General features: G+C 59.0%; 54 protein-coding genes, 1 tRNA gene and 1 pseudogene (2 of these 56 running past the window's edge). 15 read left to right on the forward strand and 41 right to left on the reverse strand.

The genetic code is table 11. From position 1 onward, the window contains the following. The 7 genes from EKN06_RS15600 to EKN06_RS05725 form a co-directional block, all read right to left on the reverse strand. On the reverse strand, positions 1-167 hold the beginning of the coding sequence (locus EKN06_RS15600; protein ID WP_164843949.1) for a thiolase family protein. It extends 910 nt beyond the left edge of the window; only the first 167 of its 1,077 coding nucleotides appear in the window; it begins with the start codon at positions 165-167; its stop codon lies off the left edge, out of view. 92 nt (positions 168-259) lie between these two features. After that, positions 260-1,888: a class I adenylate-forming enzyme family protein gene (locus tag EKN06_RS05700; RefSeq protein WP_127611838.1), complete on the reverse strand. Its 1,629-nt coding sequence runs from the start codon at positions 1,886-1,888 to the stop codon at positions 260-262. Then, positions 1,872-2,753 carry an isocitrate lyase/PEP mutase family protein gene (locus tag EKN06_RS05705; RefSeq protein WP_127611839.1) on the reverse strand — a complete coding sequence of 294 codons (882 nt, stop codon included), beginning with the start codon at positions 2,751-2,753 and terminating at the stop codon, positions 1,872-1,874. Before EKN06_RS05705 ends, EKN06_RS05700 begins: the two co-directional genes overlap by 17 nt. Beyond that, positions 2,753-3,541 (reverse strand): dioxygenase family protein, encoded by a 789-nt coding sequence (locus EKN06_RS05710; protein ID WP_127611840.1) that lies wholly within the window; start codon positions 3,539-3,541, stop codon positions 2,753-2,755. Before EKN06_RS05710 ends, EKN06_RS05705 begins: the two co-directional genes overlap by 1 nt. Further along, positions 3,538-4,557: a quinone oxidoreductase family protein gene (locus EKN06_RS05715; RefSeq protein ID WP_164843951.1), complete on the reverse strand. Its 1,020-nt coding sequence runs from the start codon at positions 4,555-4,557 to the stop codon at positions 3,538-3,540. Before EKN06_RS05715 ends, EKN06_RS05710 begins: the two co-directional genes overlap by 4 nt. A gap of 8 nt (positions 4,558-4,565) precedes the next feature. Then, positions 4,566-5,903, reverse strand: coding sequence for an LLM class flavin-dependent oxidoreductase (locus tag EKN06_RS05720; RefSeq protein WP_127611842.1), 1,338 nt, complete (start codon positions 5,901-5,903; stop codon positions 4,566-4,568). Between the two features lie 165 nt (positions 5,904-6,068). After that, entirely contained in the window at positions 6,069-6,788 is a 720-nt protein-coding gene (locus tag EKN06_RS05725; RefSeq protein WP_127611843.1) for a GntR family transcriptional regulator, read from the reverse strand. A 163-nt stretch (positions 6,789-6,951) separates the two neighbouring features. Here EKN06_RS05725 and EKN06_RS05730 point away from each other — a divergent pair. Next, a pseudogene (locus tag EKN06_RS05730) lies at positions 6,952-8,011 on the forward strand (IS630 family transposase). Between the two features lie 16 nt (positions 8,012-8,027). On the opposite strand, the gene EKN06_RS05735 reads toward EKN06_RS05730, so the two are convergent. Then, entirely contained in the window at positions 8,028-8,870 is an 843-nt protein-coding gene (locus EKN06_RS05735) for an SDR family NAD(P)-dependent oxidoreductase (protein WP_127611844.1), read from the reverse strand. 202 nt (positions 8,871-9,072) lie between these two features. Here EKN06_RS05735 and EKN06_RS05740 point away from each other — a divergent pair, with 202 nt between their 5' ends. Both EKN06_RS05740 and EKN06_RS05745 read left to right on the forward strand, forming a co-directional pair. Continuing rightward, a complete protein-coding gene (locus EKN06_RS05740) occupies positions 9,073-9,975 on the forward strand; it encodes a hypothetical protein (RefSeq protein WP_127611845.1) in 903 nt (300 codons plus the stop codon). Further along, complete coding sequence (locus EKN06_RS05745) at positions 9,972-10,772, forward strand: SDR family NAD(P)-dependent oxidoreductase (RefSeq protein ID WP_164843952.1); 801 nt, start codon at positions 9,972-9,974, stop codon at positions 10,770-10,772. The genes EKN06_RS05740 and EKN06_RS05745 overlap by 4 nt, the downstream gene beginning before the upstream one ends. 28 nt (positions 10,773-10,800) lie before the next feature. Here the strand turns inward: EKN06_RS05745 and EKN06_RS05750 are convergent, their stop codons facing one another. From EKN06_RS05750 to EKN06_RS05780, 7 genes are all read right to left on the reverse strand, one after another. Continuing rightward, positions 10,801-11,958: an acyl-CoA dehydrogenase family protein gene (locus EKN06_RS05750; RefSeq protein WP_127611847.1), complete on the reverse strand. Its 1,158-nt coding sequence runs from the start codon at positions 11,956-11,958 to the stop codon at positions 10,801-10,803. Between the two features lie 13 nt (positions 11,959-11,971). Then, positions 11,972-13,165: an acetyl-CoA C-acyltransferase gene (locus tag EKN06_RS05755; protein ID WP_127611848.1), complete on the reverse strand. Its 1,194-nt coding sequence runs from the start codon at positions 13,163-13,165 to the stop codon at positions 11,972-11,974. After that, positions 13,162-13,485 carry a non-heme iron oxygenase ferredoxin subunit gene (locus EKN06_RS05760; RefSeq protein WP_164843953.1) on the reverse strand — a complete coding sequence of 108 codons (324 nt, stop codon included), beginning with the start codon at positions 13,483-13,485 and terminating at the stop codon, positions 13,162-13,164. Before EKN06_RS05760 ends, EKN06_RS05755 begins: the two co-directional genes overlap by 4 nt. Positions 13,486-13,510: 25 nt before the next feature. Then, entirely contained in the window at positions 13,511-14,761 is a 1,251-nt protein-coding gene (locus EKN06_RS05765; RefSeq protein ID WP_127612021.1) for an aromatic ring-hydroxylating oxygenase subunit alpha, read from the reverse strand. Between the two features lie 14 nt (positions 14,762-14,775). Further along, positions 14,776-15,273: an aromatic-ring-hydroxylating dioxygenase subunit beta gene (locus EKN06_RS05770; RefSeq protein WP_127611850.1), complete on the reverse strand. Its 498-nt coding sequence runs from the start codon at positions 15,271-15,273 to the stop codon at positions 14,776-14,778. Positions 15,274-15,418: 145 nt separating this feature from the next. Then, entirely contained in the window at positions 15,419-16,582 is a 1,164-nt protein-coding gene (gene ribB, locus EKN06_RS05775) for a 3,4-dihydroxy-2-butanone-4-phosphate synthase (RefSeq protein ID WP_338068071.1), read from the reverse strand. Beyond that, positions 16,579-17,385: an IclR family transcriptional regulator gene (locus EKN06_RS05780; protein ID WP_164843954.1), complete on the reverse strand. Its 807-nt coding sequence runs from the start codon at positions 17,383-17,385 to the stop codon at positions 16,579-16,581. Before EKN06_RS05780 ends, ribB begins: the two co-directional genes overlap by 4 nt. A gap of 141 nt (positions 17,386-17,526) precedes the next feature. Here EKN06_RS05780 and EKN06_RS05785 point away from each other — a divergent pair, with 141 nt between their 5' ends. The 3 genes from EKN06_RS05785 to EKN06_RS05795 are packed head-to-tail and all read left to right on the forward strand — an operon-like array spanning position 17,527 to position 22,673. Further along, a complete protein-coding gene (locus tag EKN06_RS05785) occupies positions 17,527-19,767 on the forward strand; it encodes an acetate--CoA ligase family protein (protein WP_127611852.1) in 2,241 nt (746 codons plus the stop codon). Beyond that, a complete protein-coding gene (locus EKN06_RS05790; RefSeq protein ID WP_127611853.1) occupies positions 19,757-21,841 on the forward strand; it encodes a 3-hydroxyacyl-CoA dehydrogenase NAD-binding domain-containing protein in 2,085 nt (694 codons plus the stop codon). The genes EKN06_RS05785 and EKN06_RS05790 overlap by 11 nt, the downstream gene beginning before the upstream one ends. Positions 21,842-21,860: 19 nt before the next feature. Further along, a complete protein-coding gene (locus EKN06_RS05795; protein WP_127611854.1) occupies positions 21,861-22,673 on the forward strand; it encodes an enoyl-CoA hydratase/isomerase family protein in 813 nt (270 codons plus the stop codon). Positions 22,674-22,724: 51 nt separating this feature from the next. Here EKN06_RS05795 and EKN06_RS05800 read toward each other — a convergent pair whose 3' ends face one another. The 3 genes from EKN06_RS05800 to EKN06_RS05810 are packed head-to-tail and all read right to left on the reverse strand — an operon-like array spanning position 22,725 to position 26,457. Further along, complete coding sequence (locus EKN06_RS05800; RefSeq protein WP_127611855.1) at positions 22,725-23,852, reverse strand: acyl-CoA dehydrogenase family protein; 1,128 nt, start codon at positions 23,850-23,852, stop codon at positions 22,725-22,727. A 10-nt stretch (positions 23,853-23,862) separates the two neighbouring features. Then, positions 23,863-25,044, reverse strand: a complete 1,182-nt coding sequence (locus EKN06_RS05805; protein WP_127611856.1) for an acyl-CoA dehydrogenase family protein — start codon at positions 25,042-25,044, stop codon at positions 23,863-23,865. Positions 25,045-25,059: 15 nt separating this feature from the next. Further along, on the reverse strand, positions 25,060-26,457 hold the full coding sequence (locus tag EKN06_RS05810) for an MmgE/PrpD family protein (RefSeq protein ID WP_127611857.1): 1,398 nt from the start codon (positions 26,455-26,457) through the stop codon (positions 25,060-25,062). 195 nt (positions 26,458-26,652) lie between these two features. On the opposite strand from EKN06_RS05810, the gene EKN06_RS05815 reads away from it, so the two are divergent. Then, a complete protein-coding gene (locus EKN06_RS05815) occupies positions 26,653-27,423 on the forward strand; it encodes an enoyl-CoA hydratase/isomerase family protein (RefSeq protein ID WP_127611858.1) in 771 nt (256 codons plus the stop codon). A 3-nt stretch (positions 27,424-27,426) separates the two neighbouring features. Here EKN06_RS05815 and EKN06_RS05820 read toward each other — a convergent pair whose 3' ends face one another. Next, positions 27,427-29,109, reverse strand: a complete 1,683-nt coding sequence (locus EKN06_RS05820) for an N-acyl-D-amino-acid deacylase family protein (RefSeq protein WP_127611859.1) — start codon at positions 29,107-29,109, stop codon at positions 27,427-27,429. 110 nt (positions 29,110-29,219) lie between these two features. Here EKN06_RS05820 and EKN06_RS05825 point away from each other — a divergent pair, with 110 nt between their 5' ends. Continuing rightward, the gene (locus EKN06_RS05825) at positions 29,220-30,128 is read left to right on the forward strand and encodes a LysR substrate-binding domain-containing protein (protein ID WP_127611860.1); all 909 of its coding nucleotides are present in this window, start codon (positions 29,220-29,222) and stop codon (positions 30,126-30,128) included. Here the strand turns inward: EKN06_RS05825 and EKN06_RS05830 are convergent. Together EKN06_RS05830 and EKN06_RS05835 are read right to left on the reverse strand one after the other, a co-directional pair. Next, positions 30,125-31,573: an aldehyde dehydrogenase gene (locus tag EKN06_RS05830; protein WP_127611861.1), complete on the reverse strand. Its 1,449-nt coding sequence runs from the start codon at positions 31,571-31,573 to the stop codon at positions 30,125-30,127. The genes EKN06_RS05825 and EKN06_RS05830 overlap by 4 nt on opposite strands. Next, on the reverse strand, positions 31,570-33,177 hold the full coding sequence (locus EKN06_RS05835; protein WP_127611862.1) for a GMC family oxidoreductase: 1,608 nt from the start codon (positions 33,175-33,177) through the stop codon (positions 31,570-31,572). Before EKN06_RS05835 ends, EKN06_RS05830 begins: the two co-directional genes overlap by 4 nt. Positions 33,178-33,565: 388 nt before the next feature. Here EKN06_RS05835 and EKN06_RS05840 point away from each other — a divergent pair, with 388 nt between their 5' ends. Beyond that, positions 33,566-34,360, forward strand: coding sequence for an SDR family NAD(P)-dependent oxidoreductase (locus EKN06_RS05840; protein ID WP_205693811.1), 795 nt, complete (start codon positions 33,566-33,568; stop codon positions 34,358-34,360). On the opposite strand, the gene EKN06_RS05845 is transcribed toward EKN06_RS05840, so the two are convergent. From EKN06_RS05845 to EKN06_RS05880, 10 genes are all read right to left on the reverse strand, one after another. Then, the gene (locus EKN06_RS05845; protein WP_127611864.1) at positions 34,354-34,965 is read right to left on the reverse strand and encodes an isochorismatase family protein; all 612 of its coding nucleotides are present in this window, start codon (positions 34,963-34,965) and stop codon (positions 34,354-34,356) included. The genes EKN06_RS05840 and EKN06_RS05845 overlap by 7 nt on opposite strands. 72 nt (positions 34,966-35,037) lie before the next feature. After that, the gene (locus EKN06_RS05850) at positions 35,038-36,516 is read right to left on the reverse strand and encodes an FAD-dependent oxidoreductase (RefSeq protein WP_127611865.1); all 1,479 of its coding nucleotides are present in this window, start codon (positions 36,514-36,516) and stop codon (positions 35,038-35,040) included. A 270-nt stretch (positions 36,517-36,786) separates the two neighbouring features. Further along, entirely contained in the window at positions 36,787-39,120 is a 2,334-nt protein-coding gene (locus EKN06_RS05855; RefSeq protein WP_127611866.1) for a TonB-dependent receptor, read from the reverse strand. Positions 39,121-40,396: 1,276 nt separating this feature from the next. Further along, positions 40,397-41,053 (reverse strand): hypothetical protein, encoded by a 657-nt coding sequence (locus tag EKN06_RS15785; protein WP_205693812.1) that lies wholly within the window; start codon positions 41,051-41,053, stop codon positions 40,397-40,399. Continuing rightward, on the reverse strand, positions 41,050-41,289 hold the full coding sequence (locus EKN06_RS15790) for a hypothetical protein (RefSeq protein ID WP_205693813.1): 240 nt from the start codon (positions 41,287-41,289) through the stop codon (positions 41,050-41,052). The genes EKN06_RS15785 and EKN06_RS15790 overlap by 4 nt, the downstream gene beginning before the upstream one ends. Continuing rightward, a complete protein-coding gene (locus tag EKN06_RS15795; RefSeq protein WP_205693814.1) occupies positions 41,262-41,927 on the reverse strand; it encodes a DEAD/DEAH box helicase family protein in 666 nt (221 codons plus the stop codon). The genes EKN06_RS15790 and EKN06_RS15795 overlap by 28 nt, the downstream gene beginning before the upstream one ends. Before the next feature lie 583 nt (positions 41,928-42,510). Next, positions 42,511-42,586: transfer RNA gene (locus tag EKN06_RS05865), tRNA-Lys, on the reverse strand. A 67-nt stretch (positions 42,587-42,653) separates the two neighbouring features. After that, positions 42,654-43,148, reverse strand: coding sequence for a 2-amino-4-hydroxy-6-hydroxymethyldihydropteridine diphosphokinase (gene folK, locus EKN06_RS05870; protein WP_127611867.1), 495 nt, complete (start codon positions 43,146-43,148; stop codon positions 42,654-42,656). Next, a complete protein-coding gene (gene aguB, locus EKN06_RS05875) occupies positions 43,141-43,995 on the reverse strand; it encodes an N-carbamoylputrescine amidase (RefSeq protein ID WP_127611868.1) in 855 nt (284 codons plus the stop codon). Before aguB ends, folK begins: the two co-directional genes overlap by 8 nt. Positions 43,996-44,005: 10 nt before the next feature. Beyond that, the gene (locus EKN06_RS05880) at positions 44,006-44,761 is read right to left on the reverse strand and encodes an SIMPL domain-containing protein (RefSeq protein WP_240654617.1); all 756 of its coding nucleotides are present in this window, start codon (positions 44,759-44,761) and stop codon (positions 44,006-44,008) included. 153 nt (positions 44,762-44,914) lie between these two features. Here EKN06_RS05880 and msrA point away from each other — a divergent pair, with 153 nt between their 5' ends. Continuing rightward, complete coding sequence (gene msrA, locus EKN06_RS05885) at positions 44,915-45,445, forward strand: peptide-methionine (S)-S-oxide reductase MsrA (RefSeq protein WP_127611870.1); 531 nt, start codon at positions 44,915-44,917, stop codon at positions 45,443-45,445. Here msrA and EKN06_RS05890 read toward each other — a convergent pair. Beyond that, on the reverse strand, positions 45,442-46,680 hold the full coding sequence (locus EKN06_RS05890; RefSeq protein WP_127611871.1) for an RsmB/NOP family class I SAM-dependent RNA methyltransferase: 1,239 nt from the start codon (positions 46,678-46,680) through the stop codon (positions 45,442-45,444). The two genes, msrA and EKN06_RS05890, sit on opposite strands and share 4 nt — an antisense overlap. Positions 46,681-46,761: 81 nt before the next feature. Here EKN06_RS05890 and EKN06_RS05895 point away from each other — a divergent pair, with 81 nt between their 5' ends. Next, entirely contained in the window at positions 46,762-46,938 is a 177-nt protein-coding gene (locus EKN06_RS05895) for a DUF1674 domain-containing protein (RefSeq protein ID WP_127611872.1), read from the forward strand. A gap of 12 nt (positions 46,939-46,950) precedes the next feature. Here EKN06_RS05895 and EKN06_RS05900 read toward each other — a convergent pair whose 3' ends face one another. The 4 genes from EKN06_RS05900 to dksA form a co-directional block, all read right to left on the reverse strand. After that, on the reverse strand, positions 46,951-47,346 hold the full coding sequence (locus tag EKN06_RS05900; RefSeq protein WP_127612023.1) for a DUF4112 domain-containing protein: 396 nt from the start codon (positions 47,344-47,346) through the stop codon (positions 46,951-46,953). A 149-nt stretch (positions 47,347-47,495) separates the two neighbouring features. Continuing rightward, entirely contained in the window at positions 47,496-48,932 is a 1,437-nt protein-coding gene (locus tag EKN06_RS05905) for an ABC transporter substrate-binding protein (protein WP_127611873.1), read from the reverse strand. Between the two features lie 72 nt (positions 48,933-49,004). After that, a complete protein-coding gene (locus tag EKN06_RS05910) occupies positions 49,005-49,349 on the reverse strand; it encodes a PilZ domain-containing protein (protein ID WP_127611874.1) in 345 nt (114 codons plus the stop codon). Positions 49,350-49,536: 187 nt separating this feature from the next. Then, positions 49,537-49,995 carry an RNA polymerase-binding protein DksA gene (gene dksA / locus EKN06_RS05915; RefSeq protein ID WP_127611875.1) on the reverse strand — a complete coding sequence of 153 codons (459 nt, stop codon included), beginning with the start codon at positions 49,993-49,995 and terminating at the stop codon, positions 49,537-49,539. 292 nt (positions 49,996-50,287) lie between these two features. On the opposite strand from dksA, the gene EKN06_RS05920 reads away from it, so the two are divergent. After that, on the forward strand, positions 50,288-50,638 hold the full coding sequence (locus tag EKN06_RS05920; RefSeq protein ID WP_240654618.1) for a hypothetical protein: 351 nt from the start codon (positions 50,288-50,290) through the stop codon (positions 50,636-50,638). A 6-nt stretch (positions 50,639-50,644) separates the two neighbouring features. Here EKN06_RS05920 and EKN06_RS05925 read toward each other — a convergent pair whose 3' ends face one another. Genes EKN06_RS05925 through EKN06_RS05945 form a run of 5 tightly spaced genes read right to left on the reverse strand, consistent with a single transcriptional unit; the run spans position 50,645 to position 53,895 of the window. After that, complete coding sequence (locus EKN06_RS05925; protein ID WP_127611876.1) at positions 50,645-51,787, reverse strand: GNAT family N-acetyltransferase; 1,143 nt, start codon at positions 51,785-51,787, stop codon at positions 50,645-50,647. Continuing rightward, a complete protein-coding gene (locus EKN06_RS05930) occupies positions 51,784-52,524 on the reverse strand; it encodes a glycerophosphodiester phosphodiesterase family protein (protein ID WP_127611877.1) in 741 nt (246 codons plus the stop codon). The genes EKN06_RS05925 and EKN06_RS05930 overlap by 4 nt, the downstream gene beginning before the upstream one ends. Positions 52,525-52,526: 2 nt before the next feature. After that, positions 52,527-52,988, reverse strand: a complete 462-nt coding sequence (locus EKN06_RS05935; protein WP_127611878.1) for a RidA family protein — start codon at positions 52,986-52,988, stop codon at positions 52,527-52,529. Next, positions 52,985-53,611 (reverse strand): HAD family hydrolase, encoded by a 627-nt coding sequence (locus tag EKN06_RS05940; RefSeq protein WP_127611879.1) that lies wholly within the window; start codon positions 53,609-53,611, stop codon positions 52,985-52,987. The genes EKN06_RS05935 and EKN06_RS05940 overlap by 4 nt, the downstream gene beginning before the upstream one ends. Next, on the reverse strand, positions 53,608-53,895 hold the full coding sequence (locus EKN06_RS05945) for a DUF3572 family protein (protein ID WP_127611880.1): 288 nt from the start codon (positions 53,893-53,895) through the stop codon (positions 53,608-53,610). The genes EKN06_RS05940 and EKN06_RS05945 overlap by 4 nt, the downstream gene beginning before the upstream one ends. A 77-nt stretch (positions 53,896-53,972) precedes the next feature. Here EKN06_RS05945 and EKN06_RS05950 point away from each other — a divergent pair, with 77 nt between their 5' ends. The 3 genes from EKN06_RS05950 to spt all read left to right on the forward strand — a co-directional run. Next, positions 53,973-54,353 carry a response regulator gene (locus EKN06_RS05950; protein WP_127611881.1) on the forward strand — a complete coding sequence of 127 codons (381 nt, stop codon included), beginning with the start codon at positions 53,973-53,975 and terminating at the stop codon, positions 54,351-54,353. Positions 54,354-54,551: 198 nt separating this feature from the next. Beyond that, complete coding sequence (locus EKN06_RS05955; protein WP_127611882.1) at positions 54,552-54,794, forward strand: acyl carrier protein; 243 nt, start codon at positions 54,552-54,554, stop codon at positions 54,792-54,794. A gap of 1 nt (position 54,795) precedes the next feature. Further along, positions 54,796-56,047, forward strand: the 5' portion of a protein-coding gene (gene spt / locus EKN06_RS05960) for a serine palmitoyltransferase (protein WP_127611883.1). It continues 8 nt past the right edge of the window; 1,252 of the gene's 1,260 nt are visible here — the first part of the coding sequence; the start codon lies at positions 54,796-54,798; its stop codon lies off the right edge, out of view.

Genomic DNA, 56,047 nt, shown 5'->3' on the forward strand with positions numbered 1-56,047 from the left:
GTCGCAGCGAAACGACCGTGCCCCCAGGTCTGAGCGCAGAAACCTGCGTCGATTCCCAAGGTCGCGGAAATGGTATCATAGTCGGCACCGCGCGGAGAGCCGACTTGCACGACCAAGCCGTCGATCTGCTCTTTGACCAACCCCGCATCGAACAGCGCATTGGTCAAGGCAGTTGCGATAAGAGAAAGGACCGATTGCTCGGGCCGTCTCTCGAAGCTACTGGCCCCCACTCCGACGATCGCGCATTTACCCCCTATACTCATACAATGTTCAGCCCGAGTTCGCGTCTTGCCTCTTCAGCAAGTCGGAATTTCGCGACTTTCCCGCTCGCCAGTCTCGGCAGGCTGGCCTCCGACCGGAAGAAAACATGCTGCGGCACCTTGAAGGATGCAGCGCGTTCCTTAACGTAGGACTGGATGTCATCCTCGCTCAGACGGGCGGACGGGTCGACAAATGCGACGACCAGTTCGCCCTTCACCGGATGCCCGACCCCGACAACGTAGGCATCGCGCACATCAGGGTGCGCAGCAATCAGCTGTTCGATCTCGACGGGCGACACGTTGATTCCTCCCGACTTGATCACTTCCTTTAGGCGCGAATGGAAGATGAAACGCCCCTCGCCATCAAGGCAACCCAGATCGCCGGTATCGAAGAAACCATCGGGTCGCAGGGCCTTCGCTGTTTCCTCTGGATTATCGAAATACCCTGGGGTCGTGTAGCCGCGCAACAGGACCAGACCGGTTTCACCCTGCGGTAAGTCCTTGCCGGTTTGGGGATCGACGATACGCATTTCCATTCCCGGGAGCGGCCGACCGCTCGTCCCAAGCTTGATATCGAGCGGATCGTCGGGACATCCCACCGTCGCATTTCCATAGCTTTCCGTCAGGCCGTAAGCAGGTACCGCGCCCGTCACGCCCATCTCTACGAGGGTCATTCGCTTGTATTCCGCCACGGTCCCGGCATTGCCTTTCTGCAAGGTGCCGACCCGCGCGAGGGAAAAACCCGGATCATCAAGAATCGCGCGCGTCATGTTCCCGGTACCGTAATAGACCGTCGAACCAGTCCGTTCGATCACGTCAATGGCCATCGTTGCATCGAAGTGCCCCTGCAACACGAGAGTCGCGCCACGCGTGAAAGTGGCAGGAACGGCATTGGTCGCACCCAATCCATAGAACAGTGGCGAACCAAGCCACACAAGGTCATCCGATGTTATGGTCCGCGCGGCACCAAGGTCGAAACCATTGGCGACTACCCCTTTTCCATTGAGCATCACCCCTTTTGGATCAGCCGTGCTTCCGGAAGTGTAGAGGATAAAGGCCGTGTCATCGCCAGTCGCAGCGTTGACAACAAGGAGGAAGTCCTCGCGCGAAACGTCATGAGCAAGGTCGAGGAAATCCATCCACGAGCGGTAGCGGCCATGAGCTTCGCCGAGAAAGAACACCGACTTGAGGTGCGGGAATTCCGGTGACGCGATCGCCGTCGTTCCCGCATTCTCGATTTCTGGCACAATCGCGGTCAGCAAAGCCCGATAGTCGGTTTTCAGGAAGCGGTCTGCACTAACGAGAACCGAAATTCCGCAATGGCCGAGCGTCCAGCGCAGTTCGTACGCCTTGTACCATGTATTAAGTGGTACAAGGATCGCTCCGATATAGGATGTAGCCATCGACATCACGATCCACTCGGGCCGATTGCCGAGCAGCACTCCGACACGATCACCACGACCGACACCCAGTGCAAGCAGGCTCCGCGCAGCGGTTGTACTCAGATCCTGCAATTCGGCGTAACAGATCGCACTATCGAAATAGCAGACAGCCTTATGGTCCGGAGCCTTTGCGGCCCAGTAATCCAGAACTCTCGCCAGGCGATCTCCCTCAGGTCGCTGCATCATCTTCCTCGTTCAAGCTGGTATCCTCGAGAGCCCAGAGCCTCGCCATGTCGGAAACCTCGAGCATGACCGACTTGGCCCGGTTCAGCGTCTCCGCTGCAATTTCAATATGCCCGTCCTCCTTAAGTGTGCTCCAAAGCTGCTGAAGGACGTCCAACATGCAGGCAACGCCGCTGAATGGGTAACAAGCCATTGCAAAGCCAGCCCGGTTCAGAGCGTCGACAGTCGGCACAGGCGGCGCAACACCGCCAATCCAGACCATCGGCACGTCGGGCAACTCATCGCGCCAATCGATAAGGGTCGCCGGAGCGAGATCCAGCACCATGATCCCGTCCGCCCCGGCGTCGGCAAGGGCATTGCAGCGCGCAATGGTTTCCGCCTGGTCGCCGGTGACGCGCCATGTATCTGTGCGAGCGACGATAGCAAAATCCGGATCATTGCGCGCCGCAACAGCAGTGGTAACGCGACGGGCCATTTCCGCTTGCGCGACTACCTCGCCCTTGCCCCGGTGGTAAGCCGGACTCTTGGGATAAGGCTGATCGTCCAGGTGCAGCCCTCCCGCACCCGCCGCCTCGATGTCGCGCACCGCAAGGTCGAGATGGGACGCCGAACCGAACCCCGCTCCAATATCGACGAACACCGGAACATCTACCGCGCGGACAACGCGCGAAACGATCGCGACCGTTTCGGTCAAGGTCAGGAATGGCTGCCCCTTGGCCAAGCCGAGCGCCATGGCATTACCGCCGAGGTAAACGGCCCTATGCCCTGCGTTCTCGATAACTTTCGCCGCCAGCGGATCGCCTGCACCCGGCGCAACAACCGTGCCGACTTCGCGGAGTAAAGGGCCGAGGAGAGCCCGGAGTGGCATCAGTCGCACAGCCCCGGCACCGCCAGATCGAAGCGTGCCTCAAATTTGTTTGCATCTTCGACCGAAGGCTTCATGTCGATGATGAGATCATCGCTGACCGCACCTTCCACGTAGTCGCTGGCCAGATAGGGATTGCCGGGAATGAACAACTGCGTCGTCAACAGGCAATCGTCACCTGAAAAGACTTTCAGGTGGATATGCGCGGCACGGCGGTTGTGGCGGCCCATCGCGCGAAAAAGCTCTCCGATAGGATCGTCGTCATGGTCCGAATAGTCCTTGGGCACGGCCGTCAGAACGCGGTAATTGCCCTCATCGTCGACTGCGACGCGCCCCGAAAGATGACGACCAACGCGATCGTAGTGTCCTTCATGATCGGCCTGCCAGACATCGAGTACCGCGTCTTTCAAAGGCTTGCCGGTCGCAGCATCGGTAATCTTGCCGGTAAGTTCCAGCACGGGTGAGCCGAACGGTATCGGCTCTTCGAACAGATTGCCGTCAGCGCGGACCGGGCTGCCCAAGCGATGGAATGGCCCCTCGAGATTGGGCCGGGTTGCGCCTTCTACGTTTCTCGTCACATCGACGCTCGTCATCGCGAGAGCGACGTCGATGATGCTTTTGCAAAAGCCGGCCTGGCCCAGTCGGTTCAGGTAATCGCCCGCAACGTGCAACTCGTCCTGCGTGATTTCATATTCTCTGACGACTTCCTTCATCTTGCCGACGACGGCAGCGTAGATGGCTTTCAGGCGTTCATGGCCGGGATGGTCGAAATTGGGATCTATCTGTTTCATGGGATCAATACAACGCGGCCATTGACCGCGCCTCCTTCGACGAGTTCATGTGCGGTGGCGACGTCTTCCAACGGTAGCCGACTGGCGATGTTGGGCTTAACGATGCCCCATTCCGCCAGGACGATCGTATCCTCGAGCTGGGTGCGGCTTACGCTACCAACGCCAAGGATCTTTGCCCGCTTGAAGAATATTCGTGCCGGATTGATGGAGACTTCCTCTCCGAAAAGCTGGCCGACCATCGCATATCGGCCGTGTACGGCGAGACTGTCGTAACTCGCGTCAAACACAGCGCTGCCGACATTGTCGATCACGACATCGACGCCCTGCCCCTTTGTCAGTTCGCGGACCCTTGGCGCGAAATTCTCGCCCGTTTCTGCAATGACGACATCTGACGCCCCCAGATCGCGCAACGTTTTCGCCTTCTGCAGGCTGCGCGTAATGGCAATCACGCGTGCGCCCGATGCCTTCGCGATCTGCATTGAGGGAACGCCCACCCCTCCTGTCGCCCCAGTGATTAGCACGGTTTCCCCGATCCGCACCTTGGCAACGTCCCGGACGGCGTTAAGGGCAACTCCTGCCGCAGGGCCCAGCGAGCAAGCGATGTCGGCACCCAACTCTTGCGGGATCCTGACGACAGAGTCTTGCGGCACTGCCACGTATTCTGCGTACCCTCCGCTGATGGGCTTTCGCCTCGCGCAGGTCGTTTCCCTGCCGTTGCGGCAGAGACGACAACGTCCACAACTGCTGAAAGCCTTCGTGCAGACGCGATCACCGACGGCAAGACCTTCGACGTCTGCACCGGTTTCGACAACGGTCCCGGCAATCTCCAGGCCGATGATGCAGGGAAACGACACGTCCCGGCGATAGGTGCCATTTCTCTCCACGACGTCCCGATATGATACGCCGCATGCCTCAACCTTCAACAACACGTCGTCGCGCCCAGCCACGGGGACTGGAACATCCTCGATCCTGAATACGTCAGGGCCACCTGCCTTGTGCAAAACGGCAGCCCTCATCGTTCTGATCATGCCGCAGGCGCAATATATGGAAAGCCATCGGCAGGACGCGCCAGGCCGAGATTTTCGCGGAGCGTGCTTCCCTCGTATTCCTTCCGAAACAAGCCACGCCCCTGCAACTCGGGAATGACGAGATCGATGATCGCCTCAAGCGCACCCGGCAGGTAGGCAGCAACGAGGTTGAACCCATCGCATGCCTTATCGCGGTACCATTCCTCCATCTGGTCGGCGACCTGCTTGGGATCGCCCTTCATCATGATGTGACCACGCGCAGGAAGAACCCGCTGATAAAGCTCGCGGATCGAATATCCTTCGTTATCCGAAAGCCGGCGCAATGCAGCCCTGAAACTGCCGATTCCGCGCGTTTCGGGCATTTCCGGCAAGGGGCCGTCCAGCGGATACTGCGTCAGGTCCAAGCCCGCGATCCGCGACAGGACCTGAATGCCAACCTGCTCTGGAATCAGGTCTTGAAGCTGTTTGTAAATATCTTCCGCATCCTGTTCAGTCTTGCCCACGAAGATGCTGGCACCCGGGAAGACCTTTACCTCATCGGGATGGCGCCCATGCTTGACAACGCGCGCTTTGAAATCGGCATAGAATTCCTGCGCCGACTCCTTCGTCTCTGTCACCGTGAAGATCACATCAGCGGTCCGGGCAGCAAGTTCCTTCGCCGCATCCGACGCGCCCGCGACAACGACGACGGGATGCCCTTGCGGAGGCCGGGCACAATTGAGCGGGCCGCGGACAGAGAAATGCTTACCCTTGTGATTGAGCAGCCGGACGCGGTCGCCACGCAGAAAAACGCCGCTCTCCTTATCCATAACAAAGGCATCGTCCGCCCAGCTATCCCACAGGCCCTTGACGACATCGACGAATTCCTCAGCTCGCTCGAAGCGCTCGGACTGCTCGGAATGCTCATCCCGACCGAAATTCATTGAATCCGCTGAATTGGAGGTCGTAACGACATTCCAACCGGCGCGCCCCTTGCTCGCCCAATCCAACGACCCGAAATGCCGAGCAATACTGTAGGGCTCCGCATAGGTCGTTGTCGCCGTGGCAACCAAACCGACATTCTTCGTATGCATCGCCAGTGTCGACAAAAGCGTGATCGGCTCGATTACCACCGGACGAACGGTGGGGTTCCGGCTCAGAAGATCGGGGTCCTCGATCCCATTAACGCCATTGCCATCTGCTAGGAACATCATGTCCAGCTTGCCGCGCTCGACCAACTTGCCGAGTTCGGCCCACCGTTCGATGTTAAATCCAGCGTCTGTGACTGCATCCGGATGCCGCCAACCACCGACGTGTCCTCCGGTCGGCGACATGAAAACGGACAGTTTAAGCATTCTGTGACCTTCTAACGTTTTTTCGATAGCAAGTTATCGACATCCGTCAGTGTCGACACTTTGGGGGTCAGGTCAAGCAGACGCACTGACTGAAACGTCTTTTCGCTCACACGAATTCAGACGGTTCGGCCAGGTCCGGCCAAAAGCGGTGCCAAAGAGAGACCTTCAGGCGCCGCCCTGCCGCAACTGATGATCGCGCTTGATCAGGGTAAAACCCCAGATCGTCATCGCTCGAATGAGTTCTGCCGCCAGAGGCTCGTCTCGCTCGGCAATGGCCAAGACAATGCGCTCATGATCCTGAATGGAGCGGCTCATGTCATTCCCACGCCGTCCGACGAGGCGTGAGACGCTCATTCGCATCTTCCACGTTCTCAGAAGTTCGAGCAAATTGGCGTTGCCGCAGTTTTCCGCCCAGTGATTATGCAATCCGCTGCGCGCAGCGGCAAACCCATCGAAGTCTTGCTTGTCTCGAAATTCTTTCATTTTTTCAAAACTGGAAATCGTATGCGAGATACTCGCGGGCGATGCATTCCGGACGTACAACTTGATCATCAAGCTATTGAGAGTGGCCCGGATCTCGTAGATTTGTTCCACTTCCTGAAGACTGATATTCGCAACGCGCGGGCGGCGGCGAGGCTGGATATCCACCAGCCCCTCTTTCTCGAGAATCATCAACGCTTCACGTATCGGGGTGCGGCTCGTCCTGAAACGTACAGCCAGGTCGACCGAATTGAGGTCCGCCCCGGGCTTGAGAATTCCATCGGTTATCGAACGGGCGATCTCGTTGGCAATCCGCCCGACAAGCGAATTGTTTCGCTCCTTGAGGTCGAGTTCCCCAGACAGGATTTCCGGGGCCGCAACATTGCTTTCTTCAGACTTTGGCATGTTTCTTGTCTACTATTGCGGACAGCAGAACACCAAACCTAATTTGGTGAATGCATCAGCAGCGCAAATGCAATTTATACCAAAACCTGTGGAATCTGACTCGTTGGGGCTTTCGAGGATTGCCGTGTCCTGATTCAACATCGCAAACTGGAAGAGGTTTGCGATGTCGGTTCCGATCAAGCTTCGGGATGATTTCAGTGCCGCAGATGTTCGGTCCCATGCCCGGCGCTGCAAGGATGGGGACAGGTGCGCCGATTGCTGACGATTGCAACAATCCTGGACGGCGGCAGCCGTTGTGACGCGGCCCTGCTGGGCGGCGTGACGCGGCAGATCGTACGGTACTGGGTGCTGCGCTTTAACGCCGATGGGCCGGAAGGTCTTGCGACACGCAAGGCGCCGGGGCCGCAAACGATCCTCAATGACGGGCACCGCCGCGCGCTGGAAGAGATCATCGAGGCGGGGCCGATTCCCGCTGCTCACGGCATCGTGCGCTGGCGGATCATCGACTTGGCCCAGTGGTTGTGGGACGAGTTCAAGGTGTCGATCAGCAAGCAGGCCCTCGGGCATGAGCTGCGGACAATGGGCTATCGCAAGCTCTCGGCCCGGCCGCGCCATCACGGGCAGCGCCTTTAGGATATTGCCGTTTTTAAAAAGCCTTCCACACCCGTCTGGCGCAAATCACCCGCAGGCTTCCGAAAGGAACGCCTGTATAGCTATGGTGGCAAGACGAAGCCCGTATCGGCCAGCAGACCAAGCTCACCCGGCGCTGGGCAAGGCGTGGCACCCGCCCCTGGGCGCCGAAGGATCAGCGCCGCTCCTCGGCATGGATATTCGGGGCGATCTGTCCCGCTGAAGGCAAGGCTGCCGGCATCGTCATGCCCAGGTGCAACAGCGAGGCCATGAGCATGCATCTCGAGGAGATCGCCTTCCACGTCGCACCGGGTGCCCATGCCGTCCTGCTGCTCGTTCAGGCGGGCTGGCATGGCTCGGCCGAACTGGTCGTCCCCGACAATATCACGCTCATGCCGCTGCCACCCAGATGCCCCGAGCTCAACCCCGTCGAGAATGTCTGGCAGTTCATGCGCGACAACTGGCTGTCGAACCGGATCTTCAAATCCTACGAGGATATCGTCGACCACTGCTGCTTCGCGTGGAACAAGCTCGCCGATCAGCCGTGGCGCATCATGACATTGGGGCTCCGCAACTGGGCCCACAGGTTCTGATCAGCGAGTCTTGGTATTAGAGTCTGAGATTGCCTCCATCAACGATCAGCGATTGCCCGTTGACATAGCCCGCCTCTTCGGAGGCAAGAAATGCCACCATTGAGGCCACATCCTCGGCGCGGCCGGGCCTGCCCACGGGAACATTAGGCATCATCTTCTCGATCGCGCCCTGATCCAACTCCGCTCCCCCTAGTTTCTTGCGCATTCCGCTAAGGCTTCGGTTGGTAAAGATGAAGCCTGGCAGGACGGCATTGGAAGTAACGCCATAGGGTCCCAGTTCGAGCGCCCAGGTTTGACTAAGTGCGATAACCCCAGCCTTCGAAGCAGCGTAAGCGGAATTCAGCTTGGAGCCGACCCGACCCGCAACCGAAGCGATGTTCACGATCCGGCCCCACTTTTGCTGCCGCAGATAGGGCGCAACCTTGCGCGCCATCTGGAACGTGCCGCAAATATTGATGGCCATCACCCGCTCGAACTCATCGATCGGGATATCATCAAGGTTGCCATGCGCCATGCTGAACGGCGCACCCGCATTGTTCACCAGAATGTCGATCGAACCATATGCAGCAATCGCCTGAGCGACCATTTCCTCGACATTGGCAACATTGCTGATATCTCCGGTGATGCAGGTCGCACTCCCGCCAGAACAACATATCTCATCGACAAGGGTTGTCACGCCACGCCAACTGGCTGCGCCCTCTCCAGCATCTGGCTCGAAACGGTCGCGCGCACCCTCGGCCTCGATATCGGTAACGACAAGCTTGCACCCGGCCGCCGCCAGCCGCCGGGCGATCGCAGCGCCGATACCATCCTGCTTACCGCACCCCGTAATCAACGCCACACGCGAGATTTCCGACATCAACCCATCCTCGAAATATCATAAATTCTTACATCGCTTAGTCTGCCAAGCGGTTTGTTTCGACACCTTTGTGAGGAAGACCATTCCTTTTCGGCTATGCGAATTAGCCGGAGAGAACCGAACGACAAATAGATTTCTGCTCCCGAAACCTTAGACTTTGACGATAGTTCATTTTCTAGACATCCTGCAGGAAGACGCTTTGATGGTTGGCACAGTACAAGAGCTCAGAGACATCAATCATGGGTTTGATCCTTCGATTGGGCATTGGGTCCATCGCGGACTGGATTTGTCCAATCCCACACAGCTTAGCCCCGAAGAGGCGCAAGCTTTTCGCGATCACTATGCCGCTCAGTTCGGGCATTCGCTCAACGGGCTGGATTGGTGGCTCGACCAGAACCCCGAAGTCCTGAAACGCTATCGACTCTACTGCAGCCTGACTTTGCGTGTGGAGCCAGCTATCACCGGAAATGGGACACTGACTTTCTATGCCATTCGAGGGTATTTGAAGGGCGTCCAATACGTGCTTCACAGTTGGCGGGCTCGCGGCGTCAGCAAGGCTCAGGCGCTGGAGATGCTTGCCATGGCATTCGTACATGCCGGACCACGTGGCATGGAAACCATTGCGGAAGCGGCAAAGGGCATCGAGTTCGAGGAAAATCCCGAAAAGGGCTCGAAATTTCCCGAAGGCTGGGCAGCTGATATTGAGGCTTTCCGGTCCGGCCTCGATTTCAGCAGCGTCGATTTATCCTCGTCGGAAAAGTCTAAGTTGTATGACTGGTATTTAGCCACCGTTGGCGAGATTCCGCCTTACGTCCGCTTCATGGCAGAACATCGCCCGCGACTGATAAAAACTCACCGGGCCCGGTTCGAAAACATGTTGTATCACCTCCCAAAGCAGATGTGGCCTACAACGATGCTCTATTATCACGTAATGAGCCGACTGGCTGAAGGCATTCGCGAAAATGTTCTGCTTTGCAAAGCCTGGGGCGTCACCAAGGCCGATACTCTCGATACCATTGGTAATGCGCTGGTCTATGGCCAGATGGAGGCTGCTACGATGATTCAAAACGAAGCGGGTGATGTCTTCGAGGGTTGGGTCGATTGAAACGCTGGCTGATTACAGGCGTTTCGGGCGGATTAGGCCTAGCTATCGCCCAGGCTGCACTTGATCGCGGCGACATGGTGTTCGGGACCGTTCGTTCAGTGGCTGCACGTAACCGCTTCGAAGAACTGGCACCGGGACGATCCGTTGCAGCGATACTCGACCTTAGCGATGCGAGCGTTGAAATCCGCGAAGTCGTTGAATCTGCCGCGACCGCTCTCGGAAACATAGATGTGCTGGTCAACAATGCCGGATATTGCCTACTTGGCGCACTAGAGGAAATCAGCGAGGCCGAAGTCGCTCATATCATGACCGTGAACTTTCGGGCGCCTCTGGAAATTATACGGGCAGCTCTGCCCTACCTGAGAGATACATGTGGGCGGATCATCAATATAAGCTCGATGGCGGCATTGCAGGGGACGACGGGATTAGGTCTTTACTGTGCTTCGAAGGCTGCACTGACCTCGGCGACCGAAACTCTTGATGCCGAACTGCGTCCGTTCGGCATTCGCGCCACCAGCGTAGAAGCGACAGCACTTAGAACAGGATTCGCCGGATCGGGACTGACCTCGGCGGCAGGTCGTTTACCGCAATATTCGGAAATGCGTGCGCAGCGTGAAACCGCATTTTCCCTTTCAAATAATAATCAGCCCAACGATCCTGCCGAAATCGCGCAGCACGTTCTCGAGCATGCCGACTCGACCAATCCGCCTGTTCATGTCGCGCTTGGTATCGACGCCGCAGTTAAGGCGGCAGCGATATGCCAAGCGCGGACTGAAGAATACATCAGCCAGCAGTGATTGGTTAGGCGGGGCCGAGCGCGCGCGATTACGCCGCCTCGACTTTCTTGATAGGCAGACGCTGTTCGAAAACGCCTTCGGCGATACGGTTCAGGAGTATCTCGATCGTTCCACCGGCGATCATCCATCCGCGCGTCCGGCGCAGGCAGTATTCGACCAGCGATTCTTCGCTGAATCCCGTTCCCCCCATTATCTGCATTGCCTCGTTTGCCATGGCGAAACCAGCACGGTTGCAGGCAACTTTTGCGATCGCCGTGTCCTGCGCGGAGGGGAACCCCGAGTCCGCCCCAGCGGCCGCGCGATAAAGCAGCAACTGCGCGGCTTCGGCCTGGATCTTCATCTCCGAAAATTTCCATTGCAAGCCCTGAAAATTCACCAACGGCTGCTTGAACTGATGGCGGATCAGTGCGTGCTCACGCGCTTCGTTGAAGGCGTAGCGGCCAAGCGCCAGCGCCCTCGAGCTATTGCCCAGCCGCTCCACGTTAAAACCAGAAATCTGCTTCTTGAACCCACCGGGCCCCAACACGACATCTTCCGGTCCAACATAGACATTGTCGAAATACAACGTGTTCCAGTCTTCACCCGACAAGAAACGTGATGGCTTGCCAAAACTGAAACCTTCCGCACCACGTTCGATCAGAACGGAGCCGATACCGTCGACCCCGGGACCGAAGCGGACGTAAACAAGGAAGACGGTGGCGTGCAAACCGTGCGTCGTGAACACCTTCTCACCACTGATCCGCCAGCCTTTGCCATCCGGAACGGCGGTGGTGCTCAGTTCGGTGACCGCCGATCCGGCCTGCGGTTCGGTCATAGCTACGGCTATCAGGCCTTTGCCGGCCAGGAGCTTGCTGAGATATCGCTCCTTCTGGTCCTCTGTCCCGTACTGAGCAAGGACTCGGATCGCACCGAAGTTTCCAGCTTGAATGACATCGGCACTGCGCGGGCAAGCCTTGGCCACCTCTTCGATGGCGATAACGGCATCCATCAAGGTGCCGCCGACACCACCATCGCTTTCCGGCACAGTGATGCCCAGCAACCCGGCATCCGCCATCTGCTCCGCCACATCCCATGGATATTCAGGATCGTGGGCCCGGGCCAATGCGCCATCGCGCAAATTCCGTTCGGAAATGCCCGCAACAGAATCGCGAAACATGGCCTGCTCGTCGGTTAAGTTAAAATCCATAATCCTATTAATCTCACGCTTTTTCGAGAATGACGGCGATGCCTTGGCCGAGGCCGATGCACATCGTAACCAGCGCATAGCGACCTGCCCCGTTGTGAAGCTGTCGGGCGGCACTGAGTGCGATGCGCGCGCCCGACATGCCCAGCGGGTGCCCGATGGCAATTGCCCCGCCCATCGGATTGACACGGGCGTCATCGGCGGCGATGCCCAACTGCTTCATGCAACCCAGTGCTTGGCTGGCGAAAGCTTCGTTCAATTCGATGACGTCGATCTGATCGAGCGTCAGCCCAGCTCTGTCCAGCGCCTTGCGGCTCGCCGGCACGGGCCCGAGGCCCATCACCCGCGGAGCGACGCCAGCTACGGCGCTACCGACGATCCGTGCCAACGGCTTTGCCGATACCCGCTCCACGGCCGACCCGCTGGCTATAATCAACGCAGCCGCACCATCGTTCACGCCCGATGCATTACCGGCGGTCACAACTCCTTCGCGGAACAGCGTCTTGAGTCCGGCCAGCCCTTCAAGTGTCGTACCCGGCCGAGGGTGCTCGTCTGCCCCGACGATCGTGTCACCTTTACGTCCGGAAATCGCTACGGGCGCGATTTCACCATCGAAGAATCCGGCCGCTCGGGCAGCTTCGTACTTTACCTGCGAAGCGAAGGCGAAGCGGTCGGCCTCGGCACGGCTAATGCCCAGCTCTGCCGCAACGTTATCGCCGGTCTCCGGCATGCTTTCGGCGCCGAAATTCTGATGAACCTTCGGGTTGGGGAAACGTTCACCAAGCGCTTCGAAGATCGCGAGCTTGCGCTGGAATGCGGCCTCGGACTTGCTGATGACGAAAGGCGCCCGCGACATGCTTTCGACACCGCCGGCGACAAAGACATCGCCTTCATGGCACAGGATGGCACGACGGCAATCCGCGATAGCGGCTAGGCCGCTACCGCAAAGGCGGTTCACGGTCTGTCCGGCGACTTCGACTGGCAATCCCGCCAGAAGGCCTGCGTGCCTTCCGACATTCCGCGCGTCCTCGCCGGACTGGCTCGTACAACCGGCAACGACATCCTCGATCGATGCGGGATCGAAAGAAGATCGCGCGACGGCCTCCTTGATGCAATGAGCGAGAAGGTCGTCGGGACGAACGGTCGAAAGCACTCCTCCTCGCCGTCCAACCGGGCTCCGGACTCCTGAGCACAGGAAGGCATCAGTCATGGCCGGCGCCCCTCTCCAACGTAAACGGATCCGCCTTCGACCTTCACCTCGTAGCAAGCCACGTCTTCATAGGCAGCTCCTCCCTCGATCACCTTACCTGTCCGGATCTCGAAACAGGACTGGTGCAGAGGGCATTCGATAAGGCCATTTTCCAGCCATCCTTCGGAGAGGCGCACTGTTTCATGCGGGCAGACGTCACCGATTGCGTAGATGTCATCTCCTTCGCGATAAAGCGCTATCGCCTCACCCTTGCGTTCCGATGCGAACGCCTCCCCTTCGACGACTTCATCCACAGAGGCGACACGAACCCATTCATTCATTTCGGCTGATCCCATAGGAGGCACATTAAAGCCCCATCTCGCGGCGGTAGAAATCATAGAATGCGCGGATCAGGTTTTCAGTCATCATCGTGCTCTGCGCCTCGGTGCCGTGGCCACCCATTTCGATAACTTGCTCCGCATCGGGGCGGCTCTCGACCACTGGCTGCATCAACGCGAGCATCTCGCTGTCCTCAAGGGATACGAAACCCGCAGGGCCAACAAGATTGCTCTGTTTGAGCCGCAGTTCGCGGACCTGTTCGTCATCGTCCGCATAACCAAAGTACGTCCATGTCAGCTCGTGCTTGCCGGGACCCTTGAGGATAATGTGTCGAATGACCAGGCAGTTGAAGTATTGCTGGACGAGGATCGTCGGGAACACCTGGAAGGCCCCCATCATCCCGTCTTGGAATTCGTCAACGACAGAGTTCACGACCTCCTTGTCGCGCATTTCGAGATCGCTGCGAATGCTCTTGATCTGCCGCGAGGCTTCGCTGGTCGAATTGCGCAATTCTGGATTGTATCGGGAAAAGGTATATTCGTGCCGCCCTTCCTGCAGAGGAACACTGTCATAGTCTCCGTCGGTTCGAAGGATTCCAAAAGTCGACAGGAACGGATGCATCAGTGTCGCATGATAAGGATCGCGACTGTTTTCCCAATAGAGCTTCCAGTTACTGTCGACGATCTGCCGGCTGTATCCAACCAGACGCAGCGGACGGCGGGAAACCAGCCTGTCGAGCCGCTCGAGAATTTCTGGTCCGAGATAGTCGTCCAACGGCGGCACGTCGTCGCTGTAGGTTGCCCAGATCGATCCACCGCGCCGCGCCACTCTCAGCTTTGTCAGCCCGTGTTTCGACTTGTCGAAGTCACGGGGCATGCCACCCTTTCCGCCGGCTCCCCGCAGGAACGGCAGCCCCATCAAGTCGCCTCCCAGATTGTAGGCCCAATGATGGTAAGGGCAGGTGATGTCCTTGGCCTTGCCGCTGTTTTTCCAGCACAACATCGCGCCGCGATGCGCACAGCGGTTTTCCATGACGTGGATTTCGCCATCTTCGGTGCGGGTCACGAGCACGGGGCGCTCGCCGACCCAGCTTCGCTTGTAGCCTCCCGGCTCGATTTCGCAGTCCAGTCCAACGTAATTCCACGTATCGCCGTAGTGGAATGTTTCTAATTCGCGCGCATATATGTCCGGATCAGAGTAAATCCATGCCGGTACTCTAATAACACCTTCCTTTGGCCAGCTACGTTCAATATTCTTGTCCTGTTTCGACTGGGGCATGATTGTACCTCGTTTCAAACGGGAATGACCAAGGTGGTACGAATTCGGTAATTGTCGTAAACACAAGTCCTATCGCGGATCCGCAACATTGGACCAGAGCGTTCTATCTCATCGAAATATTGCCCTACCATTAAGATCTGTGGCTCCACCTCGAGCAGAGATTCGACGATCAGGAAGTTCGCCATGGTGCGATATGATCCGTCATCGAGCGTTTCGAGCACGCGCGGCCCACTGATGAAATGACGCAGAGAGCGCGGTTGATAGAGCGCGGCCTCCCGGATCGCGACGACCCGGTCATGAATCATCGCACGACCCGCACAATAGATCGGAGCATGCTCCAGACCCGCATCGTAGTTCTCTCGCGGTATGATGCGGTAACGGGCCTGCTCGGTGAAGAAGTCAGGGAAGTCCTCTAACCTATCCGTATCGAGGCAATGTGCGAAATCCTCGTAAAATTCGCGTAATTTGGAGCGGCACAATTCAATCGTGGCGTCTTCCTGGGCGACAGTCATGATTTTCCTCGCATCCTTCTGGCTTTCTGGCGACACATAAGGGCCAGCACCGTACGATGACCAGCCCCGCGAGGCCCCGTCACGCGCACCAGAGCCTGAATTCGTACTGACGAATTTTTGCGGCGCGCAAGCGAGGCGAACTGCGTTAACCGTTGGCGCACGCTTGCATTGAATCTTCGGACATCAAGCCCAACGCTACAGGTCTGGTTGCGACAATATTCAGGCCATATCCCTCGATCGCAGCCATGCGCGGAGAGCTGGAGCTGACAAAGATCATGTCGGTCACTCCGAGGTCGCGCAGAATATGGGCGCCCAGTCCATATTCGCGCACGGAGAGAGCCGGACCAGATGAGGGCATACCATTGCTGTAATATTCCGACCAGCTCAGCTCCGCATTGCGGAGGAAGACCATGACGCCGGGGCCGTCGTGCTCGCCAATCATCTCGATGGCTCTGTCTATCACCTGTGCTCGCGGGCCGGCATGGCCCAGCATGTCCATTGCGAGGTCGATCGGATGCACTCTCACCAAGGCAGGTTGCGAACCGATCTGACCTCTGACCAAGGCGGCATGTTCACGTCCGTCCAGTAAATTGCGGTAGATCACCATCCGGAAGTCATGGCCCGAACGGCTTCTGAACGGGGCCTCGACGACCCGCTCCACCATTTTCTCGGTACGCCGGCGGTATTCAATCAGGCTGGCGATGGTGCCAATCTTCAGACCATGCCGACTCGCAAATCCTATCAGTTCGGGCACCCTTGCCATCGTGCCATCGTCGCTCATCACTTCACATATTACCGCCGCCGGGATCAGCCCGGCAAGCCGGCAAATGTCCACACTCGCTTCAGTGTGGCCAGCCCGCGCCAACACGCCGCCGTGGCGTGCAACCAGGGGGAAGACGTGTCCGGGACTCACCAAATCATCCGCGATCTTGGTGGGATCGATTGCCACCGCAATGGTGCGTGCGCGGTCTTGCGCCGATATTCCCGTTGAGACGCCTTCGCGAGCCTCTATGGAAACCGTGAAGGCCGTCTTGTTTGCACAGGCGTTACGACGGGCCATCGGGGACAGATGCAACTCACTCGCCCGCTCTTGCGTCATCGCGACGCAAACGAGTCCACGACCATGGGTCGCCATGAAATTGACCTGCGAAGGCGTGGCGAATTGCGCGGGAATTATGATATCACCCTCGTTTTCACGGTCTTCCGCATCAACAATTATGAATGCGCGCCCGTTGCGGGCTTCAGCCACGATTTCCTCAGGGGAAGCGAACATCTCGGAGTGGGATATTGTCATTTTATCCAGCTTCAATTCTGCGCGTAACTGATCGCACGGGGGGACTTGCTTTGCATCGCGGTATTGGAAACCGATCCAGTTTCGACCAGATCGTTGGCCACTCTGATAAGGCCTAGCCGACGGCATATGACCACTCGAAGCATCCTGACGATTTGCGCTTCTTCGGAAGGTTCCGCAGTCTTTACACAAATTGCGACCTGCTCTTCCTTTCCGGAGTTCGGGATGAGCATTGCGATGCTAAGCACGCCGCCATCCAGGCTACGCGCGTATCCTTGCGCAGCAGCGACATCGAGTTCGTCCGAGAGCGCATCATAACGAATGCGATCCTCATCGCGTTCGACGCTGGCATTGAGGCGATGAACGTACTTGCGAACGAGCTCACGCCCGCAAGTGAGAAGAAGAGCCTTCCCATCAGCACTCGACAGTATTGGCAAAACTTCCTGGTGCACTGGCAGGTTCTCCCCGCTCGGCACGACATGCAGGCAATAGAGATCAACCCCGGAATTGCTCGACAGAATCACCGTTCGCCCCGTGCATTCCGCAATATCGTCCACAATGCCAAGCAGGTGCCCCGTACGGATCAGGTTGGGCTGGACCCAGCTACCCAGCATGCTGACGCGGATGGTCAACCTGAAGGAACGCCCTCTGGATCCTCGGCAAAGGTAACCGAGCGCGACCATGTAGTTGAGAAGCTCCGACGCGCTGGACTGGGGGTAGCCATACCGGTCTGCGATCTCGCTGACCGTCGCCTCAGGGTGGAGCGCATCGAAATACTCGAGGATTTCGAAGACGCGCTGAGCCGATTTTACCGGCTTCACGTCGTAAGGTCTCGCCACGGCAACTTCTCCTCGTTTGGCCCTGACGCCTCGCTGGCGTTCTATGCGGAGAAAGATATGCTCAAAAGGACGATAGTGTCGACACTTTTTTCATAGTCGTCCGAGGTTCCATAATTTTTCGCAATGAAACGGCATATTTCTAAGGAGTTTCGCAGAAAATTCGCTTACTCGATATCTCCCTATGATGTTCTGTCGACATTTTTGTTGCCTGCCGATTCCTGTATTCGTTCAGCCATCATGCAATCCACACACGACAATCAGGCAGGCGGAATGAGGGCTTTTTTCAATCCGCGATCGATCGCAGTCATCGGCGCTTCAGATGATCCGGCACGCATCGGCGGACGCACGATCAGTAACCTGATCCGCGGCCACTTCGCTGGGCCAATCTATCCTATCAACCCGTCAAGAAGCACGATCCAAGGCTTGAAGGCCTATGCTACGCTCGATGCTGTACCCGCTGATGTCGATTGCGCCATTATCGCGTTGCCTGTCGATCTTGTCCTGAATGCAGCGCGGCAATGCGCGAACAAAGGCGTTGCTGCCTTGGTTATCTTCAGCGCAGGCTTCAACGAAGCCGGACGCGATGGCGAAAAGCGGCAACAGGAACTCCGCGAAATCGCAAACGCCGGCATGCGCATCATCGGGCCAAACTGCCTCGGAGCATTCAACAGTCGCAACGGCGCCTGGCTGAGCTTCACCACGATGTTCCAGGAGCCCAACGAAAACGCCTGTATCGGCATCGTCAGCCAGAGCGGAGGTTCGGCTGCGCACATCCTCAAGCTTGCCCAGAAGCGCGGACTAGCCATCAGTTCACTGGTTACGACGGGGAACGAAGTCGATGTAGATTTCGGCGAGGCGCTGAAGGCCATGGCTTACGATGACAGTGTCCGCGTCATCGCTGGATATATCGAAGGGATTCGGAACAAAGAGAATCTCCTCGCCGGTTTGCGCGCGGCCCATGCGGCACGGAAGCCGGTCGTGCTGCTGAAGGTTGGACGAACCGACGCCGGCGCCAAAGCGGCCGCTTCGCATACGGCCTCAATGGCGGGCGAGGACCTTGTATACGATACGGTCTTCAACGAATTTGGTGTCTATCGCGCGCGGACGACGGAAGAACTGCTTGACGTTGTATATGCGGCGTCAAACCGGCCGTTATTAGGCCGGATCGAACGACTTGGTGTTGTCACGATTTCTGGCGGAATGGGCGCACAGATCGCGGATGCCGCAGACGATTGCGGCATATCGCTGCCATCCCCTCCAGACGATGTTCGCGCCAGATTGAAAACTCTTTGCCCGCCCGGTTCTCCCGATAATCCCGTCGATATCACGGCTCAATTGTCAACGGATCCCGGCCTGCTGACGGCGAGCATTCGGGCATTGATCGGCAGCGGCCAGTACGATGCAATCCTGGCTTTTTTCGGCGTCTACGCGAGCGTTCCGTCATTGGCCGAACAATTCGCCAAGGATCTGGAAGACCTTCACAGTGATCATCCCGCGGTGCCGATCGTGTTGTCGATCGTTTGCGATACGGCGCGAGCCCGCGAATACATGGACCTCGGATACCTTGTCTTCGAAGAACCTGCCCGCGCAATTGTCGCGCTCGCAGCCCTGAACCAGTTCGCGAGCGCATTCGTCAAGCCTTTGCAGGACAAGTCAGCGCCAGTGAAATCAGCGAGGATCGAGGCTGGCCACGCATTTGACGAGCGCGAAGCCAAAGCCATTCTGACCAACATCGGTATCTTCTCGCCGTCCGAGATCACTTGCGCGAGTCCTGACGAAATCGCCACCGCCACGACGCAATTACGGTATCCGGTTGCGCTCAAGATCCTGTCTCCGGACATTACGCATAAAACTGATGTCGGGGGCGTCGTCCTCGGGCTCGAGACGCCAGACGCCACGGCAAACGCGGCTCGGGACATGTTGGTCAATGTACGCAGACACGCCCCCGGCGCCCACATATCGGGATTTCTGATTTCGGAGATGATCGGAACGGGCCCGGAACTGATCGTGGGCACCCGCCGCGATCCATTGTTCGGCACGCTCGTGATGGTCGGTACCGGCGGTGTGACGGCGGAACTGATTAAAGATGTCACGCTCGCGCTCGCCCCTGTGGACCGAACGGAGGCAGAAGGCATGTTGCGGCGTCTGCGTTGCTTCGAATTACTCAACGGCTATCGTGCCACTCCGGATGCGGACCTAGCGGCGGCAATCGATACGATCGTTGCGATCTCCCGACTGGCTGCCGCCAATCCGGACACATTGGAAACCGTCGAGATCAACCCTCTCCGCGTCATGCCAAAAGGTCAAGGTGCATATGCGCTGGATGCGGTGATAGAAACTGTGGGGACGGACCATGACAATTGAGACCAGAAAACTAGACAACGGCCTCCTCCTGATCGTGGCTGAAAATCCGCCGGTCAACGCCATCAACGCAGCAATCCGCCAGGGGTTAGTCGGCGCTATCGAGCAAGCGAACGGAAGTGACGACGTTGTCGCAATTGTGCTGTCCTGCAAAGGACGCACATTCTTTGCCGGTGCGGACATCAAGGAGTTCGGCAACGCCCGCAAAGAGGGACCGACACTGCACGAAGTCTGCCAGAAGATTGCCCACTCGACCAAGCCAGTGGTCGCTGCCCTGCACGGCACGGTGCTTGGAGGCGGATTGGAAATTGCCTTGGCTTGCCATGGCCGCGTCGCCGTTGAAGGCACGACTTGCGGCCTTCCGGAAAGCCAGCTCGGTTTGATCCCGGGCGCCGGCGGCACCAATCGCCTCGCGCGCCTGATTGGCCCCAAAAAGGCTCTCGAATTTGTTGTCAGTGGCAAACAAATCGGTGCAGCAAGGGCCGAGAAGCTGGGCGTACTGGACGAAGTTGTGGCGCAGAATGAGGTGGCCGCTGCGATTTCCTGCGCCCTCAGGATGGCGCAACGTGGTCGGTTCAAGTCTTGGAGCGACGATTTTCCAGCCGATTTCGTCGTTTCGACCTTCGAAGACTTTGCGCGAAAACTGACACAGAAGATGGCGAACCAGGATGCGCCTGCCGCCTGCGTCCGATCTGTCCAACGGGCAATGACCATGCCATTCGAGGAAGCAATCGCCGCGGACCGGGAAGAATTCGCGCGCCTCTCCGCTGGCAATCAGTCTCTGGCGCTCCGCCATGCATTTTTCGCCGAAAGGGCCGCCGCCAAGCCGAAAGGCTTCGACATTCCCGGTCCGGTTAAGTCCATAAGTAAGGTCACCGTCATCGGCGCCGGAACGATGGGGACCGGGATAGCCATGTCATTCACCGCTGGCGGGATCCCCGCAACCCTGATCGATACGACCCAGGAAGCGCTGGATCGCGGGCTCGATCGGGTTCGGAACCTACTGGCGACATCGGCCCGCCGCGGTTCCATTTCTGAGGAACAAGCGGAACAACGTTTGGCCCTATTGCAGTGGTCTCGCGACATCGAACAAGCGTCCGACGCCGATCTGGTCATAGAAGCCGTTTACGAAGACCTTGCGATCAAACAGGACATCATCACGAGACTCGACGCGCTCTGCGATCAGAGCGCACTGATCGCGACGAATACATCCGCGATTGACATCGACCTCATCGCGAAAGATGTCCGAAACCGCGACCGGTTTGTCGGCCTGCATTTCTTCGCTCCGGCAAATGTGATGCGGCTCGTGGAGGTCGTCCTCGGTAAGGAAACATCGGCCGAAACGATCGCAGCCTCGCTCTGGATAGCGAAGAAGATAGGCAAGGTTCCCGTACTATCGGGGAATTGCGACGGCTTCATCGGCAACCGCATGGTCGCAAAACGTGGTGCGCAGGTTGACCGACTCTTGCTGGAAGGCGCCCTGCCTCAAGACGTGGACGAATCGCTCAAATGCTTCGGATTTCCGATGGGGCCCCTTGCCATCAATGACATGTCCGGTCTGGACGTCGGCTATGCGATCCGCAAGCGGCGCGGTACACCGTTCCCGATTGCGGATGCCGTGGTGGAGCATGGGCGGCTCGGGCAAAAGACCGGCGCGGGCTATTACCGTTATGAGGATGGCAACCGCACTCCGTTGCCCGATCCGGAAATAGAAAATCTTATCGCTTCCGTATCGAATGCACACGGAATTACGCGCAGGACATTCTCCCCGGACGAAATGGTCGCGAGGATGATCTACCCCCTCGTCAACGAAGGCGCGCGAATTCTGGAAGAAGGAATCGCACTGCGCGCGTCCGACATCGATGCGGTTTGGCTCAACGGATATGGCTTTCCACGCTGGCGCGGCGGCCCGATGTTCCATGCGGACAGCGTCGGTCTATCGGATCTGACTAAGACGCTGCGCGACCTTGCCCGGCTCACTGGCGACAATTCGCTGACCCCCGCCCCGCTTCTAAACAGGCTCGTGGCAGACGAGATGACTTTTACTGACCTAGATAAAGAAAATGCAGAAAAATGAGCAGTACACGGAGACCGTTATGAAGGTGGATTACAGCAAATATAGCTTCCTCAAGATCGAGAAGGGCAGCGACGGGGTTGCCACTGTGACTATGAGCGACCCCGACACGCTGAATTCGATCGGCCCTGAAAACCACAAGGAGCTGGAATACGTCTGGATCGACCTAGCCCAGGACGAGGACATCAAGGCCATCGTACTGACAGGATCGGGGCGGGCTTTCTCCGCTGGCGGCGACGTCAAGAAAATGGCAGCGCGTGCCGGTACGGAATTCGGGTTGCAATATGCGCTTCGGGTTCCCCAGAATACGCTTCGCATTTTCGAGCACCTCCTGCTCACACCACAGCCTGTTATCGCGGCCGTCAATGGCGACGCGATCGGCCTCGGCATGACGCTCGCTCTGTTCGCGGACATCAGCGTTGTCGCGGACGACGCACGTTTGGGCGACACCCACGTCAAGGTCGGCCTTGTCGCAGGTGATGGCGGCGCCGTTGCGTGGCCGTTGCTGGTCGGTCCGCAACGAGCAAAGGAATTCCTAATGCGCGGCAAGCTGCTGCGCGGGGCAGAAGCCGCTGCGATGAACCTCGTGAACTATGCCGTGCCCAAGAACGAAGTGTTAAACGAGGCGGTTTCGATCGCCAGAGAGATCGCGGCCAACCCCATTTGGGCGGTTCGCTGGTCGAAAGCCGCGGTCAATAAGCAATTGAAGGCGCAGTTGAACCAGATCCTCGAGCTGTCTATCGCGTATGAATCGATGACAATGATGACCCACGATTACAAAGAAGCCGCGACGGCTTTTGCCGAAAAGCGGAAGCCCGTCTTCAAGGGCTACTGATCTAGGAGCGGCTGTCCGGGCGCATTACCAGCGCCCGGACAGCGGCCCCCATCAGGCCGTGTAAAGACCGCCTGCTTCGACAATCGCGTCGATATGCCAGTCGGCATTTCCGAACATGGCATCGATCGCGGTCAATCGCTTGAATGAATGGCCGACCTTATATTCTTCGGTGATTCCGATAGCCCCATGCAGTTGAATCGCACGTTGTCCGATCAGGCGGCCTGACCGGCCGATCTGGGCCTTTGCCGCCGAGACATTGCGCTCCCGAACCGGCGGCTCTGAATCAATCGAAAGCGCGGCCAGGATCGCCATGCTGCGCGACAATTCCAGTTCAATCAACATGTCTGCCGCCTGGTGCTGCAGGGCCTGAAAGCTGCCAATCGGCACGCCAAACTGAGTCCGAGTCAGAAGATATTCGCATGTCGTATCGAATACGTCGCCCATGATACCAACAGCCTCCGCGCACAACGCGGCGTTCGCCTCTGCTATGACATGCGCGAGGACTTTCTCACCCATCCCCGGCTCGCAGAGAACGAATTCCGTCTGAACCGACACGCCTTCGAGCGTCACTTCGGCCAAGGGGACCCCATCGTAGCCCTTCTGCGGTGACACCGAGATGCCTTCGGCCTCGGCAGGAACCAAGAAAAGCGCGCTCCCGGTATCGGTCGTCGCAGATACGACCAATTCATCGGCGGTCGCACCATGGAGGACGGCAATCTTGGAACCGGTAAGCGTCCAGCAAGCGCCGCTGCGTTTAGCTCTGGTCTGCGGCTCGAGACTGTGTCGCGGCCCACCCTTCTCGTTGTGAGCGAGGGCCATCAGATGTTCTCCGGCAATGATCCGCTCGACCGTTTCGGCCATCCGGCCTGAAGCTCCGGAATGACGGATGGTGCCGCCAGCAAGGATGACGGTGGACAAGTAAGGTTCTACGACAAGCCCACGCCCGAAGGCCTCCATAACGAGCATCGTTTCGACACCGCCGCTTCCGAACCCTCCATGCTCCTCCGCGAATGGAAGCGCCAACAGCCCCATTTCCGCAAAACCTTGCCATGTCTGGCGACTCCAGCCTTCGGACCTGCGCAGGAAATCAAGCCGCCGCTCGAATCTGTATTCCTTGGCGATCAAACGATCGACGCTATCCTTCAGGAGGCGTTGCTCTTCACTGAGTTCGAAATCCATTGTTCCTCCGTCAAAGACCCAGCATGGTCTTGGCGATGATGTTCTTCTGGATCTCGTTCGAGCCCCCGAATATTGAAACCTTGCGCATCGTGAAATAAAATTGCGCGGCGGGGTTCTGCCACCCGCCCGATCCATCCGTATGATCGTCAACGGCAAGCGCCAGACCTTCCGGGCCCGCCAGTTCAAGGACCAGTTCGGTCATCCGCTGCTGCAGCTCGGTACCCTTGATCTTGAGGATCGACGCAGCGGCCCCAGCATTGGCACCATGCGCGTCGGCGGAAACGACCCGCAGCTGCGTCAGCTCAAGAGCACGCAACTGCACCTCGACCTCGGCCAGCTTGCGTTTGAGACCGACAGTTTCGCGTTCGTCGAGCTGCCCGGACGCACTCAATTCATGTTCAAGGCTGCGCAGCTGTTTCAAACGTTCCTTCGACAATCCGATACGGGCGATGCCGCTGCGTTCGTTCCCCAACAGGTGCTTGGCGTAGGTCCAGCCCTTGCCTTCCTCTCCGATCAGGTTTGCGGTCGGCACGCGCACATCATCGAAAAAGACCTCGTTTGCATCATGTCCGCCATCGATCGTCTCGATCGGCCGGACGGTTATGCCATGTGTCGTCATGTCAATCAGGAGGAAGCTGATGCCTTCCTGCTTGCGGCCACTGCTATCGGTCCGGACCAGGGCAAACATCCAATCGGCATTCTGGGCCTGTGTCGTCCAGATCTTCTGGCCGTTTATCAGGTAGTGATTACCGTCCCGCACTGCGGAGGTCTTGAGCGAGGCAAGGTCCGATCCGGCACCGGGTTCCGAAAAGCCCTGGCACCACCAGATATCCAGGTTTGCAGTCGAGCGTAGGAACTTGGCTTTCTGTTCGTCCGTTCCGAACTTCGCGAGAATTGGACCGATCATGTTGACATTGAAAGGTTGCGTTTCTGGCGCGTGTGCCAGCGCCATCTCTTCCTGGAAGATGTATCGCTGCGACGGGGACCATGACTGGCCGCCACAATCGACGGGCCAGGACGGCGTAGCCCAACCGCGCGCGTTGAGGATCCGCTGCCAATGGACCGTCTCGTCCTTGGTGAGGTGAAGGCGCTTTATCATTTTTGCACACAGGTAATCGGGCAGGGAGGAGGCCAGGAAGGTGCGAACCTCCTCGCGGAAGGCGACATCCTCTACGGAAAAGTTTAGATCCATCTAACAGGTATCCGATCAGCCGGGTTGGCCGGAAAGCCGGAGCTTCGCCATGAGCGAACGCACCGATCGTAGATTCTCTAGTCCGGCAATGTCGGACGCGACAGAACAGGCCGTCTCAGCTTCAAGTATCCCCGAAGTACAGTTCATGAACTTTGCAATTGTCTCTTCGCGCGACAAGGGGTCTTCCGGATCCCCATGCGCCGAGACACATTCGCGTCGAAACCGTGTGCCATCGACGGTCGTGACCGTCAGGAGATCCTTTTCGCCAAGTTGATCGTAACCCCAGGCGTTATGAACCCGGCAAGATACCTTCCTGCGCTGCGCCAGTATCTCGCAGTCCTCCAGTTTCTCCGCAACGAAAGTCAGGAAGTCCATCGGCTCACCAGCCAGAACCGCACCCAACACGTGAGGAAGGCTGAAGCGGGCTTCCTCGACATCCGAAGGCTCGTCATACTTCACGATGGCAGGGAAGGCCCCGTTCACATCCACGGTCACGGCCGCGATATCCGCCCCGACCAGCGAATTGCGCTCCATGATATTCTTGAGCTCATCGATTATCCGCTGCAGCAAATAGCAGCAGGGATATTTCTTCTGGCCGACCGACAGGATGCGAAGTTGATCGCCTTCGCCGAGATCGAACGAGATTTCGGGCTGCCCAGCCAATGCATCGAAATAACCGGCCTTTCCCCCAAAGATGTCCGGATTCCCGCCAAGCCCGTTTCGCGCCAGTTGCGCAGCGACGATCCCATCGCGCGCCGCGAAGCCCGCCTCCACAACATGCGCCGAGGAACCGGTTTGCCGAACCAGCCCGCCACCCATTGACGCGGCCATCGTCACAGCATCGCGAATCCCTTTTTCACCGAGTCCCATCAGTTTGGCCGCACCTGCTGCCACCCCGATCGTCCCGAGATTGGCACAAGAGAGGAAGCCCCGGGCGGCAGCCCCGTGGTTCGAGCAAATCATTCCTGGTCGAGCCGCCACTTCAAAGCCGATGACGATCGCCTCAAGAACTTGCGCACCCGTTGAATCGACCGCCTCGCCCAATGCCAACATAGCCGGGATCAGAAAACAGGTGTATTGCGCCTCTGGCCAAGCGACGTCTTCGAATTCGGTGCAGTGCGACGCGACGCAATTGAGCATGGCGGCCACTTCCACATTGGTCGCGAAATCCTGACCGACGGGCATGACCTGAGCGGCACCTCCGGCATCTTGGGCATATGCTGCCAGCGCGCGAGTAACTTCCATTCGCGCGCCAAGAACGGTTGAACCGACCGAACTGATACAGAGATCCTTGGTTGCCTCGATGACGGAAGGCGCCATTTTCGACAAGTCCATCCGCGCAACGTACTTTGAGATCTGGTCGGCCAGCCTCGGATCTGGCTCTTTGATCATTTCAGCACTTTCGACGCCCATCTATACAATCCCTGAAAAACACTAGTCCAGAAAGATTCAGGGGCCAAGCACACTCGGTCGCGAGGGTCTGGTCAACATCGTCCGCTGGAACAGACCGGTTTTTCGCAAGGACGAATTCGTCCGAGGTGACCGCGCAATCGGCTTTGACGCATCACCGGGGGTGGTGCAGCAAACATCGGCAAACAGGAGAAATTCATGCCCATCGAAATTACCCATGACGGGCCAGTGGCGACGGTGACCATCAACCGTCCGGAAAAGAAAAACGCGATCACGCTGGAAATGCGGGAAATGTTTGCCAAGGCGTTTGAGGGCCTTGCCGAACATAATACGACGCGTGCGGTAATTCTGACCGGTTCGGGCGGCAGTTTTTGTGCCGGGATGGATGTTGGGGAAATGGGCGCTCATGATATTACGTTCTCGCTGACCAAGATACGCCGGCTTCACCGAATTGTCCGCTCCATCATGAACCTCAGGAAGCCGGTCATCGCCGCGGTCGACGGTCACTGCGTCGGCGCGGGCTGGAGTTTCGCACTGGCGTGCGATTTGATCTTGGCCTCCGACACGGCCAAGTTCGCCCAGATTTTCGGCAACATCGGATTGGTTCCCGATGCAGGTGCAGTGTGGTTATTGAACCAGCAAATCGGCACGATGCGCGCCAAGGAACTCGTTTATTCCGGCCGCCTGCTGGGTGCCGAAGAAGCCGTCTCACTGGGCTTAGCACTTGAGACCGTGCCATCAGGGGATCTGCTTGACCGCGCCCGCGTACTGGCACAATCGCTGGCTTCCCGACCGCCGCTGGCGATCGGTATGGCCAAACGCCAGTTCACACTAGCCCAAACGACCGGGTTCGACAGCTTCCTCGAGGCCGAAACCGCAATGCAGCCGCTGATGTCGCAAACCGCAGATCATAAGGAGGGCGTGTCCGCCTTTCGCGAAGGACGCCCTCCAGATTTCACCGGCACCTGAAAGTCAGGCAGCGAATTTCCGCAACACCTCGCCCGGCATTTCTTCCGGCACGAGCGGTCCGCTTTCGTCCGCCATCCGCTTGCCATTGACCCAGACCCCGCGAACGCCCTTGGCGTCAGTCCTTAGGCGGGTCGCGCCACCAGGCAGGTCGAATAATCGTACCTTCGGCCCTATCCCAACATTGCTCGGATCAAATAGCAGCAGATCCGCCGCCTTTCCGACAGCCAGCGTCCCGCGATCGCGCATGCCGAACAGGTTGGCCTGCTGTCCGGTAAGTCGGCGCACGGCCTCCGGCAGCTCCAACACAGCCAGATCACGAACCCAATGGCCGAGCAGATGAAGGCCAAATCCCGCCTCGCAAAGGAAGCTGAGGTGTGCGCCAGCATCGCCAAGGGAAATTTGGTTGTCGGGATCACGCAGAATTCGGCTTACCGAGGGCACATCGAAATTCGAGAACTCCGTCGCATATGTCGTCTTGAGGTCTTCGGACAGAGCCAGGTCCACAAAATAGTCGAAAGGATGCTTGCCTGCCTTGCGGGCTAATTCCCCGACCGAAAGGTCTTCGAGATCGCGGTTCGCTTCCGTACCCGCCTCGGCTACGGTTAGGGTATCCCAGTTGCCGCGGAAGATCCGCATGCCCGGGTTCTGTTCAATGTCCTGCTTCATAGATTGGCGCCATTCCGGGTCGCGAAGGACAGCGATATAGGCACCGCGCCCATCTGCCTGAATAGCAGGCTTCCAGCAATCGTAAGCCTCGAATGGATAGGGGTTTTCCAAGCTGAAATCCATGGCCATCGGCATGGGCGAACACTGCCCGTACAGCCGATGCCCCCGCTCGCGCGCATTGCGCAACGCGCCGAGGTCTTCGAATACCTTGTTCGGTGCGGCCGGATGATGGCGCATTGCCGAAACCAGCACGGAGCGGCCAGAGCGTTCCGCAAGCTGCTCGATCCAATCGATGCTCGTCCCCGAACCCTTGACCACCATCATAGTGCCCTTGCCGGCATCGTGAATCGTGTCGGCGATCGCATTAAATTCCCGATCGTCCGCAACGCGCGAGGGCATTGGCACGCCTCCCCAACCGATGTGCTGTTCATGTGTTGAGCTGGAAAAACCGACTGCCCCAACCTTCATAGCTTCGGCCACGAGCTCTCGCATCCAGGCGATCTCCGCGTCAGATGCTTCACGATTCGTCGCATCTTCGCCCATGACGAAGGTACGAAGTGCAGAGTGGCCAATGTAGACGGCGACGTTTGGCCCAACCCCACGTTCTTCAAGCGCGGTGAGATATTCGGGAAAGGTCTCGAAATTCCACTGAATGCCCTCCTCCAGTGCCTCGATGGACATTCCTTCGACGCGGGTAAGATGACGCATCATGATCTCGCGGTCGGCCGGCTTGCAAGGTGCGATCGTAAAGCCGCAATTGCCCATCACGACGGTAGTTACGCCCAATGCAGGCGACGGATCGCAAAGCGGATCCCACGTAACCTGGGCATCGTAATGAGTATGCGAATCAATGATGCCCGGCATCAGTGCCAGCCCGCTTGCATCGATCATTTCGACCGCTAACCCCAAGTCTGTACCAATGGCGGTAATCTTTCCGTCCGCCACCGCAATATCGGCCATGTACGGCAAACCGCCGAGACCGTCGTAGATCGTAGCTTGCTTGATAACCAGATCGTGCATTCCTCACCCCTTCTCCGTGTCGGCGATAAATCCGATATCGATATTTTTCAGCATAGAGATGGACCGAATTTGTGATATCGTCTAATTCAATAAAATTACAGTTGTGATATATGTTTCATATCAGTTATAAATCTTTGCGCTACTTTGTCGCAACTGCCGAAGAGCTTCACTTCCGGCGTGCTGCAGAGCGTTTGGGCATAACCCAACCACCGCTGAGCATTCGGATCCGACAGCTGGAGGACGACATTGGCTCGCCATTGTTCGAACGTGATCGGCGCAATGTCCGCCTGACCAAGGTAGGCGCGGTTCTTCTCGAGGAGGCCAGACCTCTCCTCGCCCAGACAGAGCTCCTGAGCAAAAGTGTCGAGCGCGCCGCAATGGGAGAAGTGGGCGAAATCCGCATTGGCGTAACCCAGTCTGTTGCCCTGATGGGAAAGGTCCCGCGTGTTCTTCGGCAGTTTCGTCGAGAATATCCTGATGTTCGTCTGACGTTGGTCGAAATGCTGTCAAATGCGCAACTTGTAGCGCTCAGGGAGGACAGGATCGACGTCGGCTTCGTCAGGATCCCGGGGACGCTGGCAACGACGCAGACCGACTTTCAGGCAATTCCGGTCGAGACCGATGAGCTCGCTCTCTACCTTCCCTCAGATCATGCTCTCGCCAAGACCTTGGCTCCGGTGGACATGGAAGAGCTGGCCAACGAAACCTTCGTGTTTTACGAGCGCGAGGTCGCCACGGGATTGCACGAGCCGCTCCTCGCACTTTGCAAGCGCCATGGCTTCGAACCGCGGATCGAGCAGCAGGCGAGGGAACCGACTACCATCATCGGCCTGGTTTCCTCAGGCTTCGGAATCACCATCCTGCCGCGATCGTTCACCAGGATCGGACAGGAAGGCGTGGTAGTCAGAGCAATATCGGATCCGGGCCCACCGATTAAAACCTGGCTCACTTCGCTTAGCGACAATCGATCCGCCTTGATCAGGCGGTTTTGCGGCCATTTCGAAAATTTGATGACCTAGGATAGATAGATGACTTGCTGCTCCTGGAACGCGCGCAATCCCTCGATCCCGCCTTCCCTGCCAATGCCGGACCGCTTGAAGCCTCCATACGGAAGCTTCCGGTCAACTATGACGCCGTTCTTTGCAACATTGCCTGAACGTAACTGCGCCGCCAAGCGTATCACGGCATCGTCGTCATGCGTGAAGACACTCGCATAAAGGCCATAATCACTGTCATTTGCCGTCGCGACGGCATCGTCAATGTCGTCGCAGGCAAGCACTGAAATCACCGGACCGAAAATTTCCTCGCGCGCAATTCGCATCGAATTCTCGACGTGCGAAAACAAGGTTGGCGCGATGAAGAACCCACGATCGAGATGCGCCGGTCGCTTGCCACCGGTAACAAGACAAGCCCCTTCCGACTTGCCGATTTCGACATATTCCAAAACCCGATCACGCTGGCGTTCAATAGATATCGGGCCCATCTCCGTCGCCTCGTCAAAAGGATCGCCGACGACCACCTTCTCCATGGCAGCAGCCAAGGCCTCCACCAGGGCATCGTGTCGGTGCCGCGGCACGATCACCCTCGTTAGCGCCGAACAGGCCTGTCCGGACAACATCAGGGAGTTAGGCATCAACCTGCGGGCAGCCTCCTCCACGTCCATATCGTCCAGCAGGATCGCGGCCGATTTGCCGCCAAGTTCCAACCCGATCCGGGCGATTCTTCCCGCACAGACTTCTGCAATTCTCTGTCCGACACCGGTGCTGCCAGTAAACGTCACCTTGTCGACCCTTGGATCTGAGACCAGCGCTTCGCCGGCATCGTTACCTCCGGTCAGCACGCTGACTACGCCCTCTGGAAAATCGGCTGCCTCCAGACACTCCGCAAGGATCATTGCGTCAATCGGCGTGCTGGGCGCCGACTTGAGCACGACAGTGCATCCGGCGGCAAGGGCAGGTGCCAACTTGAGCACGCTGAGATTGAGTGGAGCATTCCATGGAACAATCGCGGCGACTACACCGACCGGTCGCAGCGCGGACCAAGCCCGCCCATTAAGGCGTTCGCGCACATCCATTTCAGGCAGCGCCTCGATCAAGTCCGCGTAATACTCAAAGAGTGCTGGAGGCCCTGCCAAGGCAGCCAATGCCGCCTTATACGGAGCCCCCATCTCGCGTGTGATCGCCCGCGCAACAGTCGCTTGGCGTTCCCTCAGTTTTGCAGCGACCAATCGCAGTTTGCCCGCTCGTTCGCCGACGTGCATCTGCGGCCACGAACCGCTCGTAAAAGCCCGATGTGCGGCATCGACGGCCAGCGCCACGTCCTCTGGCCCCGCCTGCGCCACACGCATCACCAGATCTTCACGCGCCGGGTCTATGACTTCGAGTTCGGAATTCGTCGAAGCTCTGACCCATTGTCCCGCGAGGAACAACCGGTCGGGATGAGCAAGTCCGAATTCGTCCCTCACCGCAAGTCCTCCAAGATCATATCGGATGCCTTCTCCGCAATCATCACCACAGGAGCCATTGTATTGCCCGATATAATCTTGGGCATGACCGAAGCATCGACGATCCGAAGCCCGTTCAGGCCTCGCACTTGTAGACGCGGGGAAACAACCGCGGATACGTCGGATCCTATCCGACAGGTTCCACAAAAATGGTGCCCGGCACTGGCGTTGGCCCGGATGTATTCCATCCACTCCTGGTCGTCAGCAGGAATCCCCGGGACGAAGTCTCCGGCAACCCATGGCCGCATCGCATCCGAAGCAACGATCTGCTGCAAGCGCCGCAAACCGCCGATTAACACCCGGCTGTCTTCGTCGTCATTCAAATAGGCTGGATCAATCGAGAGCGGGTCGTCCTGATTTGGCCCCGTCAATCGCAGTGCTCCACTGCTTTTCGGACGAAGCTGATAACCGGATGTCATGAAACCCGAATGTCGTTCCAAGGCACGCCCACTATCGTCGGTACTGAACAGCAGAAGATATCCTTGGAAGTCAGGTCGTCCATGGGATCCGTCACTGCGGAAGAACGCCGCGCCGTAGCCCGCAGCAACCATCAAGGGCCCTTCACCCTTGGCGATATAGCGAAGGCCGGACTTGAGTTTTCCGAATGCCGATCGGAGGGAATCGTTGATCGTAACAGGTTGGGCACATCTATAGCGTACCCTGACGTTCAGGTGGTCCTGTAATCCCACCCCCACTCCCGGACTGTCGAGCAGGACGTCGATCCCGATATTCTGGAGGTGCGTTGCCGGCCCAATGCCTGATAACATTAGCAGTTGCGGTGTCGCCAAGGCACCACCGGATAGGACGACACTATTCCTTGCGAGAATCCGCCCCGATACGCCGGATCTCCGTGCCTCGACACCAACGGCCCTGCCCCCCTCAAACAGAATCTTCTCGACGGTAGCGTCCGTAAGGACTCGCAAGTTCCTCCGATTCTTCGCCCGTTTCAAATAAGCCGCCGCAGTACTGCATCGGACTCGGCCACGCACCGCCATCTGATAATATCCGATGCCCGTTTGCGATGGTCCGTTGAAGTCGGACTGGAACGGAATGCCGATCTCGTTTCCGCCAGCGATGAAGGCGTCGCCCAATGGAGATGCAATGGCGGGATCGCGAACTGAAATGGGACCGCCCACGCCATGAAAGGAATCCGAGCCTCGAGCCTGGTCCTCGCTCTTCCGGAAATAGGGCAGGGTGTCCGCAAAGCTCCATCCGTCGGCACCCGCCTTCGCCCAGTCGTCGTAATCTTCGGCCTGCCCTCTTACATAAAGCAATCCGTTCGTAGAACTCGATCCGCCGAGCACCTTACCGCGCGGAACTGCGACTTGGCGTTGATCCAGCATTGGCTGGGGAACGGTGGAATAGCCCCAATCGAGATCGGGGTGGCCAAGCAGCTTGCCGTATCCGATAGGAATATGGATCCAGGGATTGGTGTCGCGCGAGCCAGCCTCGATGAGTATGACCGTGCATTCACCACTCTCGGTCAACCTATCCGCCAGGACACACCCGGCGGTTCCCCCGCCGACGATGACGATGTCCGCACTGGCAAGAGCATCACTCGACATAACTCTCCTAATCGCTCTGCTATCGCTGCGGGTCCCTGCAACCATCGGATTGCGAAGTACACAGTGCAGCAGTCCAGCCTTGTCGACATCTTGAGTATCCAATTGCGCGCAACGCTCGAGTCAAAAGGGTCGCCCCCAGAATGAGAATTCTCGTAAGGGTCTCTAAATGAGGGGCCTTGGACGTTCAAACAAACTCAAGGCGTATTTGCGCAAAAATCGCATAGGCGAAGAGCGGGAAGTTTTCCTGCAACACTGTCGACACCTGTACTCACGGCGTTGGAAACGATAATCGCAAAGTAAGATGACAAAATTGGGGTCAGGGTCAGCAAGCACTTCTCCATTGGCCGCAAATCGGCCTCCTCCAATAAACGAAATAGGAATCCAAGTGATGTTAATGAAAGGGAAAACGGCATTCGTGACAGGTACGGCGAGCGGCATCGGAAGGGAAACAGCCATTGTGTGCGCCCGCGAAGGCGCAGCCCGAATTGCCTGTGCTGATATCCACGAAGAGAGTAACCAAACAACCGCCGAAAAGCTTCGGGCCGAAGGTGCCGAAGTCATGTCCCTACAGGTCGACCTTGGCGATGTGGAGCAGATCCAAGCCGCATTCGAAAAAGTCTCGAAGGATTGGGGTTCGCTCGATGCGTCTTGTCACATCGGAGGTTATTCTTGGCGTGGCGAAACGCTGGATGTCACGGAAGATCAATGGGACAAGGTGATGAATGTGAACCTACGCGGCACGTTCTTCTGCTGCCAGGAAGCGCTCAAGATCATGTACTCCCAAGGGCGTGGGTCCATCGTTAACATGTCCGCAGATGCGGCCTTCTACCCAATCTACGGATTTGCTCTGCAAGCAGCAAGTAAGGGCGGAATCGTCAACATGACCAAGACATTGGCGCTAGAAGCCGCCCCACGCGGCGTAAGGGTAAATTGCGTCTCTCCGGGTATCGTTAGAACGCAAAAGGCAGGTGCGATTCGCCCCCCGGAGCCGCCGCTTCGCCGCGAGAACGCGCCGCCGCCCTCTGCTGCGCAACAGCTTGCCGATCAAACCGCCATTGGGCGGTACATGACGATGGATGAAATCGCCGAAACCTTTGTTTTCCTTTGTTCAGACCGGGCCTCTGGCATCAATGGCGACCTGATCTCGGTCAATGGTGGCGGATATCGCTCTTTGGATTACTGATCGGCAACTCGATCGGAGCCAGAGGCGAGTTGCTCCAAGATTTCGCGTGTTGAGCGGACACGCGAAATTCTGCGCAGCGTCATGCTCAACGACGCTTCGTGCTCGTCCTCAGAGAAGGCCGATATCGCGTCGTCTACTATGATCTGCTGGTATCCACGTTCGTGCGCCTGGCGCGCAGTCGATTCGACGCCAAAATTGGTCGCAATCCCGCACAGGATAATCGTATCTATCCCGCGCCGCCGCAGATGAAGGTCCAAGCTGGTTCCGAAAAAAGCGCCCCAATTGTACTTGGTGATAGACAAATCACCTTTCATGGGCCCGAGAACTTCAGGGACCCGATGCGATCCGGGCGGAACGGCAAGAGATGGCATCTCCCGATCCGGGGAATGAGCCAACCTGACGCCACCGCCAGCGGTTATGATCACCACGAGAATTCCCGCTGCCCTGCAGGCATTCGCCAAGGCGATGGAATTGGCGAGAACGCTTGTTCCCTTATGGGGAGCCAAATTGGCGGCGACTGAGAATTCCTGGACATCGATGATCACAAGCGCAGCGCCCGAGGCATCAGCCAGCAAATTCTTGTCACCATCAGTGCGATCATTCATGCTCTCAATTCCCGTTTCGCATACGATCCGACGGCATCTTCAATAGGAACGGCTACCCGTAAAAACAGGCCATCAGATCTCAAGCGCGCATTCGGCCGCCAGTGCGCCGAATGCAAATGCCTCTCCCAGATTTGCGCCCGGAGAAGGATACAACATGCCGATTGCTCCCCCAAGCTCCCCAGCTCCAAAAAGACCCGGAATCGGTTTACCGAACGGATCAAGAATCCTAGCCCTCGCATCGCGACGCGGACCGCCATTCGTCGTCGCACCTCCGGGATAAACCGGCATGCAATAGAAGGGCGGTTCGTCGATCGGGATCAATGAATCCGCCGGCCGACCGAAACGATCACTCCCGAACTTGCACGCCTGATTATAGTCCTCGATGGCGCGGGCGGCTGCAGCCGGATCCAGTACGCCAGCCGCGGCTGCAGCCGCCTCGATCGTGTCAGCTTCGGCAATCCAGCCCATGTCGATTTCGGCCCGGTTGTCCTTGCTCCATGCATAGTTTCCGAATGACCCCCCTGAAAGAGCCCGCGCCTCAACTCTGCGCTTGTCGAAGATCCAGTAGGCCGGGATGCGGGGATAATCGAGAAGATCCGCATCATAGTGAAGCAATTCGTAGTAGAAATTGGCCTTGGAAACAGCCTGCAGGTGCTCATTCGCGAACCGCTTTCCGTGTTTGTCGACGATCGCGTAGCCGGGCGGGTTCAACGAAATATTGAAGGTCAACTCGCGTCCGTCCGGATGAGCAAAGTGCCCAACAGCCCGACCAATCATCTGGTTCATGTGCCACAGGTCCGCGCCGACCGCCTGCGCCATCCGAATCCCATCACCGGTATTCGCTTCGGAACCATAAAAGTAAATCGGATAGGCCTTCAGGTAGTTGAGGATCATTTCCTGATTCTGCTCAAAGCCACCACACGCCAGAATAACGCCTTTCTTGGCGGCAAACGTAGTGCCCTTGTATTCACCGGCTGCCTTCACTCCCCGCACGACACCGTCGATTGTCATCAGTTCGCTTACCGGACAGTCGTAAATGACTTCGATCGAATCACTGGCATCGACAGCCTCGACCAAAAGGTCGTGCAGCAATTGGCCGTTTCCGAACGGCAGCGGAAACTTAAAGGTCAGTTCGCCGGGACGCGGTAGTTCGATCTCGACTTCATCGGGGTTGGTTCCCTTGGGAAGCGGGCCGAATACCTTGATCGACTCAAAGCCATCAAGCTTGGGATACCAGCCGCCGGCCATGTGAACGGATTCGATGCCAACGGAGCGCATCCAGTCCTTGACCGCGATCGCCTTTTCCGCCCACGCGCGACTGACTTCGGCGGGGATCATGCCTCCCGAGCATTCATCGAGATAGCGAGCCGCAGCATCGGCATCGTCAGCGCCCATGACTAGGCCGCCCGACATCCGTGTACTTGAGTAATGCGCATCCTCCGGCTGCTTTTCCAAGATTACCACGGAGGCGTCCAGGTTCGCGGCAGTCAGTGCGGCGGCTGCGCCTGCGGCTCCGTATCCGACGATTATGATGTCTTTTTCGTTTTTCATTCCATGGGGGTACGCATTGCCGGCGGAATCCTCAATTAGCGTCCTAGCCGCCTCCAGACTATTCGCGTTGCCGAAATTGATGGTTGCGATAAGTAGCGCTTGACATGCTTTTCTTGGCGTCAGGCGCGCTGATCGTAGGATTTGTGATGCATGGATTCACGTGTGCTGCTGTTCTCTGGTTACCTCAAGGAGAAGCGCAAGAAACCTCGCTACTGGAAGGTAGCGAGGTTTCTTGAAGTGCTAAGCCGAAATGGTTCGTGTCGACCAGTTTCAGAAGTCGTACCGCAGTTGCAGCCCGAACTGTCGCGGAGCTCCCGGCACGACCGCCGCGAACCCGAGGGAGGTGTAGACCGACGCCAAGGGTTGATACGCGATAGTGTCCGTCACGTTCTTGGCGAACAACGTCACATCGAACCCCGAACCTGCGACATTGTCGCCCTTCAGATAAAGATCTAATTGCGCATGGCTCGGGATGACCCCCCATGGAGCCACCGAATTGTCGGAGTCCAGATAACTGTCACGACCGGAATAGGCAGCGGTAAAGCTGATGTCCCCGATATCCGCATTCCGGACGAGATCGGCCGTACCCGCAATACGCCAGTTGTTTTTAGGCACGCGGGCAAATTTCTGGTTCGAAAGATCGTTACCCGTAAAGGGATCGATGAATTTGTCGAAACTGGCGTCAGTATAACCCCAGAAGCCGCTAAGCTGGAGTCGATCGACCGGCCGGAAAACCACTTCGGCCTCAATACCTTTGATCGTTGCCTCGGCAGCATTGATCACGACGGTGAAAGGATTGTTTGAAGTCGTGTCAACCGCTTGGCGCTGGACGTCAGTATACTTTGAATGGAAGATCGCTACGTTGGTTTGCAGAAATGCGCCGCCAAGGTGCCAGTCCCGCTTCAAACCCAGCTCGATATTACGGACGAACTCGGGCTTGAAGGGACGGCGCAGCCCCACCTCGGCGCTTGCACGCGCGGCGAAACCGCCAGACCGGAAGCCTCGGCGCAGACTCGCGTAAAGAAGGGTATCGGTATCGGGCTTGTAGTTGAGCGCCACATTATACGTGAAGGCGTCGAATTTGCCGCTGGCGTCGACCCGGCAGTTAGGCCCATCGCCAGGATTGATTTCGGGGGTGGTCGGATCGCCATCATCGTCAATCGTGAAACCGCAGCGGGTATTGATCCTGCGATTAAGGATCAGGGCCTCGCGCTTATCCCAAGTGTAGCGGCCTCCGAGGGTAAGTGACAGACCATCAAGCAGTTCATACGTTCCTTCGGCGAATATCGCGACACTGGTATTATCGAATTTTTGACGGTTATTAGTGGCACCATCCACGAACATCGTCGAAGCCTCGATACCTCCATTCTCGGTCCCGAGAATAATGCTCGATGCATTATTGTCACCGGTTTCATTAAAATAGTAAGAACCAGCAATCCAGTCCAGATCGCCACTCGATCCAAATAACTGAAATTCATTGCTAATCTGCTCTGAATCGTCAAATATCTCTGTATGCAGGAGTGGATGCTCGGTCCCATCGAGGTCGACGAGGATATGGCTATCCACTTTGCGCCAGCCAAAAATGTTCTTGAAGGTGATGCTGTCGTTTACATCGAAAGTGGTCGTATTCTGGATATCGATGGTCTTTACATCATTGAACTCCGGAACCCCGTTATTGATCCTTAGATCTCCGCGAGCTTCCTGTTCTGCGAGCAGCGTAGGGACCGGACGATAATTCCGCGACCCTGCAAGCACCGCGATCGAACCGTTCGGGTTCAGGAACCTCGCAAAGCCACCCGAGCCGCCGTCATCCTCGTTGAAGTAATTCACCATTGTCACGTTCTCGACCGCACCCGAGCGCAGGAGCAGCGAGCCGCGAAGTGAATAAGTCTTCGTGTCATTGACGTTGCGGTTCAATGTCTCGTCAAAGATATATCCATCGTCGGTCGCAAACGCGCCGCCCAGCCGCAACGCGGCCGAGTCTGATAACGGCACGTTGATGGTTGCATCGCCATTGATCGTCCCGAATTCAGCTAGTGTCACCCCGACACTGCCCTCAACGCCATCGGTGGTCGGAAGATTGGGCCGGATAATAACGGCCCCCCCGGTCGCGTTCTTCCCGAACAGTGTACCAACCGGGCCACGAATGACTTCAACCGCACGGACATCGAAAAGAGACTGGTTGAGCCCTTGAGTACGCGCGATCGCCACGTCACCGAGATATACACTGACCGAAGCATCCGACAGGCCGCCACGCTCCTGCTGCGATTGACCGCGGAGCGAAAACTGAGGGGCCGACTTCGCACCACCGGCCGTACCGGCGACGGTCATCATGTTGGGGGTCAATGTGCCGATATCACTGATAGTATCGACCTGATTGAGACGCAGCGCATCCTCGCCAACTGCCGTCACGGCAAGAGGCACGTCTTGCAGGGCCTGCTCACGCCGCGTTGCGACCACGGTAATAATGGCTTGGGTCTCGGCCGCAGATGGAGATGATCCCGCACCCGCCTCCTGCTCTTGCGCGCGAACAGGAACCGCCCACCCGATCAAGCTCGACGTCAATAGCAACACTTTGCCAAAGCGTTTCTTATTCATCTGCATTCACCTCTCATGACTTTTATTGGAGAGGACGATGCCCCTCGCCTTCAAAAAGATTTAACGCTCGATTTCGGCATCAATGCCTCCAGAACCACTCGACCGCACCACCGTTCAAGCAACATTTGGCCGAGCAACTTCATGCAGAGCCTCTGTAACATCCGAACTGGATGGCATTAACACCAACGGTAATGCCGATCTGTCGACATATTGGCGGGCATCAGTGAACGATCTGGTTTGGCCTCTCTCCCAAAAACTCGCGTCACCGGCTGATTACCACACATTTAGATCATGTTTATCACAACTCGCCTAAATGACCGCAATTTCGCCGACGCGAATTGTGTCGACACATTGAACGATTCCTCCCGCCGAGCCCCCCTGCCTTGAGGGAGCCATTTTACGCCACGGCTCTCGAGACACTTCCTCGTCGAATTCCAAAGCAACCTACTGCAATGTCATGCAAAAACCTCCGGACATCCGCTCTGGATTGTCATCGTGACCTGAAAATCTGAGGCGTGCCCGATTCTAAGCCGCAATGCCGGCAGGAACATTTGACTGCTTATCAATCGGTATGGCGAGGGATGGTTAGCAATATCGGCCCGCATCCACTGCCTCTAGAAAATCCCACCACCATTATGCGCCGAGGTCAGTTGCGAAGTGGCCAGGCAACCGTATCGCTCGACGAAGAGCGGGCGCGCCCTCTTCAATGGAACTCCAGGCAGACACTTGCTCCGTTGCCTTGCCCTGCTTGGTGCGGATCGACAGGCCAACGAAGAGAAACAGCAACACGCAGACAAAGAAAACTACTGGTCCCGACAGGGGCCCATCGCAGGGAATGCGTCCCTTCCATACTTGCGGCCAGATCGCTCAACGCTCTAGCTAGGGCGATCCAATACCAAAGCCGACAACAGTCCCTGTCAGGCTCAACATACTGGCTAGAGTTCCACGCATGTTCGATGGAGAAAGCGTAATACCAACGCGCATTGATCAGAACCCATGGGCCCATTCTCGTCATCAACCCGTCTTGCCGCCTGCCGGCCATCAAATTCAAAACCGGTCAAACGAACCAGGTGGCAAAACCATAACCAATTTGGCTGCCCGATAAGAAAGGTTTCAACCCGAACCAGATGGGCGCCTCCATCAACCTATCGACATTCGGCGGGTGATTTGATTCACTCGACCTGACGGGAGGTGGCGATGCGTCAGGCGGGATTGTTTGGACTGTCGGAACATCTTAAGCGGCTGTCGGCCTACGGCGATCCGCTGGAGGAACTGGGGCGGATCATCGACTTCGAGGCATTTCGCCCGGTCCTGGTCGCGGCGCTGGCTTACGGTGACGGTGCGAAGGGCTCGCCTCGCCGCTTTCAAGTTGGGCACTGTCGATCAGGAGGGTCGGCGCGCGGGCGATCCGGTTGCCGTGCTCGTCATAGTTGCGGAACAGTTCGAGGTGGCCGCGATGGACGTTGACGAGTTCGCCATCCGGGTTGGGCCGGTCCCAACCCGAGATATACTCGTAGATCAGCTTCGACGTGGACGTGTTGTTGCAGACGACAATGAACACGGGCGGCACGGGGATGCCAGCGCGCCGCCATTCCTCATTGACCAGCACATAGTGATTGTAGAGCGCGTCAAGCGCAGTCAGCAGCTTGGTCTGGAGTTCGAGCGGATTGAGGTCTTCGGACTTCTTTGCGCCCTTCTTCGGCATCTTCTTGCCGATATGTTTCCACAGGTCGCGATAGATCGGCATGTCATCAATCGGCAGATTATCGGCCACTGGCACGCGCGGCAGCTTCACGATGCCGCACTCGATAGCATCCATGAGCGAGAAGTCGCTGACCACCCACGGGAAGAGCGTGCCTTCAATGTAGCCTGACCCGGCAAGGAAGAACGGTGTCGCTGACAGGTCATAGACCGCGCGGACGCCAACTTTCTTCTTCAACGCCTTGATGCCGTTGATCCAGAGGCGTGCAGCTTCCTTGTTTTCCTTGGCCTCGGCCTTGGAACGGCGTCTTCGAGTTCTTCGATGCTGCCCTGCGGACGCTCCTCATAGCAGTGGTGTGCTTCGTCGTTGATGACGATGACATTCTTCATCGACATCAGTTCGCCGCAAGCGCGCTGAAGCATCTGGCCTTCGCTCTCGATGGTCGTCAGTGCTTCGCCGCGACCTTGGAGCAAGGCCTTTTGCCGACCTTGGAGACATCCATGGTCTCCCGGCGTTTGAAGGCGTGGTAGTTCGTGATCACCACCTTGGCCTTAGCGATCTCCGGCATCATGTCCGAAGGCACGATGTCCCGGTGGCGATAGTAGCTTTCGGGGTCATCCGGCAGCAGAACGCGAAGCCGATCCTTGATCGTTATGCCGGGAGCTACGATGAGGAAACCCCGGCTGAAGTGGCTGGTTGGCGAACGGACGGCATTCACCGTCTGCCACGCAATCAGCATGGCCATCACCGTGGTCTTGCCCGCACCTGTGGCCATCTTCATGGCGATGCGCGTCAGGTCAGGGCTCGACTGCCGGTGGGCACCCTCAATGTGCGCCCATAAATGGGCATAACGTCTTTGCGTGCGGGCGACCTCAGTCAGCCAGATGACAGTCTCGACCGCCTCAACCTGACAGAAAAACGGTCGCAACCCCTCAACCTCGGAACGCCGCCAGTGATGGAGCAGACGCGCGGTGGCCGGAGTGACTCCCCAATCGCGGTCGCTGGGCAGCGAGCGCCACGTGGCGACGTGCGAGCGTATCTCGTTGATGATCGGCTTCGGGTTGTATTCCTGATCGTCATCGGAGAGACCGCTAGGATCATTGAACACCATTGAGGCTTGCGCAGCCTTGCCCGACCGGCGCTTTGGCTTCGGGACTGGGGTGATGAAGTCGCATGGCCGCCGCCCTGCAAACGGAGGCTGTTCGAGCGGCTGCCCATCGTCATCCAGCGCATGATATCGCGTTGGCGGATCATAAGGCGAATTAAGAATGGGCTGATCGAAAAAATGTTGCGACACGCTGTTCCCCCGTAGCAGGCCCAATATTGATCATGCGGATGATGATCACAAGAAACCGAATGCCTGAATAAACAGCAAAAAGGTTCTCAAGAACTGTAGAACTGCGAGAGATTCTGCAACCTGCACTAGAAACGGCATAAATCCGGGCTCAAGCGTTCGCGACCATTTCACGACTTAACCCTTCGCGCCCGCGCTTGGCGATCCTAGGCAACAGCGAAAACCGAATGCATGGCTAGCAGTGCAGCGAATGCCACCAGTTAGGATTTACTCGGACGCGTTGGCCAAACCTAGCAGACCGTAAAGTCAGCGGTATGCACCGAATGCGCGCAGATTGTTAGCCAGAATGTTTGCCTACAATCAGGATCCGATGGAACTTGACGCGCAAGTCATTGATATATGGTGAGCCCTGCTGGGTTCGAACCAGCGACCTACTGATTAAAAGTCAGTTGCTCTACCGACTGAGCTAAGGGCCCGTAACGCGATCACGGCCGAAGCGATGATGCTCTACGCGGCGTCACCTAGGCAGGGGGTCGCCGCGGGTCAAGCGCCTTGGCGGCGCAGACGGAAAAGTAGTTGGCGGATTGTCAGCCCGCCAAGCGGATCGCGCCAGTCGGGCGCGACGTCCAACGCCGGGATCAAGACGAAGTCGCGCCGGCGATATTCAGGGTGCGGGATCGTGAGATCGGCATCGCACCACGCCCCGCCCGACCACAGCACGATATCGCAATCGAGCGTCCGAGCGCTCCACCGCTGGCCACCCGTTGCCCGGTCGAACCTGTGTTCGAGCGATTTGAGGTTATCGAGCATTTCCGGCGGATCGAGATCGGTGGCGACCAACACGGCAGCGTTCGCATAAGTCCGCCGCGAAGGCCCGACCGGCGGGCTCTGCATGATCCGCGACCGTGCCATGACCTGTGTCGGCCCGCGAACCAGCCCATCCATCGCTGCGGCCAGGACCCGTGCCGGAGCGCCATGGCGGACGTGCCGGACATTGCCGCCCAGCGCGATCAGGTAGCGATGCGCTGGCTCAGACATCCTCCGCCAGCCGGCCATAAAGCTGTGGCCTGCGGTCGCGGAAGAACCCCATTCCGGCCCGGTGCGTCGCGGCCCGGGCAAGGTCGATTTCGGAAACCAGCACGCCGGTTTCGTCGCAGCCGTATTCCTCGACCAGGTCACCCCATTCGTCGCTGATGAACGAGTGCCCGTAGAACGTCTGATGTTCGCCTTCGCGTCCGATGCGGTTGGCGGCGATTACCGGCATGCAGTTCGAAACGGCATGCCCGATCATCGCGCGACGCCACATGCGGCTGGTGTCGAGATCTGCGTCATAGGGTTCGGACCCGATGGCGGTGGGATAGAACAACAGTTCCGCCCCCATCAGCGCCATGGCGCGGGCGCATTCCGGATACCATTGATCCCAGCAGACGCCGACGCCGATGCGCGCGCCGAACACGTCCCACACGCGGAAACCGGTGTTGCCGGGGCGAAAATAGTATTTTTCCTCGTACCCCGGCCCGTCGGGAATATGGCTTTTGCGATAAATGCCCATGATCTCTCCGTCCGGACCGATCATCGCCAGCGTGTTGTAATAATGATGCCCTTCGCGCTCGAAAAAACTGGTCGGAATGGCGACGCCCAGCTTTTTGGCGAGTGCCTGCATCGCGATAACGCTGGGATGTTCGGCGGTCTGGCGGGCCAGTGCGAAAAGCGCCTCGTCCTCGTCGCGACAGAAATAGGGGCCGGAGAAAAGCTCGGGTGGCAGGATGACCTGCGCGCCCCTTGCCGCCGCCTGTTCCACCAGTGCTGCGACCTTGGCGATGTTTTCCTGCTCGTCATCCGAGCCCAGTGCGCATTGCAGCGCCGCAACCGTGATTTTCGTCATGCGCCCTCGATTATTTCGGCACGAGGGCGAAGTCCACCTGAACCGTCACGGCGCTGCTCGTCTGCCCGGTCATGACCGCGCTTGTATCAATGCCGCTTTCCGGCCGGGGATAGGCCGCGATGGCAGGCGGGGCGACTGGCGGTGGCGGCGGGGCGGTGGGGATCGCCGCCTGAAAATAGCGGTTGCCCTGCGATCCGCCAGCATCGCGGATGTACAGCACGCGGGAGATTTCCATGCCCGCCGCATCCGCATAGGCTTCGGCCCTCTTGCGCGCGGCCTTGTATGCGGCGGCATAGGCGCTGTTCGCCGCCGTTTCGGGATCGGATATGCGCAAGTTCGGGCCCGACAGGACATTCGCCCCCGCCTCGGTCACCGCGGTGACTGCGGAACCTGCCTTGGTCACGTCGCGCACGGTGACGGCGATGACATTGCTCGCTTGGTATTGCCCCTTGCGGTCGCCCCAATCGACGCGACTGACACCGACGGTGCGCGTCTGGATATCGTCCTGCGCAATGCCCAGCGCCTTTAGCGCGGCGACGACCTGGGCGATGTCGCCGTTCGCCGCCTCGCTCGCGGCGCTAGCGGTTTTCGCCCATGCGTTGATGCCGGCTTCGAACCGTGCCTCATCGGGCCGGCTCTCCGCCTCTCCGCTCGCGCTTACCGACAACAGGGTTTCGTTGTGCGTGACGCCACGCGTATCTTCTTCCGGCGCGGAGCATGCGGCCAGCGGCAGCAACGTGCTGGCCAGCACAGTTATTTTCTTCACGGCGATTCTCCTTTCACCCCATGTCGAAGCGCGCTCGGGATACCAACGGCATTCTTAACCGTTCCCAACATCCTGACGGCTTAGAAACCGGCGGCAGGTGACAATGTGGTGGGCGATCCCCATCTTTGCCCGCGACAAGGAGAATACGAGATCATGCAACAGGCTATCGTAGCGGGCGGCTGCTTCTGGTGTACCGAGGCGGTCTATAACGACGTCCTTGGCGTCAACAATGTCGAGAGCGGCTATATCGGCGGGGACACCGAAAACCCGACGTACAAGGAAGTCTGTTCGGGCGGCACCGGCCATGCAGAGGCGGTGCGGGTGACCTACAATCCCGAAATCCTGCGCTATGGCGACTTGCTCGACATCTTTTTCGCGACGCACGATCCGACCCAGCTGAACCGGCAGGGCAACGATGTCGGCACGCAGTACCGTTCGGCTATCTTCCCGCTGGACGATACGCAGAGGGCAGAGGCGGAAAAGGCGATCGAACGGGCGCAGGCGATCCGCGACCAGACGGTCGTTACGACGATCGAAGGGCCGGCGCACTGGTATCCGGCAGAAGATTACCACCAGGAATATTGGGTCAACGACGGACAGCGGAACCCTTATTGCCAGGCGACAATCCCGCCCAAGCTCGACAAATTGCGCAAGAGCTTCGCCGACCGCGTCCGGCCAGATTAAAGCCGGAAACGCGCGACAAAGAACCCGTCGAGGCCACCGATTTCGGGCAACATCCCGGGATCGGTGCGCACCCAGCCCCGGTCCGTCGGCAGCAACCCGGCGGGCAGTTCGTCGGCCCGGATCGGATCGGGTGACAGCGTGACCTTTGCGGCGCGTTCCTCGCCCTCTTCCGGTTCGAGCGAGCAAGTCGCATAGACCAGCCGCCCGCCGGGCTTCAGCCAACCGGACGCCCGTTCGATCAGCTTGTCCTGCAATTCGGTCAGGTCCGCGATCTGGCGGCCGGCAATGCGGTGCAGCACATCAGGGTGGCGGCGGCAGGTGCCCGTCGCGGTGCACGGCGCATCGAGCAGGACGGCATCGAATGGCGCGTCGGGCGACCATTCCAGCGCATCGGCACGGACAATTTCCGCCGATAGCCCGGTGCGGTCGAGATTCTGGCGCAGCCGTTCCAGCCGCCTTTGCGCGATGTCGAGCGCGACGACCTGCCAGCCTGCTGCTGCAAGCTGCATCGTCTTGCCGCCCGGTGCGGCGCAGAGGTCCAGCACGCGCCGCCCTTCGCCCTGCCCCAGCAGCATCGCGGGAATGGCGGCGGCAAGATCCTGCACCCACCATGCGCCTTCGGTAAAGCCGGGCAGGCCATCGACGGCCCGTCCGCGCGGCAGGCGCAAAAGCCCAGCCGCAAGCACCTTGCCGTCCAGCCGCTCTGCCCACAGATCGGTTTCAGCCGGATTGCGCAAGGTTAGATCGAGCAGCGGCGGTTCGGCCAGCCCGGCGGCGATCGCGTCGAGCCGGTCGGGCCACGCTTCTTCCCAGCGGGCTTCGACTTCGGGCGGCAGGGTGGGAATTTCAGGCAGCTTCGCTTCGCGTTTGAGCAGTGCCGAAAAGACGCCATGCGCCAATCTGCGCGGCCCGCCGGTCAACAGCGGCAGGCCCGTCGCGATGACCGCATGCGGCGCGGTATCCATGCGCAAGGCCTGCACCAACATCATGCGCAGCACGGTGCGCACTTTCGCATCGTCGGGCAGACGCTGGCGCGTGGCGCTGTCGATCAGTTCGTCGAGATCGGTGAGCCGGCGCAAGACCTCGCTCGCGATCGCGCGGGCCAGCGCGGCATCCGACGAAGGCATGGAGCGCATCGCACCTGCCGCCGTATCGAGCGTGTCGCCCCGGCGAAGGACGGCATCGAGCATGCGCAGCGCTGCGCTGCGGGCGGGTAATCCGGCAGTATCGACCATTGCGGCGCTATCGGCCCTGAGTGCGCGGATGGCAACAACGGATCATTGCATCGCGGCGCGCGCTGCTCCATCTATCGTGGCATGACCCAGGAACGCCCACGCGCAACCAAACGGCCCGAAACCTTTGCCAAACCCGCGCACTGGACCAACGATCCTGCGCCAACACCCGGCGACGGTTCGCGGCACGAAGAAGACGACCGGCCCGATCCCACCCGTTTCGGCGATTGGGAAAAGAACGGGATCGCCATCGATTTCTAAGCCAGCGTGGGCTTAGCCCTCGATCACCTGCGACGCGGGGTGATGCTTGTCGAGATGCTTGCGGATGATCTTCAGGTTCTTGGTGTTCGACCGGAACAGCATGTCGAACGCATCGCCCACCAACGGAATCGCGCCGATCGCCGTATCGAAGCCGAGATTGCCGGCCATTCGCCAAAGCTTCCATTTCGGCATGCCGAGATTGCGCGCTTCCCAGATGATATATGCGCCCATCGCCGCGGTCACGAGATCGCCGACCACGGGGACAAGGCCCGCGATGGCATCAAGGCCGATGCGATAGCTCGTTCCGGGCACGGTCAGGCTGCGTTCGAGCAGCGCTTCCATCGTCTCGATCCGCTGGCGGATGGCAGCGGGATGATTGCCGAGCGGAAGGTTGTCGCGAAAATCCATGCGCCGGGCCTGTCCGCCCGTTTGCTCGCCCGAAGGTCCTGTCGTGCGCTTGAAGTCGCTATCGGTCCTTGCGGCGTGTCCTTCGTCAGTTGGCAACAAGGCCCGCTCTCCCATCGATTTCAGCGCGGTCCTGATTGCGACCGCAGCATCTAATTGGGGGTGGCGAAGAGCTGCGACAAGGGATGGAAGCCCCAGCGGTTGACGGCAAACCCGTCGACCCCGCCCCGCACCAGCGAAAACCTGATCGGTGGGCCAAATGAAATGAATGTCGTTTCGGCTGTCAGCAATCGCTCTGCCTCTGACAGCAAAGCGGCGCGTTTGGCCATGTCGGGTTCGCCGATCGACTCGCCGACCAGCTTGTCGGCCTCGGCGCTGCAGACGCCGTTGATGACCGCGCAATCGAAGCGGTGCAGGTACCATTCGGGCTGGTCCAGCCATGCCACGTCCTCGACCAGCCGCAATTGCGCGTCAGCGTCGGGACCGACACGCTTGGCGGCAAGACCGACGTTCGAGAAATCGGCAGAGAGGCGACGGAACAGGATGTCACCGCCGCTGCCCGGCGGCAGAGCGATGGTGATTGGCGGTATCGGTCCCTTGGTCGCCGCCCATCCCGCAACCCGCTGCGCGGCAAATGCCTGCCGCTGTTCCATGGTGTAACCGTCCCACGGCCCCGGCGGCTGTGCGGTGCCGGGCATGCCGACAGGCACGAGCCGAACCCGCGGGGTCCAGCCGCCGATGTTGAACGGGGCGATCAGCGCCTGACGGTCGATCGCCAACGATATCGCCTCGCGGTTAGCTGCGCGCGACAGAAAGCCATCGTTCTTTGCAATCGAAAGCCCGAAAATGCCGGTGATCGGATCGAGCCGGATCGTCCCGCGCAGCAACCCGCCCAATTCGACATGGGGCAAGGCGTCGAGCCCGCCGTCGAGCAACAACTCCGCTTCCCCGGCCTGAAACCTGCGAACCGCATCGCGTGCAGAAGATATGCGCACATCCAGCGAAGCGGCGACCCGCCCGTCCGGCCCGGCTGGCCGCGACAGGGTGAGAACCGGGCCGTCTGCGGACAACGTGAGCGCGCCGGTATCGCGTCCTTCGAATCGCAGGGCAAGTTCGGGTCGCGCCAGCAGTTGCAGGAATTCCGGCATTGCGGACTTCAACTGAATTTCGACAACCTCATCCGTGCGGGCATAAATCCCGTCGATGATACGAAGGTCGAGCCCGAGACCGGTATTCTTGAATTGCCTGATCCGCGCCTGCAGCGCTTTTCGCACGTCATCCGCCGTCAACGGGTCTTTTTCGTCCGGATCGAAACTCTCGAACCGAAAGATGTAGCTGAGGCCATCGTCGGTAACGATCCACCTTGCCGCGAGATCGGGCTGGATGCGCCCTTGCGCGTCAAGCGCGACCAAGCCGCTGCCGGTCGCTTCCCGGATCAGGCCCGCGGCCGCCGGCAAAGGCACCTTGTCCTCCAGCGCTTCGGCCGGATCGCCGATGAGCAGAACGTCGAAACGCGCATCGCCGCCGCTGCCGCAGGCCGCGGTCAGAAGAGCGAGAATGGGGACGAGGATACGAGATGGAACCGGCATTGCGGTTCGTCTTATCAGGGGATGGCGAGCGGGTCAGCCACTATCGCCATCGCGGCCTGCGGCAAATTGCGATCAGTCGCGCGTTTCCGGTTCCCATGACGGCAGGCCGCTGCGTTCGGGAAGGTCGATTTCGTCGACCGGATAGGACACCATCGACGCGTCGATAGTCTGGTCAAAGGCGATGCCGCAACGATCGCCCGCCGCCCATGCCACGCTTCCCGCGATGATCCCGACATTGTGGAGATCGACCCACACCGGGCATCCACGCGCAACCCGCATTGACCCTTCGGCCATCACGCCCGAATCGGAAATGTTGCGCAGCTTCACCGCATAGGGCGCGCCGTCCCGTTCCAGTCGCAGCTCGGCCACCAGAAAAAGCGAATCGCGATCGTGCTTGCGGTGTTCCGGCTGCCGCATGGCTTTGTCCCTTGGTCCAGTCAGGCGATGAGCGGACGGTTACCCCGCCCCTCAACCGCATGAGTGCAAGACTAACGCATTAGGGATAACGAAATGTAAAGGAAGCAGGGGTTCTGAACCCGGGAGTTTGCGGCCTGTACCCATCCGGGACAGATTGGCGCGCCTGTCCGGACGCTTCCGCACCGGTTCAGTCGTCGCGAGAAATCTTTTCGCGACGTTCGTGCGCTTCTTGTGCTTCGACCGTCATCGTTGCGATGGGCCGTGCGATCAGCCGGCCAAGACCGATCGGCTCTCCGGTCACTTCGCAAAATCCGTATTCGCCTTCGTCGATGCGGCGCAAAGCCGAATCAATCTTGGCGATCAGCTTGCGCTGGCGATCGCGGGTGCGCAGTTCGATACCCCAATCGGTCTCGCTCGACGCGCGATCGTTCATGTCGGGTTCGCGGATCGGCCCATCCTGCAATTGCTGCAACGTGCCGGCCGCGGCGTCCAGGATGGAATGCTTCCATTCGACCAGAAGGTTACGGAAAAACTCCAGCTGCTTCGGATTCATGTAAGGTTCCGAACTATCCGGAACGTAATCGCCAACAACCTTGCGACGCGCAGTCGCCAGGATGTCAATTTCCGTAGCAGCCGAAAGGCCCATGCGTAAATCCCCGCATAATGCCGGCGGACCGCCGCCAACGGCCCATCCGATCCCAGTTGCGGCGCTATAAGAGCCCGCCGATTCGCAAACAAGCGCATTTTCAAGAATGTCGATAATCACCCACAGATTAAGCGTGGCCGAACGGGCTTGTCGCATTTCGAACCGGTGCGGAATGAAGTGCGGTCCTGATCTCAAAGGATAATTCTGGCGTTAACGAATTGTTGACCATGATCCCCGAACTTGACGTTTGCCGGCGCAACTAATTGGCGGGCGTTAACTGGGGGCGATCAAGATGGCATCGAGCAATCATCTTTACCTTGTCGAAAGCGGACCGGAGATCGATCCGGCAGTCGTGCGGAGCACTGCCCGGTTCGTCTGCAAGTGCCTTTCGGCGTATCACGACGGTGACGACAACGCGCTGTTCGAACTGGGCTGCGCCTTTTCCACCGGCAGCCGCGGCGCGCAGTGCGATCTGATCGAGGCGCACAAGTGGTTCAACCTTGCCGCCGCCAACGGGCACGAGGAAGCGCACAACTGCCGCGCCGACGTCGCCGACGAAATGACTGCGCGCGAAATCGTCGAGGCACAGCGCCGGGCGCGTGCATTCCTGGCAGAAATCGCGGCTGACCGCCACGTCGCCTGAACGCGCTCAACCGTCCTTGCGGAACGGAGCCATGGCCTGCAACGCGGCCTGATCCGCGCCAATGCCCTGCCGTTCGACTTCGAGAAAGTCGGCGACCGCCGCGCGAAAACCTTCGTGCGGGATGAAATGGGCCGAAAATGTCTGCACCGGCTCGTAACCGCGAGCCAGCTTGTGCGCCCCTTGCGCCCCTGCCTCCACGCGCGACAGGCCGCGATCGATCGCCGCGTCGATCGCCTGGTAATAGCATATCTCGAAATGCAGATAGGGCCGGTCGGCCAGCGCGCCCCAGTATCGCCCATATAGCGCGTCGGGACCGATGAAGTTCAAAGCGCCCGCGATCGGCCGATCGGCCTCGAACGCCAGTATCAGCAGTACGTCGTCCGCCATGGTGTCATGGATCAGGTCGAACGCTTCGCGCGTCAGGTAAGGCCGCCCCCATTTGCGCGCGCCGGTGTCCTGATAAAAATCCCAGAACACGTCCCAGTGTCCCGGCCGCAACGCATCGCCGGTCAGATGCTCGATCCGCAGACCTTCCACCGCTTTGGCGCGTTCCTTGCGGATAGCCTTGCGCTTGCGCGACGACAGCGTGGCGAGGAAATCTTCGAAGTCAGCAAAGTCGCGGTTGGTCCAGTGGAACTGGATATCGGTGCGGATCAACCAGCCCGCCTCTTCGAATAGGGGCACCTGATCGGGCGCGATAAAAGTCGCATGGGCCGACGAAAGCCCTTCGTTGCGACAGAACGTTTCTGCCGCGTGCAGCATGGTGCGCGCACTCGCCGCGTCCGGGGCCAGCACGCGCGGGCCGGTCGCCGGGGTGAAAGGAACCGCGATCTGCAACTTGGGATAATAGCTGCCGCCAGCCCGCTGCCACGCATCGGCCCAGCCGTGGTCGAAAACATATTCGCCTTGGCTATGCCCCTTCAGATAAGCGAGAAGCGCGGCATGCAATGTGCCATCGGGCCCGTTCATCGTCAGCGGCGCAGGCGACCAGCCGGTGCCGGGGCCGACACTGCCCGATCGTTCAAGCAACGACAGGAAACGGTGGCTGGTGAAAGGATTGCCCGTTGAGTCAAGAGCATCCCATTCGTCTGCATCGATCCCGGAAACCGAAGGGTTGAGGCGGATCTCGATCGCGCTTTCGTCACTCACGCCAGCCCGGCCCCTTCGGCAATGGGCGCATCGGCGTGGCGACGCGCGCGCGCCATCAATTCAGGGCTGCGCACCGTCCATGTCAGCAAGGGCGTGCCATTCGCGCGATGGCGGGCCAGCGCGGGATCGGGCAGGTCGCGGATGTCGCAGGCGATAAATGTCGGACGGCAATAGAGGATGTAGACCTCGCGTTGCATGCGATAGGCCAACCGGCCACGATCTTCCCTGCCGGTGACGAGCCCGCGCGGCCTGTACGGCAGGGTGCTTGCGAACCAACGGACAATCCGGGGATCAAAGCTCATCACCGCTGCTATTCCGCGATAATCCGACAAGGCCGCAACAACCGAGCGGCACAGCGGCTTCCATACCATACCCCGCTTCGATTTCACTTCGATCAGGAGCGGCACCTTGCCGTCGACTTGCCGCAGCACATCGTGAAGACGCGAGATCGTTCCCCCGGAGTGCAGCGCGAGATGCGAAAGTTGTTCGGCCGATCTTTCGCGCAAGGGGCCAGCCTCGTCCGTCAGACGGTCCAGCGTCCAATCGTGGAAGACCATCGCCTCCCCATCCGCGCTGGCCTGAACGTCGCATTCGATGCCCAGCCCGGCGCGGATCGCGGCATCGAACGCCGCCGGCGAATTTTCGGTGGATGCCAGCCCGTGCAGGCCCCGGTGGGCATAAGTCCATTCGCCCAGCCATTCCTGCCCTGTAACAGGCGGGAGCGAGGCGCCCGGCATGGTCAGCCCGCCACCTGCAGGATCGCGTCCACCTCAACTGCCGCACCCAGCGGCAGCACCGGCACGCCAACCGCGCTGCGGGCGTGGCGACCGGCATCGCCGAATACGGCGAGCATCAAGTCCGACGCGCCGTTCACGACCTTCGGCTGATCGGTGAAATCGCCGGTCGAATTGACGAACCCACCCAGCTTCACGACCCGCACGACGCGATCCAGCGAGCCGAGCGCCTGCTTCGCCTGCGCCAGGATCATTACGCCGCAGGCCTGTGCCGCCTCGATCCCGCGTTCGAGCGTGACATCTTCACCCAGCCGACCGGTGACGAGAGCGCCGTCGATAAAGGGCAACTGACCGGAAATGTGCAGCAGCCCGCCTGCCTCGACCGCCGGGACATAGCTTGCCACCGGGGCCGCCGGCTGGGGCAGCACCAATCCCAGTTCGGCCAACCGACCTTCGATATCGCTCATTCGCTCGCTCCTATCCGTTGCATCAGCCACGGGACTGCCTCGGCCCATTGGTCGATCCGCGCGTGGGCGTGCCCCGCCTCAAGCGCGCAAGTCGTATGGGGCGCAACGCCCGGCTCGCCGACAAAATGGAGACGCGAGACGTGCGGCGCAACCTCGGCCACCGAACCGATGTGAATGGCCAGATCGTCAATGAAGACGGCGGGCCTGCCCTCGCCGCGTTCGACCATGATTTTCTGCAATGCCGGACCCTTTGGCCCCTGATTGCAATAGACCGGTACGTCGATGCCGATGCCGCGCAACTGGCGGACGCGATCGTTCTGGCGGTGATGCGGCAGGTTTGTCAGCACGACGATCTCGGCATGGTCGGACAGCGCTGCCATCGCCTCCACCGCTCCGGGGATCGGGTCCTGCCTTCCCATCTGCGTATCGAAAAATCCGTCCAGCAAGGTCCACATGTCGGCGACCTTCATCGGCTCGTCCGCGCCGCGTCGCCGCATGCCTTCGGCCCATCCGCGCGTCAGGTCGAGATCGACGCCATGCTCTTCGCCCAGCCAGTCGCGAAAGTGGACGACCATGCGCAGCAGCACTTCGTCGCAATCTGTAATGATGAGCGGCTTGTTCAAAATTCGAATGTCCTGCCTGTCAGATTGTCACGTGCGGCGACGATACGTTCGGGCGCAAGGCCCAGTCCATCTGCCGCGGCAACGAGGTCCGCGTCGTTCCCGGCCAGGAACTCGAGGATCGCCGATTGGATTTCACGCCGGTCGAGCCCTGCCCGAAGATCGTCGGGCAAAAGCCCGGTCAGATCGAGGAATCTTTCGGCAAGTGTTTGATCCTGAAGGATCCACGACAGTGCCATCAAAGCCACAGTCGCACTGTCCGCATCGGGTGTTTTACCGCTGGTCATTGTCAAACGGGGTCTCTGTCACTTACACATTTGCCGTGGTTGGCCTTGGGGAAGGCCTTACCGGGGGAACGAATGCAGTGACTGAACGCGTTCTCGTTGTCGAGGACAACGATCTCAATCGGAAGCTTTTTTGCGACCTGCTGCGCGCAAACGGCTTTGCCGTGGAGCCGGTTGCCGACGGGGTCGATTTCGTTGAGCGCGCCGCCGCGTTCGATCCGCAGCTTGTCGTCATGGATATCCAGTTGCCCAATGTATCGGGCATTTCGCTGATCGAAGCGTTACGGGCCGACGCACGGCTGTGCCACGTTCCGGTGCTTGCCGTCACCGCCTATGCGGGTAAAGGCGATGAAGAGCGCATCCGCGCCGCCGGAGCCGAAGGCTATCTGTCGAAGCCGGTTTCGATCCACCCCTTCATGAGCGCGGTGAACGCGCTGCTCGATCGCCGGGCCGCAGCCTGAAACAGCCGTTTCCGTAGGGGCATGGCGGGCATCACGCGCAGCCGCGCTGTCGCGATGTCATTGCGCGCGCCGCCGCCATGCACAGTCACAGCGGCCCTCCACGCTTGACAGGACGAGCGCGTCCCGCTTTGCCGCGAACATGACCGAAAAGCCGCGCCTGCGCATGTCGCGCGCGCGATCGCAAGGAAAGTACCGCTGATGGACCGCGAAGACACCAAGGCACGGATCGACGCCCTGATCGAACCCTTCAACAAGAAGAACGTCACGGTCGGAGAAGACACGACGTTCGCCGGTGACCTCGAGTGGGACAGCCTGACCGTGATGGACTTCGTCGCCGCGATCGAAGACGAGTTCGACATCATCATCTCGATGAACCAGCAGGCCGAGATCGAAACTTATGGCCAGCTGATCGATTCCGTAACCAAGCTGCGGGCCGCCTGAGATGAGCGAAGGCATTGCAACGCCCGACAAGCCCGAGCCGCCGTTGGACGCAGGCGACGACGCGCGCGATCTTTTCAGCAAGTTCGACCCCATCATTAAGCAACGCCAGGACCTGCTCGACAGCGGGCTGGAAGATCCGTTCGGCCTGGTGATGGAGCGTGTGCTGTCGCCGGTCACCGCAGTCTGCAATGGCCGCGAAACGATCCTGCTTGGCACCTATAATTACATGGGCATGACCTTCGACCCCGAAGTGATCGAGGCGGGCAAGCGCGCGCTCGACGATTTCGGGGCGGGCACGACCGGCAGCCGCGTGCTGAACGGCACTTATGTTGGGCACAAGGAAGTCGAAAAGGCGCTCTGCGACTTTTATGGCATGGACCACGCCATCGTCTTTTCGACGGGGTATCAGGCCAATCTCGGCATCATTTCGACGATCGCCGGCAAGGGCGATTACATCGTGCTCGACATCGACAGCCACGCATCCATCTGGGACGGCTGCAAGATGGGCGATGCCGAAGTGGTACCTTTCAAGCACAACGATATCGAAGCGATGGACAAGCGGCTTGGCCGTATTCCCGAAGGTGCGGGCAAGCTGGTGGTGCTGGAGGGCGTCTATTCCATGCTGGGCGACATCGCCCCGCTCAGGGAAATGATCGCGGTCGCCAAGCGTCATGGTGCGATGGTGCTGGTCGACGAGGCGCATTCGATGGGCTTCATCGGTCCCAACGGACGCGGCGTGGCCGAAGATCAGGGCTGCCTCGATGACGTGGACTTCATCATTGGCACGTTTTCCAAGTCCGTCGGCACGGTCGGCGGTTTCTGCGTGTCCAACCATCCCAAGTTCGAGATCATGCGGCTGGTGTGTCGACCTTACGTCTTCACCGCGTCGCTGCCTCCCAGCGTCGTTGCGACCGCGGCGACTTCGATCCGCAAGCTTATGCACGCGGGCGACAAACGGGCGCATCTTTGGGAAAATTCGAAGCGGATGCACGCGGGCCTGAAAACGCTGGGCTTCCAGCTTGGCACCGATGAACCGCAAAGCGCGATCATCGCGGTCATCATGCCCGATCTCGAACGCGGCGCGGCCATGTGGGAAGCATTGTTGCAGGAAGGGCTCTACGTAAACCTCGCCCGTCCACCAGCGACCCCTGCGAACATGACCCTGCTGCGCTGCTCGCTTTGTGCGGAACACACCGAAGAACAGGTCGGCGATATCCTCGTCATGTTCGAAGCCGCGGGTAAGGCGGTCGGTA

Source organism: Croceicoccus ponticola, assembly GCF_004004515.1.
Classification (GTDB): Bacteria; Pseudomonadota; Alphaproteobacteria; order Sphingomonadales; family Sphingomonadaceae; genus Croceicoccus; species Croceicoccus ponticola.

What these genes read in the sequence shown, in the direction of transcription:
- EKN06_RS05790 (WP_127611853.1), top strand. Translation starts at nt 19,757, where the DNA reads ATGACAATTGAGACCAGAAAACTAGACAACGGCCTCCTCCTGATCGTG.
- EKN06_RS05910 (WP_127611874.1), bottom strand. Translation starts at nt 49,349, where the DNA reads ATGCGGCAGCCGGAACACCGCAAGCACGATCGCGATTCGCTTTTTCTG.
- EKN06_RS05850 (WP_127611865.1), bottom strand. Translation starts at nt 36,516, where the DNA reads ATGAAAAACGAAAAAGACATCATAATCGTCGGATACGGAGCCGCAGGC.
- dksA (WP_127611875.1), bottom strand. Translation starts at nt 49,995, where the DNA reads ATGGGCCTTTCGGCTGCTACGGAAATTGACATCCTGGCGACTGCGCGT.
- EKN06_RS05815 (WP_127611858.1), top strand. Translation starts at nt 26,653, where the DNA reads ATGCCCATCGAAATTACCCATGACGGGCCAGTGGCGACGGTGACCATC.
- EKN06_RS05955 (WP_127611882.1), top strand. Translation starts at nt 54,552, where the DNA reads ATGGACCGCGAAGACACCAAGGCACGGATCGACGCCCTGATCGAACCC.
- EKN06_RS05705 (WP_127611839.1), bottom strand. Translation starts at nt 2,753, where the DNA reads ATGCCACTCCGGGCTCTCCTCGGCCCTTTACTCCGCGAAGTCGGCACG.
- EKN06_RS05755 (WP_127611848.1), bottom strand. Translation starts at nt 13,165, where the DNA reads ATGACTGATGCCTTCCTGTGCTCAGGAGTCCGGAGCCCGGTTGGACGG.
- EKN06_RS05740 (WP_127611845.1), top strand. Translation starts at nt 9,073, where the DNA reads ATGGTTGGCACAGTACAAGAGCTCAGAGACATCAATCATGGGTTTGAT.
- EKN06_RS05760 (WP_164843953.1), bottom strand. Translation starts at nt 13,485, where the DNA reads ATGAATGAATGGGTTCGTGTCGCCTCTGTGGATGAAGTCGTCGAAGGG.
- aguB (WP_127611868.1), bottom strand. Translation starts at nt 43,995, where the DNA reads ATGACGAAAATCACGGTTGCGGCGCTGCAATGCGCACTGGGCTCGGAT.
- EKN06_RS05920 (WP_240654618.1), top strand. Translation starts at nt 50,288, where the DNA reads ATGGCATCGAGCAATCATCTTTACCTTGTCGAAAGCGGACCGGAGATC.
- EKN06_RS05895 (WP_127611872.1), top strand. Translation starts at nt 46,762, where the DNA reads ATGACCCAGGAACGCCCACGCGCAACCAAACGGCCCGAAACCTTTGCC.
- EKN06_RS05750 (WP_127611847.1), bottom strand. Translation starts at nt 11,958, where the DNA reads ATGGATTTTAACTTAACCGACGAGCAGGCCATGTTTCGCGATTCTGTT.
- EKN06_RS05700 (WP_127611838.1), bottom strand. Translation starts at nt 1,888, where the DNA reads ATGATGCAGCGACCTGAGGGAGATCGCCTGGCGAGAGTTCTGGATTAC.
- EKN06_RS05820 (WP_127611859.1), bottom strand. Translation starts at nt 29,109, where the DNA reads ATGCACGATCTGGTTATCAAGCAAGCTACGATCTACGACGGTCTCGGC.
- folK (WP_127611867.1), bottom strand. Translation starts at nt 43,148, where the DNA reads ATGTCTGAGCCAGCGCATCGCTACCTGATCGCGCTGGGCGGCAATGTC.
- EKN06_RS05890 (WP_127611871.1), bottom strand. Translation starts at nt 46,680, where the DNA reads ATGGTCGATACTGCCGGATTACCCGCCCGCAGCGCAGCGCTGCGCATG.
- EKN06_RS05840 (WP_205693811.1), top strand. Translation starts at nt 33,566, where the DNA reads ATGTTAATGAAAGGGAAAACGGCATTCGTGACAGGTACGGCGAGCGGC.
- EKN06_RS05715 (WP_164843951.1), bottom strand. Translation starts at nt 4,557, where the DNA reads ATGAGGGCTGCCGTTTTGCACAAGGCAGGTGGCCCTGACGTATTCAGG.
- EKN06_RS05825 (WP_127611860.1), top strand. Translation starts at nt 29,220, where the DNA reads ATGTTTCATATCAGTTATAAATCTTTGCGCTACTTTGTCGCAACTGCC.
- EKN06_RS05785 (WP_127611852.1), top strand. Translation starts at nt 17,527, where the DNA reads ATGAAACGGCATATTTCTAAGGAGTTTCGCAGAAAATTCGCTTACTCG.
- EKN06_RS05800 (WP_127611855.1), bottom strand. Translation starts at nt 23,852, where the DNA reads ATGGATTTCGAACTCAGTGAAGAGCAACGCCTCCTGAAGGATAGCGTC.
- EKN06_RS15795 (WP_205693814.1), bottom strand. Translation starts at nt 41,927, where the DNA reads ATGGTGTTCAATGATCCTAGCGGTCTCTCCGATGACGATCAGGAATAC.
- EKN06_RS05710 (WP_127611840.1), bottom strand. Translation starts at nt 3,541, where the DNA reads ATGAAACAGATAGATCCCAATTTCGACCATCCCGGCCATGAACGCCTG.
- EKN06_RS05945 (WP_127611880.1), bottom strand. Translation starts at nt 53,895, where the DNA reads ATGACCAGCGGTAAAACACCCGATGCGGACAGTGCGACTGTGGCTTTG.
- EKN06_RS05835 (WP_127611862.1), bottom strand. Translation starts at nt 33,177, where the DNA reads ATGTCGAGTGATGCTCTTGCCAGTGCGGACATCGTCATCGTCGGCGGG.
- EKN06_RS05805 (WP_127611856.1), bottom strand. Translation starts at nt 25,044, where the DNA reads ATGGATCTAAACTTTTCCGTAGAGGATGTCGCCTTCCGCGAGGAGGTT.
- EKN06_RS05935 (WP_127611878.1), bottom strand. Translation starts at nt 52,988, where the DNA reads ATGAGCGATATCGAAGGTCGGTTGGCCGAACTGGGATTGGTGCTGCCC.
- EKN06_RS05810 (WP_127611857.1), bottom strand. Translation starts at nt 26,457, where the DNA reads ATGGGCGTCGAAAGTGCTGAAATGATCAAAGAGCCAGATCCGAGGCTG.
- EKN06_RS05720 (WP_127611842.1), bottom strand. Translation starts at nt 5,903, where the DNA reads ATGCTTAAACTGTCCGTTTTCATGTCGCCGACCGGAGGACACGTCGGT.
- EKN06_RS05795 (WP_127611854.1), top strand. Translation starts at nt 21,861, where the DNA reads ATGAAGGTGGATTACAGCAAATATAGCTTCCTCAAGATCGAGAAGGGC.
- EKN06_RS05930 (WP_127611877.1), bottom strand. Translation starts at nt 52,524, where the DNA reads ATGCCGGGCGCCTCGCTCCCGCCTGTTACAGGGCAGGAATGGCTGGGC.
- EKN06_RS05845 (WP_127611864.1), bottom strand. Translation starts at nt 34,965, where the DNA reads ATGAATGATCGCACTGATGGTGACAAGAATTTGCTGGCTGATGCCTCG.
- EKN06_RS05735 (WP_127611844.1), bottom strand. Translation starts at nt 8,870, where the DNA reads ATGTCGGAAATCTCGCGTGTGGCGTTGATTACGGGGTGCGGTAAGCAG.
- EKN06_RS05905 (WP_127611873.1), bottom strand. Translation starts at nt 48,932, where the DNA reads ATGCCGGTTCCATCTCGTATCCTCGTCCCCATTCTCGCTCTTCTGACC.
- EKN06_RS05770 (WP_127611850.1), bottom strand. Translation starts at nt 15,273, where the DNA reads ATGACTGTCGCCCAGGAAGACGCCACGATTGAATTGTGCCGCTCCAAA.
- EKN06_RS05855 (WP_127611866.1), bottom strand. Translation starts at nt 39,120, where the DNA reads ATGCAGATGAATAAGAAACGCTTTGGCAAAGTGTTGCTATTGACGTCG.
- msrA (WP_127611870.1), top strand. Translation starts at nt 44,915, where the DNA reads ATGCAACAGGCTATCGTAGCGGGCGGCTGCTTCTGGTGTACCGAGGCG.
- EKN06_RS05900 (WP_127612023.1), bottom strand. Translation starts at nt 47,346, where the DNA reads ATGGATTTTCGCGACAACCTTCCGCTCGGCAATCATCCCGCTGCCATC.
- EKN06_RS05765 (WP_127612021.1), bottom strand. Translation starts at nt 14,761, where the DNA reads ATGCCCCAGTCGAAACAGGACAAGAATATTGAACGTAGCTGGCCAAAG.
- EKN06_RS05725 (WP_127611843.1), bottom strand. Translation starts at nt 6,788, where the DNA reads ATGCCAAAGTCTGAAGAAAGCAATGTTGCGGCCCCGGAAATCCTGTCT.